General features: G+C 47.0%; 59 protein-coding genes (1 of these 59 cut by a window edge). 34 read left to right on the top strand and 25 right to left on the bottom strand.

The genetic code is table 11. The features are described 5' to 3' along the window. The 4 genes from P8H32_RS03955 to P8H32_RS03970 form a co-directional block, all read left to right on the top strand. Positions 1-116, top strand: a 116-nt coding sequence (locus P8H32_RS03955; protein WP_301088553.1) for a hypothetical protein, incomplete at its 5' end; no start/stop codon positions are given. A gap of 118 nt (positions 117-234) precedes the next feature. Next, positions 235-945: a DNA/RNA nuclease SfsA gene (gene sfsA / locus P8H32_RS03960; protein WP_301088526.1), complete on the top strand. Its 711-nt coding sequence runs from the start codon at positions 235-237 to the stop codon at positions 943-945. Positions 946-1,047: 102 nt separating this feature from the next. Continuing rightward, positions 1,048-2,877, top strand: a complete 1,830-nt coding sequence (locus tag P8H32_RS03965) for an ABC transporter ATP-binding protein (RefSeq protein ID WP_301088527.1) — start codon at positions 1,048-1,050, stop codon at positions 2,875-2,877. Between the two features lie 162 nt (positions 2,878-3,039). Then, on the top strand, positions 3,040-3,291 hold the full coding sequence (locus P8H32_RS03970; RefSeq protein ID WP_297291505.1) for a hypothetical protein: 252 nt from the start codon (positions 3,040-3,042) through the stop codon (positions 3,289-3,291). 7 nt (positions 3,292-3,298) lie between these two features. On the opposite strand, the gene P8H32_RS03975 is transcribed toward P8H32_RS03970, so the two are convergent. Both P8H32_RS03975 and P8H32_RS03980 read right to left on the bottom strand, forming a co-directional pair. Next, positions 3,299-3,778 carry a Crp/Fnr family transcriptional regulator gene (locus P8H32_RS03975; protein WP_297291504.1) on the bottom strand — a complete coding sequence of 160 codons (480 nt, stop codon included), beginning with the start codon at positions 3,776-3,778 and terminating at the stop codon, positions 3,299-3,301. A gap of 388 nt (positions 3,779-4,166) precedes the next feature. Further along, entirely contained in the window at positions 4,167-5,675 is a 1,509-nt protein-coding gene (locus P8H32_RS03980) for an ATP-binding cassette domain-containing protein (RefSeq protein WP_301088528.1), read from the bottom strand. Positions 5,676-5,726: 51 nt separating this feature from the next. Here P8H32_RS03980 and P8H32_RS03985 point away from each other — a divergent pair, with 51 nt between their 5' ends. Continuing rightward, entirely contained in the window at positions 5,727-6,323 is a 597-nt protein-coding gene (locus tag P8H32_RS03985) for a CoA pyrophosphatase (RefSeq protein WP_301088529.1), read from the top strand. Between the two features lie 80 nt (positions 6,324-6,403). On the opposite strand, the gene P8H32_RS03990 is transcribed toward P8H32_RS03985, so the two are convergent. The 4 genes from P8H32_RS03990 to P8H32_RS04005 all read right to left on the bottom strand — a co-directional run bounded on the left by P8H32_RS03990 (position 6,404) and on the right by P8H32_RS04005 (position 10,343). Beyond that, positions 6,404-6,898 carry a hypothetical protein gene (locus tag P8H32_RS03990; protein WP_297291998.1) on the bottom strand — a complete coding sequence of 165 codons (495 nt, stop codon included), beginning with the start codon at positions 6,896-6,898 and terminating at the stop codon, positions 6,404-6,406. Between the two features lie 147 nt (positions 6,899-7,045). Further along, positions 7,046-8,968 (bottom strand): 1-deoxy-D-xylulose-5-phosphate synthase, encoded by a 1,923-nt coding sequence (gene dxs, locus P8H32_RS03995; RefSeq protein ID WP_297291997.1) that lies wholly within the window; start codon positions 8,966-8,968, stop codon positions 7,046-7,048. 197 nt (positions 8,969-9,165) lie between these two features. Continuing rightward, on the bottom strand, positions 9,166-10,089 hold the full coding sequence (locus tag P8H32_RS04000) for a polyprenyl synthetase family protein (protein WP_297291996.1): 924 nt from the start codon (positions 10,087-10,089) through the stop codon (positions 9,166-9,168). Further along, positions 10,089-10,343, bottom strand: a complete 255-nt coding sequence (locus tag P8H32_RS04005; RefSeq protein ID WP_297291995.1) for an exodeoxyribonuclease VII small subunit — start codon at positions 10,341-10,343, stop codon at positions 10,089-10,091. Before P8H32_RS04005 ends, P8H32_RS04000 begins: the two co-directional genes overlap by 1 nt. Positions 10,344-10,660: 317 nt before the next feature. Between P8H32_RS04005 and pomA the strand changes: the two genes are divergently transcribed. Genes pomA through P8H32_RS04030 form a run of 5 tightly spaced genes read left to right on the top strand, consistent with a single transcriptional unit; the run spans position 10,661 to position 13,935 of the window. Continuing rightward, positions 10,661-11,419 carry a flagellar motor protein PomA gene (gene pomA, locus P8H32_RS04010; protein WP_297291994.1) on the top strand — a complete coding sequence of 253 codons (759 nt, stop codon included), beginning with the start codon at positions 10,661-10,663 and terminating at the stop codon, positions 11,417-11,419. Between the two features lie 31 nt (positions 11,420-11,450). Then, entirely contained in the window at positions 11,451-12,479 is a 1,029-nt protein-coding gene (locus tag P8H32_RS04015) for a flagellar motor protein MotB (protein ID WP_301088530.1), read from the top strand. Positions 12,480-12,492: 13 nt separating this feature from the next. Beyond that, positions 12,493-13,080 carry a PilZ domain-containing protein gene (locus P8H32_RS04020; protein ID WP_297291992.1) on the top strand — a complete coding sequence of 196 codons (588 nt, stop codon included), beginning with the start codon at positions 12,493-12,495 and terminating at the stop codon, positions 13,078-13,080. A 30-nt stretch (positions 13,081-13,110) separates the two neighbouring features. Then, a complete protein-coding gene (locus P8H32_RS04025; protein ID WP_301088531.1) occupies positions 13,111-13,680 on the top strand; it encodes an HNH endonuclease in 570 nt (189 codons plus the stop codon). Positions 13,681-13,695: 15 nt separating this feature from the next. Next, a complete protein-coding gene (locus P8H32_RS04030) occupies positions 13,696-13,935 on the top strand; it encodes a hypothetical protein (RefSeq protein WP_297291990.1) in 240 nt (79 codons plus the stop codon). A gap of 91 nt (positions 13,936-14,026) precedes the next feature. On the opposite strand, the gene P8H32_RS04035 is transcribed toward P8H32_RS04030, so the two are convergent. Beyond that, on the bottom strand, positions 14,027-15,190 hold the full coding sequence (locus P8H32_RS04035; protein WP_297291989.1) for a methyl-accepting chemotaxis protein: 1,164 nt from the start codon (positions 15,188-15,190) through the stop codon (positions 14,027-14,029). A gap of 349 nt (positions 15,191-15,539) precedes the next feature. Here P8H32_RS04035 and P8H32_RS04040 point away from each other — a divergent pair, with 349 nt between their 5' ends. From P8H32_RS04040 to csrA, 3 genes are all read left to right on the top strand, one after another. After that, positions 15,540-16,325 (top strand): GntR family transcriptional regulator, encoded by a 786-nt coding sequence (locus P8H32_RS04040; protein WP_297291988.1) that lies wholly within the window; start codon positions 15,540-15,542, stop codon positions 16,323-16,325. 69 nt (positions 16,326-16,394) lie between these two features. Beyond that, entirely contained in the window at positions 16,395-17,258 is an 864-nt protein-coding gene (locus P8H32_RS04045) for an SDR family oxidoreductase (protein WP_297291987.1), read from the top strand. A 243-nt stretch (positions 17,259-17,501) separates the two neighbouring features. Further along, positions 17,502-17,705, top strand: a complete 204-nt coding sequence (csrA, locus tag P8H32_RS04050) for a carbon storage regulator CsrA (protein ID WP_297291986.1) — start codon at positions 17,502-17,504, stop codon at positions 17,703-17,705. A 153-nt stretch (positions 17,706-17,858) separates the two neighbouring features. On the opposite strand, the gene P8H32_RS04055 is transcribed toward csrA, so the two are convergent. After that, positions 17,859-18,515, bottom strand: a complete 657-nt coding sequence (locus P8H32_RS04055) for a ChrR family anti-sigma-E factor (protein WP_301088532.1) — start codon at positions 18,513-18,515, stop codon at positions 17,859-17,861. Positions 18,516-18,521: 6 nt separating this feature from the next. Next, complete coding sequence (locus P8H32_RS04060) at positions 18,522-19,115, bottom strand: sigma-70 family RNA polymerase sigma factor (protein ID WP_297291984.1); 594 nt, start codon at positions 19,113-19,115, stop codon at positions 18,522-18,524. 290 nt (positions 19,116-19,405) lie between these two features. Between P8H32_RS04060 and P8H32_RS04065 the strand changes: the two genes are divergently transcribed. The 8 genes from P8H32_RS04065 to P8H32_RS04100 all read left to right on the top strand — a co-directional run bounded on the left by P8H32_RS04065 (position 19,406) and on the right by P8H32_RS04100 (position 26,065). Then, the gene (locus tag P8H32_RS04065) at positions 19,406-19,834 is read left to right on the top strand and encodes a nuclear transport factor 2 family protein (protein WP_301088533.1); all 429 of its coding nucleotides are present in this window, start codon (positions 19,406-19,408) and stop codon (positions 19,832-19,834) included. A gap of 22 nt (positions 19,835-19,856) precedes the next feature. Continuing rightward, entirely contained in the window at positions 19,857-20,621 is a 765-nt protein-coding gene (locus tag P8H32_RS04070) for an SDR family oxidoreductase (protein ID WP_297291982.1), read from the top strand. Between the two features lie 22 nt (positions 20,622-20,643). After that, a complete protein-coding gene (locus tag P8H32_RS04075) occupies positions 20,644-21,894 on the top strand; it encodes an FAD-dependent oxidoreductase (protein WP_297291981.1) in 1,251 nt (416 codons plus the stop codon). A 4-nt stretch (positions 21,895-21,898) separates the two neighbouring features. After that, positions 21,899-22,678, top strand: a complete 780-nt coding sequence (locus P8H32_RS04080; protein WP_297291980.1) for a DUF1365 domain-containing protein — start codon at positions 21,899-21,901, stop codon at positions 22,676-22,678. A gap of 61 nt (positions 22,679-22,739) precedes the next feature. Further along, positions 22,740-24,005, top strand: coding sequence for a cyclopropane-fatty-acyl-phospholipid synthase family protein (locus tag P8H32_RS04085; RefSeq protein ID WP_297291979.1), 1,266 nt, complete (start codon positions 22,740-22,742; stop codon positions 24,003-24,005). Beyond that, the gene (locus P8H32_RS04090) at positions 23,938-24,510 is read left to right on the top strand and encodes a DUF2878 domain-containing protein (protein ID WP_301088534.1); all 573 of its coding nucleotides are present in this window, start codon (positions 23,938-23,940) and stop codon (positions 24,508-24,510) included. Before P8H32_RS04085 ends, P8H32_RS04090 begins: the two co-directional genes overlap by 68 nt. Positions 24,511-24,539: 29 nt before the next feature. Next, complete coding sequence (locus P8H32_RS04095) at positions 24,540-25,289, top strand: hypothetical protein (protein ID WP_301088535.1); 750 nt, start codon at positions 24,540-24,542, stop codon at positions 25,287-25,289. Between the two features lie 233 nt (positions 25,290-25,522). Further along, positions 25,523-26,065: a cytochrome b/b6 domain-containing protein gene (locus P8H32_RS04100; protein WP_301088536.1), complete on the top strand. Its 543-nt coding sequence runs from the start codon at positions 25,523-25,525 to the stop codon at positions 26,063-26,065. A gap of 5 nt (positions 26,066-26,070) precedes the next feature. Here P8H32_RS04100 and P8H32_RS04105 read toward each other — a convergent pair whose 3' ends face one another. Further along, positions 26,071-26,364: a hypothetical protein gene (locus P8H32_RS04105; protein WP_297291708.1), complete on the bottom strand. Its 294-nt coding sequence runs from the start codon at positions 26,362-26,364 to the stop codon at positions 26,071-26,073. A 209-nt stretch (positions 26,365-26,573) separates the two neighbouring features. Next, entirely contained in the window at positions 26,574-26,774 is a 201-nt protein-coding gene (locus P8H32_RS04110) for a hypothetical protein (protein ID WP_297291707.1), read from the bottom strand. A gap of 279 nt (positions 26,775-27,053) precedes the next feature. Between P8H32_RS04110 and P8H32_RS04115 the strand changes: the two genes are divergently transcribed. The 3 genes from P8H32_RS04115 to blaOXA all read left to right on the top strand — a co-directional run bounded on the left by P8H32_RS04115 (position 27,054) and on the right by blaOXA (position 30,643). Continuing rightward, a complete protein-coding gene (locus tag P8H32_RS04115; protein WP_297291706.1) occupies positions 27,054-28,619 on the top strand; it encodes a SulP family inorganic anion transporter in 1,566 nt (521 codons plus the stop codon). Positions 28,620-28,684: 65 nt separating this feature from the next. Continuing rightward, positions 28,685-29,578: a class I SAM-dependent methyltransferase gene (locus tag P8H32_RS04120; protein ID WP_297291705.1), complete on the top strand. Its 894-nt coding sequence runs from the start codon at positions 28,685-28,687 to the stop codon at positions 29,576-29,578. Positions 29,579-29,827: 249 nt separating this feature from the next. Further along, positions 29,828-30,643, top strand: coding sequence for a class D beta-lactamase (gene blaOXA / locus P8H32_RS04125; RefSeq protein ID WP_301088537.1), 816 nt, complete (start codon positions 29,828-29,830; stop codon positions 30,641-30,643). 87 nt (positions 30,644-30,730) lie between these two features. On the opposite strand, the gene P8H32_RS04130 is transcribed toward blaOXA, so the two are convergent. From P8H32_RS04130 to P8H32_RS04155, 6 genes are all read right to left on the bottom strand, one after another. Next, entirely contained in the window at positions 30,731-30,946 is a 216-nt protein-coding gene (locus P8H32_RS04130; RefSeq protein ID WP_301088538.1) for a hypothetical protein, read from the bottom strand. 114 nt (positions 30,947-31,060) lie between these two features. After that, complete coding sequence (locus tag P8H32_RS04135; protein ID WP_297291702.1) at positions 31,061-32,308, bottom strand: ribonucleotide-diphosphate reductase subunit beta; 1,248 nt, start codon at positions 32,306-32,308, stop codon at positions 31,061-31,063. Positions 32,309-32,426: 118 nt separating this feature from the next. Beyond that, entirely contained in the window at positions 32,427-35,321 is a 2,895-nt protein-coding gene (locus P8H32_RS04140; RefSeq protein ID WP_297291701.1) for a ribonucleoside-diphosphate reductase subunit alpha, read from the bottom strand. 636 nt (positions 35,322-35,957) lie between these two features. Beyond that, positions 35,958-36,998, bottom strand: a complete 1,041-nt coding sequence (locus tag P8H32_RS04145; protein WP_297292697.1) for an ABC transporter ATP-binding protein — start codon at positions 36,996-36,998, stop codon at positions 35,958-35,960. Positions 36,999-37,011: 13 nt separating this feature from the next. Continuing rightward, a complete protein-coding gene (argF, locus tag P8H32_RS04150) occupies positions 37,012-37,917 on the bottom strand; it encodes an ornithine carbamoyltransferase (protein WP_297292696.1) in 906 nt (301 codons plus the stop codon). A gap of 45 nt (positions 37,918-37,962) precedes the next feature. Next, positions 37,963-39,126 (bottom strand): aspartate aminotransferase family protein, encoded by a 1,164-nt coding sequence (locus P8H32_RS04155; RefSeq protein WP_297292698.1) that lies wholly within the window; start codon positions 39,124-39,126, stop codon positions 37,963-37,965. Between the two features lie 340 nt (positions 39,127-39,466). Between P8H32_RS04155 and grxD the strand changes: the two genes are divergently transcribed. Continuing rightward, a complete protein-coding gene (gene grxD, locus P8H32_RS04160) occupies positions 39,467-39,793 on the top strand; it encodes a Grx4 family monothiol glutaredoxin (RefSeq protein ID WP_297292695.1) in 327 nt (108 codons plus the stop codon). 159 nt (positions 39,794-39,952) lie between these two features. Then, positions 39,953-42,136 carry a TonB-dependent receptor gene (locus tag P8H32_RS04165; protein WP_301088539.1) on the top strand — a complete coding sequence of 728 codons (2,184 nt, stop codon included), beginning with the start codon at positions 39,953-39,955 and terminating at the stop codon, positions 42,134-42,136. 174 nt (positions 42,137-42,310) lie between these two features. Here P8H32_RS04165 and bfr read toward each other — a convergent pair whose 3' ends face one another. Next, positions 42,311-42,781, bottom strand: coding sequence for a bacterioferritin (gene bfr, locus P8H32_RS04170; RefSeq protein ID WP_297292558.1), 471 nt, complete (start codon positions 42,779-42,781; stop codon positions 42,311-42,313). Positions 42,782-42,961: 180 nt separating this feature from the next. Continuing rightward, on the bottom strand, positions 42,962-43,165 hold the full coding sequence (locus P8H32_RS04175; protein WP_297292559.1) for a bacterioferritin-associated ferredoxin: 204 nt from the start codon (positions 43,163-43,165) through the stop codon (positions 42,962-42,964). A gap of 336 nt (positions 43,166-43,501) precedes the next feature. On the opposite strand from P8H32_RS04175, the gene P8H32_RS04180 reads away from it, so the two are divergent. Beyond that, complete coding sequence (locus tag P8H32_RS04180) at positions 43,502-44,104, top strand: peroxiredoxin (protein ID WP_297292560.1); 603 nt, start codon at positions 43,502-43,504, stop codon at positions 44,102-44,104. Between the two features lie 74 nt (positions 44,105-44,178). Further along, positions 44,179-45,165, top strand: a complete 987-nt coding sequence (locus P8H32_RS04185; RefSeq protein ID WP_301088540.1) for an oxidoreductase family protein — start codon at positions 44,179-44,181, stop codon at positions 45,163-45,165. A 19-nt stretch (positions 45,166-45,184) separates the two neighbouring features. Here the strand turns inward: P8H32_RS04185 and P8H32_RS04190 are convergent, their stop codons facing one another. Then, entirely contained in the window at positions 45,185-45,418 is a 234-nt protein-coding gene (locus P8H32_RS04190) for a hypothetical protein (RefSeq protein WP_297292562.1), read from the bottom strand. Between the two features lie 30 nt (positions 45,419-45,448). Here P8H32_RS04190 and P8H32_RS04195 point away from each other — a divergent pair, with 30 nt between their 5' ends. The 3 genes from P8H32_RS04195 (at position 45,449) to P8H32_RS04205 (ending at position 46,769) form a co-directional block, all read left to right on the top strand. Then, on the top strand, positions 45,449-45,655 hold the full coding sequence (locus tag P8H32_RS04195) for a hypothetical protein (RefSeq protein ID WP_297292563.1): 207 nt from the start codon (positions 45,449-45,451) through the stop codon (positions 45,653-45,655). Positions 45,656-45,666: 11 nt separating this feature from the next. After that, positions 45,667-46,257, top strand: coding sequence for a UbiX family flavin prenyltransferase (locus P8H32_RS04200; protein WP_297292564.1), 591 nt, complete (start codon positions 45,667-45,669; stop codon positions 46,255-46,257). Positions 46,258-46,322: 65 nt separating this feature from the next. After that, complete coding sequence (locus P8H32_RS04205) at positions 46,323-46,769, top strand: acyl-CoA thioesterase (RefSeq protein ID WP_367279152.1); 447 nt, start codon at positions 46,323-46,325, stop codon at positions 46,767-46,769. 18 nt (positions 46,770-46,787) lie between these two features. On the opposite strand, the gene P8H32_RS04210 is transcribed toward P8H32_RS04205, so the two are convergent. From P8H32_RS04210 to P8H32_RS04230, 5 genes are all read right to left on the bottom strand, one after another. Then, positions 46,788-48,023 (bottom strand): GGDEF domain-containing protein, encoded by a 1,236-nt coding sequence (locus P8H32_RS04210; RefSeq protein ID WP_301088542.1) that lies wholly within the window; start codon positions 48,021-48,023, stop codon positions 46,788-46,790. Positions 48,024-48,163: 140 nt separating this feature from the next. Then, positions 48,164-49,747: a cryptochrome/photolyase family protein gene (locus P8H32_RS04215; RefSeq protein ID WP_301088543.1), complete on the bottom strand. Its 1,584-nt coding sequence runs from the start codon at positions 49,745-49,747 to the stop codon at positions 48,164-48,166. After that, complete coding sequence (locus P8H32_RS04220; RefSeq protein ID WP_301088544.1) at positions 49,744-51,105, bottom strand: DASH family cryptochrome; 1,362 nt, start codon at positions 51,103-51,105, stop codon at positions 49,744-49,746. The genes P8H32_RS04215 and P8H32_RS04220 overlap by 4 nt, the downstream gene beginning before the upstream one ends. Before the next feature lie 26 nt (positions 51,106-51,131). Then, positions 51,132-51,446, bottom strand: coding sequence for a TIGR03643 family protein (locus tag P8H32_RS04225; protein WP_301088545.1), 315 nt, complete (start codon positions 51,444-51,446; stop codon positions 51,132-51,134). Between the two features lie 146 nt (positions 51,447-51,592). Continuing rightward, a complete protein-coding gene (locus P8H32_RS04230) occupies positions 51,593-52,582 on the bottom strand; it encodes an AraC family transcriptional regulator (protein ID WP_297292570.1) in 990 nt (329 codons plus the stop codon). Between the two features lie 435 nt (positions 52,583-53,017). On the opposite strand from P8H32_RS04230, the gene P8H32_RS04235 reads away from it, so the two are divergent. The 3 genes in view from P8H32_RS04235 to P8H32_RS04245 are tightly spaced (at most 58 nt apart) and all read left to right on the top strand, a layout consistent with a single transcriptional unit that may run on beyond the window. Beyond that, complete coding sequence (locus tag P8H32_RS04235; protein WP_301088546.1) at positions 53,018-54,271, top strand: NADH:flavin oxidoreductase/NADH oxidase family protein; 1,254 nt, start codon at positions 53,018-53,020, stop codon at positions 54,269-54,271. Between the two features lie 33 nt (positions 54,272-54,304). Then, positions 54,305-55,534 carry a glutathione S-transferase family protein gene (locus P8H32_RS04240; RefSeq protein ID WP_297291526.1) on the top strand — a complete coding sequence of 410 codons (1,230 nt, stop codon included), beginning with the start codon at positions 54,305-54,307 and terminating at the stop codon, positions 55,532-55,534. A 58-nt stretch (positions 55,535-55,592) separates the two neighbouring features. After that, on the top strand, positions 55,593-56,251 hold the 5' portion of the coding sequence (locus P8H32_RS04245; RefSeq protein WP_301088547.1) for a glutathione S-transferase family protein. It continues 379 nt past the right edge of the window; 659 of the gene's 1,038 nt are visible here — the first part of the coding sequence; the start codon lies at positions 55,593-55,595; the stop codon falls past the right edge of the window.

Genomic DNA, 56,251 nt, shown 5'->3' on the forward strand with positions numbered 1-56,251 from the left:
TTCAGATGACCGTTACCCTGATCAACCCAATCGCGATGGACGAAGGTTTACGCTTCGCAATCCGTGAAGGTGGTCGTACTGTTGGTGCGGGTGTTGTTGCTAAGATCATCGAATAATCGATTCTTAGCGCGATACCAAAAAGGCTGCCTTCGGGTGGCCTTTTTTATACCCGTCATCCCCGCCTGTGCGGGAATGACGGGTAAAGTGAAACTGTAAATAGTTGAATGGAAGTCGATGGAATTATTCTCTCTGGTTAAAGCCCGCTTAATTAAACGTTATAAACGTTTTCTGGCTGATGTTATTTTAGAGAGCGGCGAGCAAGTGACGGTACATTGCCCCAACACCGGTGCTATGACTGGCTGCGCTGAACCCGGCTCAAAGGTGTGGTTATCAACCTCCGATAATCCAAAACGAAAATATTCTAACACCTGGGAGCTAGTACAAACTCCAGAAAACTATATGGCCTGCATTCACTCCGCCAAGGCTAACGATTTAGTGAAAGAGGCCATCGAGGCAGGAGTGATCAAAGAACTACAGGGCTACGACTCCATCCGTACAGAAGTAAAATACGGCAAAGAAAAAAGTCGCATAGATTTATTGTTAGAGCGTGATGCACAGCAGTGCTATATAGAAGTAAAAAGCGTCACCTTATTGCTGGACGGTAGCCTCGGCGTTTTTCCCGATGCCGTTAGTGATCGTGGTCGCAAGCATCTTCGCGAGCTTATAGAAATGGTGCAGCAGGGCCATAGGGCGGTGTTGTTTTTCTGTGTTCAGCATACTGGGATTAAGCGAGTAGCCCCTGCTGATGCCATCGATCAAAAATACGGTGATACTTTTCGTGAAGCCATAGCCGCGGGTGTTGAGGTGTTGGCGTATCAGGCGGACATAAGTCCTGATCTTATTTGCTTACATAGACCCTTGCCGATATTACCCCGTCAGCCATAACTGATACGGTTAATACTTAGTAAAAAACGAACCCCTCATGCTATGATATTTTTTTAACCTTTGTCATTCCCGCCTTCGCGGGAATGACGGTAAATTTTTTATATGTTTAGTTTTTTTGAAAAGCTGATTGACCCCTTCCCCCCGGTGAGTCCCACCAAGCCACCCAAAGGGGTGTATGCCTTTTGCCGCCACTATACGCAAGGTATAGAACGCTATTTATTTTGGATGGCAGTCACCACCGCTATTTTGGCGGTATCGGAAGCCATGCTCTACGGCATTTTGGGGCAGTTGGTTGATTGGCTGGCGAGCAAGGATAGAGGTGATTTTCTTGATCAGGAATGGCCGACATTAGTAGCCATGTCGGTTTTCTTGCTGTTGTTTATTCCTATTGTCGTGGTGATTAATTCCATGCTGGTTCACCAAACCTTAATGGGTAATTTCCCCATGCGGGTTCGCTGGCAATCACACCGATATTTATTGGGGCAGAGCTACGGCTTTTTTCAAAACGAGTTTAGTGGGCGCGTTGCCACTAAAGTGATGCAAACGGCGCTGGCTGTTCGAGAGTCCGTGATGAAGGTGTTGGATGTGATGTTGTTTGTCACCGTGTACCTGGTCACTACCATTATTCTTGTGGCCAATGCTGATTGGCGGCTTTGTATACCTATACTGGCTTGGTTGGTGGGCTATATATTGACACTGCGTTTTTTTGTACCACGTTTGCAATCTATCTCCATGCGCCAGGCTGATGCCCGTGCGTTAATGACGGGGCGTATTGTAGATAGCTATACCAATATCCTGACGTTAAAATTATTTTCCCATTCAAAGCGCGAGTCTGACTATGTACAGCATGGAATGAATGAGTTTTTACAGACCGTTCATCCCCAAATGCGCCTGGTGACCTGGCTCAACATTTTTGTCTGGTCCCTTAATATGTTGTTGGTGTTTGCCACTGCCGCCGCTGGTATTTTCTTATGGTTAGAGGCTGCGATTACCCCGGGAGCAATAGCCATTGCTATGAGTATTGCGGTGCGTATTACTGGTATGTCCCATTGGGTGATGTGGGAAACCAGTAACTTATTTGAAAATATCGGTACCGTACAGGACGGTATTAACACCGTTTCTAATGAGCAAAAGGTCAGTGACAATGGTGACGCTAAACCTTTACAGGTAAAGCGGGGCGGGATTGATTTCCAACAAATCAGTTTTAGCTACAATGCCCGCAAAGCGGTATTTGAAAATCTTGACCTGAATATTAAGCCCGGTGAGAAGGTCGGTATCGTTGGGCGCTCCGGTGCGGGTAAATCGACGCTGGTGAATTTGCTGCTGCGTTTTTACGATTTAGATAGCGGGAATATTCGTATTGATGATACAGATTTGCGAGATGTTACCCAGGAAAGTTTAAGGGCATCAATAGCTATGGTTAGCCAGGATACATCCCTGCTATTTCGCTCGGTGCGTGAGAATATTATGTTTGGTCGCCCGCAGGCCACAGAGGAAGAGATGCTGGAAGCGGCACGCCGCGCCCATGCGGAAGACTTTATCCAGCAACTGGAAGATAGTCATGGCCGCCGCGGCTACGATGCCCATGTGGGTGAGCGTGGTGTCAGCCTCTCCGGCGGGCAGCGCCAGCGTATAGCCATTGCCAGGGTCTTGCTAAAAGATGCGCCGATTCTGGTACTGGATGAAGCCACCTCTGCGCTGGACTCTGAAGTGGAGGCCGGTATTCAAGAGAGCCTGTATACCTTGATGGAAGGTAAAACGGTACTGGCCATCGCCCACCGTCTCTCAACCATCGCCGCTATGGATCGTTTGATCGTATTGGACGAGGGGCGCATTGTAGAGCAGGGCAGCCACGCCGAGTTAATTGATAATCATGCACTGTATGCCCAGCTCTGGGCTCATCAAAGTGGCGGGTTCCTGGGTTTAAGGTAAGTATTAATCCCTACCTACTGCCCCGGTTTTGACAACTATTACCGCGAAAATCATGATGTGATTGTCAGGCTTGGGGCTAAAATTAGCCTTCAATGATTTAATAACCAGGTCGATAATAGTTTAATGGCTTTGCCTTCTAACGATTGGCTAAGGAGCGATGAAGTGACTTCGATATTCGAAGCCAGTGCAGAATTAAAAGTCTTGCCAACAGCAGTTGTGCAACAGTTCAAGTTAACTAAAGAAGAGTCGGTATTGTGTTTAGGTTTGGTTCAAGGTAAATCCATCGACGATGTAGCGGATGAAGTTCATCAACCCAGAGAAATCCTGCGTCACCAATTCCATACTTTGCTAGAGAAAACCGGTACCGACACTGAAGCCAAGTTGGTAACGGTGGTACTTTCCAGCGCCGAGTAATTTTTCCCTAAGATGAAATAACGTCCCTGCTGGCAATCTGTAGCTGAAACCAGCGGTCATCAGAGGCGCGTAAGCGGCGACTGACTTCACGGCCAATATTCATTTGGATAATTAAAAACTGTTCCGGGTCTTGCTGGTATAAGCTTAGCAGGGCGGAAGAGGGGATTTTAATCGCCGTGCAGTCTGTCTCTGCCCGTACCGATGCGCTGCGCGGGGTAAAGTCAATCAGGGCCAGTTCGCCAAAGCAGTCGCCATCCTCGGCATAGCGTAAAATATACTCCTTGGCATCATGCTGCTTAAAAATCACTGTACGGCCCTGCTCAATTAAATAGAGCGAGTCCCCCTTTTCACCCTGGTGAAAAAAGTAATCTCCCGCTACTACCTTAAAGGTTTCAGACTGCCCAAGAATCAGTGCAACACTGTTATCATTAATCGCGCCAAAAAATGGCATCGACTGTAATAAATGAATGCGTTCTTCTGCGGTCATGGCCGGTTTCCTATCAACGTAATTTACCACACAGTAAAGCGTTTGCTGCCCGTTTTTGCCAGTAATAAAGTGCCATCTGTAATTGGTGTGCAAATACAGGCGGCATTGGAGCGTTTTTTAGGCAAAAAAAAGGCCTCTAAATGATAGAGGCCTAAGAAAGGTGGAAACCTGAATGGCATGTTATCTCGATCTGGAGAAGCCATTGCTGGCTTGTTGACGAGATAGGCCGAAGTAAATTTAGATGGCCCATTCATAGGGTCAGCACAACCGTTTACGCATTCTGAAGTGTTTAAACAGCTGTTTTTAAATTCCAATATAGAATATATAAAGCCACGCTCATTTTAAAGCTAGCAGCTTCTCAAACTTGCTCAATTGTGGAAAATTACCACTAATTAATGGCTTTAACGCTATTTATTACTGGTTGTGTGTACTTACTAATATGGCCGGTATGGCCACCGCCCGGGTGGGGCAGCAGCTCCAGTTGCTGATTAATGCAGCGGGGCATTTCATTAGCGCTATGGCTAACATAAAGAATATGGCAATCACCCCGTTCAGCGATTTTATCGATCAATGTCAAAATCAATTCCCGGTGGGGTTTATCCAGTCCAATGCAGGGCTCATCCAAAATCAATACCAGCGGTGACTTCACCATCGCTCGCGCCAGCATCGCCAACCGTTGTTGGCCAAAAGACAGCCGGTTAAAAAACTGGGTAGCAATATCTTCCAGACCCATCACCTTTAACCAATCCAGCGCGATCTTGCGGTCCTTGCCGGTGCATTGCTGGTAGAGGCCGACACTGTCGTACAGTCCCGAGGCAATAACTTCAGCAACACGGGTGCGGCCAACGTGATTAAGCTGCAGCTGCGTATTTACAATACCAAATTTCTGCTTTAGTTCTTGTACGCTTTCACCGCTGCCACGGGTATTACCAAACAGCTTGATATGTTGGCCATAGGCTTTGTGATTATCACCGCTCAATAAACTTAATAGTGTCGATTTACCCGCGCCGTTAGGTCCGGCAATCACACAGTGCTGCCCCCAATCCAGACGCCAATTGATATCCGTTAAAATAGCCTGGTCGTTATAACTGACATTAACATGCTGTAAATCCAGCAGCGATTGCTCTTTATCTACTGTGTAATGACGTTCGGTGGCCAGAGGCAAATCACCAATACTGATAGTCTGTTGCTGCGCCACAGTTTTGGTCAGTACCTCATCATGCTCACCACAGGCTTGAATCTTGCCATGTTTCAGCCACAAAATATGATCAATACTGCCGGGGATCTCATCAGTCTGCTTGATCAACAGCAGCACTTTTAGGGGTGATTGTAATAGCTGGTCAATTAAGATTTTAAGTTCAGTTTGCGATTGCTTATCAAGACCTTCGAAAGGGTTATCCAAAATCAACAGCCTGGGCTGATTGAATAAAGCCCTGGCCAATAAGGCTTTACGGCTTTCACCTGTCGATACAAAGCGAATACCACGGTTGAGAATATGATCAATATGACACTGCTTGGCAATGGTATGGAATTGCTCATCAGGCGCTTTTTTCTGCAATATAATTTGCGCCACGGTAGTGCCCATATCGAAGGCGTCATCGCGGTCTTCACTGTCATCGTAGCGAATATCGTGGTCAATCAACTTACGCTGTAATTCAAAGCTAAGGTGCAGAATATCCTGCTCTGGGTTAAGGCCTGCCTGCCGTTCAATCGTGCCCCGTTGCGGCCTTAATTGGTCAGTAATTAACTGCGCAATCGCACTTTTCCCGGCCCCATTGCCGCCCAAAATCGCCCACTGCTGCCCCTGCTGCCAGTGCCAGTCAATATCCTGTAAAACGGGGTCAGTTCGGTAAGCAGCCCGAACCTTATTAAAGTGTATAATCGTGTCTTTATTCATGGGCGCGCATCTTACTATAGATGGGTTTGAAATAGTGGTGAGGAAGGGTTAGTGGTAATAAAAACATTTCAGCAGGCGCGGCAGCAGTTAGAGCCATTTAAACCGAGAAAGAAGTGGTATCGCCGCTGGGTAAAGCGCTCTGCCGTTGCATTAATTCTGCGCCAAACGGGAACTGGCCTAGAAACTTTAATGATTAAACGTGCTGATCGTGAAGGCGACCCATGGTCGGGGCATATGGCTTTCCCTGGTGGTAGGGGTGAGTTTGAAGATACTAACAGCTTACATACAGCGCGCCGCGAAACCCGGGAAGAAATTGGTTTGGACACCGATCAACATACCGAGTATCTAGGCCGTCTTTCAGATATAGGTATTCCGCGTTTTCGGGGGCATCATCGAATGGTGGTTACCCCTTATCTTTTTACTATTGATCAGGTGCCAGAGTTAAATCTCAACCATGAAGTGGCCGAAGTAATTTGGGTGCCTTTGGCGTTTTTGGCGGATAACAATAATCGTGAGCAAATGCAGTGGAAGATTAGAGATATGATGCGGGATATCCCTTGTTATTTCTTTGAAGAGAAACGGATCTGGGGAATGTCGTTGATGATGTTGGATGAGCTTGTTGGTTTGGTGAGGTTGCCGCCTGGTTAGCATCTGCGGTAGTGGCGTAGTTAGTGGCGTAGTTAGTGGCGTAGTTAGTGGCGTTTTATGTGGCTACGATTATAATGGCTTTATTGTTGCCGCAAAAACCGCTTAGTCTCTTGCATCAACTTTTTAGTCTCAGTCAAGGGTTTGGCCGCCTCAACTAGCGCCTGCTCTGGAATAATCTCTTTAATATAAGCATCAATTAATTCCAGCAAAACAGGGTTCATATTTTTGTTTTCCCATTCCCAGCGATGCCCTTTAACCAAATTCCCTGTTACCAAACCTTCTTCAAGTCTTAGCCAATTTGCCCCACACTTCGACAAATAATAATCGTTAAGCCGTCCATAACTCATATTCGGCGTATTAGGATTGAAACCATTATCAGGGATATCGCTGGTAATCTTTGTCAGGCTCATTACCCATTGTGTACCTACAGGAAAATTTTCAATCCTGGGGCGGCACAATTTCCCGTTATCACCCCAAACACGAATAGTAGAATTAAACTCTGTAAAATTAACCCTGCGATCATAGTGCGTACGATCAATAGAAAAATCTACGGAATTACCTTTGCCGGCAGTCACACTACCACTCACAATTAAATCGGCTTTTTTATAGGCTTTGGAAAAAGAACCCTGCCATAAACACTCGCAGCTAAAAGCCTGTTGGCTTAATAGCAGTATGCCTGGAAGGCAAAGTTTAAGGAGATAGGGCATTGTCTCGGGCAACCATTAATTTAGTTTGGATTCCCGCGCGCTCAATGATTGACTCAGTATCGCCAGTCGCTGTTCAATACTATGCAGAATGCCGCTGCTGTTTAAACCACAGGCAGCTAATAAATCCTGATGCTTGCCGTGGTCGATAAACGTGTCCGGTAAACCTAAATGCAAGACCGGCAGATTAATACCTTGGCTGCTTAGGTATTCACTAACACCAGCACCAGCACCACCGGCAATAGTGTTTTCTTCCAGCGTGACGATAAGGTCGTGGCTGCTGGCCAGTTCATCAACTAACTGTTCATCTAAAGGTTTAACAAACCGCATATCGGCAACAGTGGCATTCAATTTTTCAGCGGCGGGCATAGCGTCGGCTAATAAGGTGCCGAAGTTTAAAATAACAACGCCTTTGCCTTGGCGGCGAATAATACCTTTGCCAATTTCCAGTGCTGTCATTTCTTGTTCGATGGTAGCGCCGGGGCCTGTGCCTCTTGGGTAACGAACAGCGGCGGGGCCCTGAAATTTAAAACCGGTATACAGTAGTTGGCGGGTTTCGTTTTCGTCTGAGGGAGCCATAACTAACATATTAGGTATGCAGCGCAAAAAGCTCAGGTCAAAGCTACCGGCATGGGTTGGGCCATCTTCACCAACAAGCCCAGCTCTATCAATACCAAATAAAACGTCAAGATTTTGTAACGCAACATCATGAATTAGTTGGTCATAGGCGCGCTGCAAAAACGTTGAGTAAATAGCAACAACAGGTTTTAAACCGTCGCAGGCCATGCCTGCAGCTAAGGTCACTGCATGCTGTTCCGCAATCGCCACATCGTGATAACGCTCTGGAAACTGTTTGGAAAACTCAATCATGCCCGAGCCTTCACCCATGGCTGGGGTGATACCAATTAACAGTTCATCCTGCCTTGCCATATCGCAAAGCCAATCGCCAAACACTTTCTGGTACTTGGGTTTTTTTGAGGCGGCAGGTTGAGCTGGGGCAACACTGGGTTTAACTTCAATTTTATTAATAGCGTGATAGCCCACCGGGTCTTTTTCTGCTGGCGCAAAGCCTTTGCCTTTTTGCGTCATGATATGCAGTAGTTGCGGGCCAGGTAGTTCGCGCATATTGCGAATGGTGTTGACCAGGGTGGGTAAGTCATGGCCGTCGATGGGGCCGATATAGTTAAAGCCCAACTCCTCAAAAATAACACCGGGTGCCACAAAGCCTTTCATAGATTCTTCTATACGACGAGCAACACCCCAAGCCTGCGGAATTTTGGATAGCACACTTTTACTGCCGGCGCGCAGGTTGGTATAAGCCTTACTCGCCCAGATTTTTGAGAAGTAAGTATTTAAGCCGCCGGAGTTATGAGAGATGGACATTTGGTTGTCATTCAGGATAACCAGCATATCGGCATCAACATGGGCGGAGTGGGCTAGTGCTTCAAAAGCCATACCGGCAGTCATGGCGCCATCACCAATGACGGCAACGGTTTTGCGATCAATACCCTGTTGTCTTGCCGCCAATGCCATACCCAATGCGGCGCTGATGCTGGTGCTGGAGTGGCCCACACCAAAGGTATCGTATTCACTTTCGCTGCGCTTGGGGAAGCCGGCCAGACCATCCTGGGTACGAATGCCGCTCATTTGTTCGCGACGGCCGGTGAGGATTTTATGGGGATAGGTTTGGTGGCCTACATCCCAGACAATGCGGTCGTCGGGTGTTTGATATAAGTAGTGCAGGGCGACGGTCAGTTCGACCACTCCTAAGCCGGCGCCAAAATGGCCGCCACTTTGACCGACACAGTACAGCAGGTATTCACGCAGCTCATCGGCCAGTTGGGGCAGCTGGGTTTCGTCCAGTTGCCGCAGGTCAGCGGTTTCGTTAATGCCGTCCAACAGGGGGGTGCCGGGACGTGAGCGTGGGATTTCAGTGAACATGCGGTCTGTGCTTATGCCTTTTAAGATAGTGCTTTTAAGATAATGCGCTGCAATACGCAGAAGGAGAATTGTAACTCAAAAGTTGTATAAAAACTCGCTGTAGGGTGGATTAGCATAGCGTAATCCACCAATGTGGGTGGACTCATGCCGGATTACGCTGCGCTAATCCAGCCTGCGGGTGCGGTAATGGTGAGGTTTTAGTGGCTGCGGGAGATAATATAACTGGATAAATCCTTCAGGGTTTGGGCGCTATCGCCAATGCCTTCCAGTGCGGTCAGCGCTTGCTGATGCAGTTGTCGAGCCTTCTCTTTGGCCCCACCTAGCCCCAACAAAGCGGGGTAGGTGGGCTTGTTCAGGGCTTGGTCGGCGCCCTGGGTTTTGCCCAGGGTGGCGGTATCGCTTTCGATATCCAGAATGTCGTCCTGTACCTGGAAGGCCAGGCCAATGGCTTCGGCATAGCGGTCCAGGTCCGCTAATTGCTGTGTGCTGGCGTTGGCCAAGATGGCACCCATAGCAACGGCAGCCCGGATCAGGGCACCAGTTTTTAAGCGGTGGATGATTTCCAGATGTTCGAGATCAATGGTTTGGTCCGCGGCGCCAAGGTCAATGGCCTGTCCCCCTACCATACCCTGCTGGCCTGAAGCGGTGCTGAGTATTTTTACTAATGTCAGTTGGGTTTCTGCGGGGCACTCTTCCAGTTCGGTTAGCAATTCAAAGGCGCGGGCTTGCAGGGCATCGCCGGCCAATATGGCGGTGGCTTCATCAAAGGCCTTATGGCAAGTGGGCTGGCCACGGCGCAGGTCATCGTCATCCATGGCGGGTAAATCGTCATGGATTAAAGAGTAGGCATGGATCATTTCTACAGCGCAGGCGACTTTATCCGCATTGCTGGAGGCTGAAGTGTCAGGGTTGATGGCGTTAGCAGCTGCATAAACGAGTACCGGCCTTACCCGCTTGCCACCATTAATTAAACTGTATTGCATGGCTTGTTGTAATCGAGCCAGATATTCACTGCTGTCTGCCGGGGAATAGGGTGAAGCAAAACTGCCTACATAGAGGTTTAATGCACGATCTGCCCGCTGCTTGGCCTGTTGCAGATAGGCCTGGAAAGACTGGCTCATTATGACTCGTCGTCCTCGTCAAAGTCTTGATCGAGGTCGACGGCTTTGAGTTTGCCGTTTTCTTCCACCAGCATTTGTACTTTTTGCTCGGCCTGGGATAGGGCCGTTTGGCATTCGCGGGTCAGCTTGATGCCCTGCTCAAAGGCTTTTAAGGATTCTTCAAGGGTGAGATCGCCGTTCTCCATATCTTCGACCAGCTCTTCCAGCTGGTCCAGGGCTTCTTCGAAGTCGACGCTTTTTTTGGCTTTGGCCATGTAAGGCTCCTGAAACGGGTTGCTCTGGGCTTATAAAATCGGGGCCAAGGTAACCGAGGGGCAGGTTTGGGTCAACCTCTGTAGGGTGGATTGCAATCCCTGAAAGGCTGTGGGCTCAAGTCTGCCTGCAAAAGGCCGCTATTCTTCTAACAAAAGCATTTTTACCCGCAGTAAATATTTCTTGCCTGATAGCACTTCCCGGCTGTACTCGCGTAAGATTAAGGCTAGACTGTAAGTATTGGAAAAGTAGAGAGTTTCTCAGCCTAGAGCGGTTGAGCTACCCTTAGGCATAGACACAAGCGATTAGGAGTTTGGCAGTGGATTTAGCAACCCTTATAGGCATTATCGGTGCAATGGCTATTATCATCGCCGCGATGGTACTCAGTGGTGGCGTTGGCATGTTTGTTGATGTTCCATCGGTATTGATTGTTATTGTCGGTAGTATCTTTGTGGTGATGGCAAAATTTGGCCTGAGTCAGTTTTTGGGTGCCGGCAAAGTGGCTGCCAAAGCCTTTATGTTTAAAGTGGAAGATCCCGCTGAGACGATCGATGAAATTGTCGGGCTGGCAGATGAAGCGCGCAGGGGGGGCTTATTGGCCCTTGAAGGTAAGGAATTAAGCAGTGACTTTCTGCAGGGAGGGATCCAGCTACTGGTTGATGGTCACGACCCGGATGTGGTCAAAACACTGCTCTCCAAAGATAAAGACAAAGCCGTTGAGCGTCATTCCCTGGGTGCAGATATTTTTGCGGCCCTGGGTAATGTGGCACCGGCAATGGGGATGATCGGTACTCTGGTTGGTCTGGTAGCAATGCTATCCAATATGGATGACCCCAAGTCAATCGGCCCGGCCATGGCAGTAGCACTATTAACCACACTCTATGGTGCAATGCTGGCGAATATGGTCGCTATTCCTATTGCAGATAAATTAAGCCTGCGCCGCGGCGAAGAAGATATGAGTAAAAGCCTGATTATTGATGCGTTGCTGGCGATTCAGGGCGGTCAAAACCCCAGGGTGATTGACTCCATGCTGCGCAATTATCTACCCGAGGGTCAGCGCGAAAAGGTTGACGAGTAGTGATCAGTTTTAGCCAGCGGTATAACCATTCATGAGTGACGAAGAAGCTAATTGTCCCGAATGCCCACCACCGGGTGCCCCCAGCTGGATGGCAACTTTTGCGGATTTGATGTCGCTGTTGATGTGTTTTTTCGTGTTGCTGTTATCTTTTTCTGAAATGGACGCGATGAAGTTTAAACGGCTTGCGGGTTCTATGGCCCAGGCCTTTGGTGTGCAAAATAAACTGGATGTTAAAGACCCGCCAAAGGGCACCAGTATTATTGCACAGGAGTTTAGCCCGGGTCGTCCTGACCCCACTCCGATTAATCAAATTTATCAACACACCGATGATTTAACCGAGCTATCTTTGGAGGTGAATGCCTCGGAAGAATATGATGTGCAGGCCGGTATTGACGGGCAAGAAGCAGGCGTGCCCGATAGTGAAGAAAAAAAAGAGTCGGTTGATGAACAGGATGTTATTGAAAAAATTGAAGAGCTGATTAAAGCAACGCAGCAGGATGCCCGAGAGTTAGCGCAAGCCCTGCAAGATCAAATTATCAAAGGTGAAGTCGAAGTAGAAACCCAGGGTCGGCAAATTATTGTCAGGATTCGGGAGAAGGGTTCTTTTGCTTCCGGCTCGGCGGAGCTGGCGGGTAATTACTTGCCCCTGCTGCAAGAAATGCGCGATGTGCTGTCTACTAAAGAAGGTGATATTTCTATTCAGGGACATACTGATGATATTCCGATTAAGACCTCGCGTTTTCGTTCTAACTGGGAGCTATCTACCAGCCGGGCTGTTTCCGTTGCCCATGCCATTTTTGATGGTGGCATTTTAAATCCGAATCGTGTTCAGGTGAGTGGCTTTGCCGCTACTAAACCCCTTGCCAGTAATGAAACAATAGAAGGCCGCGCTAAAAACCGCCGCGTTGAAATTGTGATTCAACAGGGTTTGGGGGGCGAGGCGATGCAGCAGGGCCTGCGCAACTTAAAAGAAAAAGATCCTGAGTTTTACCAGTCACTGGAATTGGAGCCACAGGATAGTGCACCAGCCTTTAATCTGGATCGATCAGATATTTTTTAAATAGAAGAGAGTTATGAACGAAGAACGCCGCCGTTATTTTAGAATTGATGACTCTATGGGAGTCTCCTATCGCTGTATAGGTAACGAAGAGGCAAAGGTCTTTACTAAGCAGTCCCTGGAACATGGTGGCGCGTTTGATTTTGCGGCTAACTTTGATAACCGTATTCAAACTTTATTGGATACCTGCAAAATTCAAGTGCCGGTAGCCGCTGAATTAATTGATTTGATGAATAAAAAACTCAACTTTGTGATTGCACAAATGGATGTGGATTCTGAGTTGATGCACAAAATTGCTTATTCGTTAAAGCAGGTTAATGTCAGTGCCTGCGGTATGGCTTTTGCTAATGAGGAGGTGTTGAAAAAAGGGCAGTTATTGCAGTTGGATATTATGCTGCATCCCTCTGAGCTGCATGTTTCTGCTTTAGCAGAAGTTGTTGACTGTATACCGCTGGATGTTGGTGAGGTGCAGGATGATAAAATCTGTTTTGTACGGGTTGATTTTACTGAAGTAAACGGTAATGATCAGGAATTATTGATCCAGCATATTGTCAAACGTCAATCAGAAATACTGAAACAAAAACGCCGGTTGGCTGACTCTTAAGAGGTATTATCACAAAAAGGAGTTGGGTTTGTGCAAATACTACGATTGAATAAAGCTGGTCACCCTATTGACTGGCTGCATTGGCAGGATGCGGTTTGCCTTATCTCCCGTGAGTTAGTGTGTTGGAGTATGGGTGATATTATTTTTAATATCCACGGTGGCTACAACCGTTTAACTGAAAAACGCTCTGTGATTGAGTTGCCTAGTATTATCGCCTGTGGGGGTGAAAAACTGGCCCGGGTTAAAAGCAAGTCTCCTTTAAGTAACCGAGCCCTTTTTGAGCGTGACAATAATCAATGTATGTACTGCGGTCATTTTTTTAATGCCAAAGAGCTAACCCGGGATCATATCATTCCCAGCTCCAGAGGTGGCCGAGATATATGGGAGAATGTGGTTGCAGCCTGCCGTCGTTGCAACCAGCATAAGGCAAATCGAAAATTGAATGAAACCAATTTGGAATTATTGGCATTGCCTTATCGGCCAAACCCTGCAGAATATTTAGCGCTGGTAAATAGTCGGCGTATTCTGCCAGAGCAGGCAGATTTTTTAAGTAAGCAGTTCTCTGCGAATTGCCGTTGGCAAATGCCAGTGGTGCATTAATTTTTTGGAGTTGTTATGTGGCCTGCCTTTGTTATCGCTTTGTTATCCGGTTTATGTATCGGTTATTGGGTAGGTAGAAATACCCGTTCTTCCTCCGCCTTTGAAGCGGAGCAACAATTAGAGCAGGCCGGGCAGGATTTAGAGCAGGCCCGCAGCACACAAAAGTTGTTAGAGCAGCAGGTGGCTGATTTGAAATATCAGTTAGGGGAAGAGAAAAAAGCCCGGGCTTATGCTGAGGGGCGTGATAACAGTTAGTTCTGTCACTCCCGCCTTCGCGGGAATGACGGGGTGTTTTATGACAGAGGGTTTTATGATGGGAAGCTGATAGCAATCCCCTCGCAAACCCCTAAATACAAATTTTATTCAGTTCACTATCCACTTTATTGGCTGTGTCTTGCTGGTCATGAGCCTTTTCAGAAATAATACCTAATCCGGCACTGACTTCGCGAATCTGGTCGGCAATACTCGACATTTGTTGGTTAATACTATCAGTGGCATTATTTTGCATGGCGGTACCTTCGGCTATCTGCATGGCCAGACTATCGACATTGGCAACAACGGATTGTACCTGTTGTAAAACGCTTTCCACTTGTTGGCTTTGTTCAAGGCTGTTGCTGCTAAGTAGTCGCCCCTGTTCCATCGCTGCTACAGCGCTCTGGGCTTTCTCCTGTAAACCTTCAACCATAGTTTGTATCTCACCGGTTGAATCCTGGGTACGGTGGGCCAGGGCTCTTACCTCATCTGCTACCACCGCAAAGCCACGACCTTGCTCACCGGCACGGGCCGCTTCAATGGCCGCGTTTAAGGCTAGCAGGTTAGTCTGCTCGGCAATACCGCCGATCACATCCAGTACTGAGCCAATTTGCGCACTTTCTTCCTGCAGGCGGGCAATATTTTCGCTCATCAGCGCTACGTTATTGACCAGCTCTTTCATCGAGGCCTGGTTGGAGTTCGAGGCTCCTGACCCCAGCTCCAGCGACTCCAGTGCCTCGCCAATGGTTGAGGTAATTTGACCGGCAGTGTCAGACAGGGTTGAGGATGTGTCGGCAATTTGGCCGATAGACTCGGCAATATTAAGGGCTTCCGAACTGCTGGTTTCCAGCTGCTGAACTGAGTTGGACATTCTTTGAGCCTGATCCTGAGAGCCTTGTAAGACATTATTGGCATCACTACGAATATTGGTCATTACATCACGCAGATCCTCAATAAAGCGATTGAGAGTATTGCTGATTGCGGCCAGCTCATCTGAACCGGGGTCTTGCAGCGGGTTTGATGGGGCTGTTTCAGTGCTGATGACCAGATTCAAGTAGGTATCCAGCTCGTTCAGGCGGTTGACCACCTGAGTCTTAATACTCCAGGCTACTACGGCGACCAGTACTATCGCGGCAATGGCCACGGTGAAGATATTAATAGTATCCAAGGCAAAATGGATCACGGCCAGAATGATAATGCTGGCGATTCCTGCCGGTAACAGGGTGCGCCCAAGCAGGCTAGATGAAAATAAAGGCATGGTTTTATCTCGTTTCGTTATAAATAGAGCGATAATGGTTTAATTGTAGCAACTGCTGAAAATTGAGCATGGATATATTCACCTAATCTTTCTATGGGATGGCGCTAAATTTATTTGTTTTGTCGGGGTGGGGCTATGGGCACCAGAAGTGTCATATAGAGTGAGTGTGTTAGGAAAAACTACTTTCATTGCTGGAACTTAAGCCACAATAGACTTAAAGTAGTAACATTATATTTTATGGGGTTGAACGACTACTGGCTGGAGCTCTGACGGAGTGCCCGCAGCGGCCACTTTTATTAACAGGATTGAATGCACTGGTAGATAGGTAGATAGGTAGAAAGGTAAAAACATGGATTTGGTCATCGATAAACTGTTTACCCAGTTAGAACTGGAATCATTAAGGGGTGAGGCGCCAACACCGCTCTATCACCAGATGTATACCTTGCTGAAAAGCCGTATTTTGGACGGTTCTATTGCCCATAGCACTCAGATGCCTACGGAGCAGCAATTAGCAGAAGCTTTTAATATATCCCGTATTACCGCTAAGCGGGCGATGGATGAATTAGCCGCTGAGGCGTTGGTTGAGCGCCGTCGTGGTAAAGGCACCCATGTTACTCACCATTACAGCCCTGAGCCTGTGCCGGCACCATTGACGGGGATGTTGCAGAAGTTGGCCAGTACGGATCAGAATACCAAAATCAAAGTACTTGATGTGGGTATGCTGGTGCCACCGGGTGATATTCGGATTGAGCTGGGTTTGCAGGATGATGAAAAAGCCCATCGTGTTGTTCGGGTGCGAAGCACTGAAAATGGCGAGCCCTTTGCGCACTATATAAGCTGGACAGTAGGTATGAAGGAGGGCTTTAGTCGCAGCGACCTGGAAACTCGCGTTCGTTATGACATTATGAAAGAAAATGGCCATGAAGTGACTCGCATTGACCAGAACCTGACGGCTATCAGTGCCCAGGAATTTGTTGCCAATGAGCTGGATATGAAAGTTGGTGAGCCCGTGCTTAGTCTTACCCGTCGCTCGTTTACTGAAGACGGCCGTCTGGTTGATATTCTCTACTGCCACTATAACCCCAAGCGTTTTCAACACCGCATGTCTATGGATATGGACGACTACCGCGGTTAGACGCTATTTAACCACCTGAAGTCATAGTCCGCTATAATTGCCCCTCATAATTCCCGGAGGCAAAACGCAATGAGCGAAACAATTTTACTAACTGGCGCCAATGGCAAAACCGGTAGAGCTATCTTAAAAAAACTGGTTGGCTTAAAGCTGGTAGTAAAAGTTTTTATCCGCGATAAAAACCAATGGCAGGATTTAAAGGCATTGGGTGCAGCAGGTTTTGCTGTGGGGGATATGTTAGATGTTGATAGCATTGATAGTGCCGTTATGGGTTGTCAAAAAATTATCCACGTTGGCCCACCCATGCACCCTGATGAAAAAACCATTACCCAATCATTTATTGAAGCGGCGATAAAACAGAATATAGGCCATTTTATTTACTATTCCGTAATGCATCCCTTGCGCCGTGATGTTCGTCATCACCGCCTAAAGCTGGACGCCGAAGAAGTGTTGGTTGAGTCGGGTATTCCCTACACCATTTTGCAACCCATTCGTTATATGCAGCATCTTTTACCCATTTGGAATAAGGTAGTAGAGGAGGGGGTGCATGCCATGCCGTTTAATACCGAGGTGATGTTCAACGTGGTGGACCTTGAAGACCTGGCGGAAGCTACAGCCATTGTTGCTGCCGAGCCTGGCCATTATTTTGCCACCTATGAGCTGGCAGGCGTTGAGCCATTAAGCCAAACGGATATGGCAGCGATTATTTCAGATGTGATTGGTACGCCTGTTACAGCCCAGGCTATTTCACAGCAACAGCTAGCAGACAATGCCCGGGAGAAAGGGTTTAACGAAGACAAGGTTGAGCAAATGATGCTTATGAATAAGCACTATGATGACTGTGGCTTTTTGGGTAGCCCGAATGTGTTGCGCTGGATACTGGGCCGCCAGCCCACCCTTTATCGTGAGTTTGTAGAGCGTTTACACCAAGCCTGACAGGGGTTTGGTACAGAGTAGAGGTCAGGTTGTTAGTCAATCAGCATCTGTTATACTTCTGCAACTTAGGGTGATTGTTAGATGTAATGCCCTATAAAGTGCGATCTATTCTTTACTGGTTTATGCACACCCTCGGGTGGTTCCAGTATTGTAAGCAGGAGCTAGAAATATACGGGTGGTAACTGTATTGAAGCCAGGTGAGGCAGTGATGGATTATGAGAAAGTGACTGTAGGAGAAAGGCTGTGTTAATACTAACCCGAAGAATTGGTGAAACTGTTATCATCGGTGATGATGTAAAAATCACTGTATTAGAAGTTCAAGGTAATCAGGTCCGTTTGGGTATCAGTGCCCCCCGTGAGGTAGAAGTCCACCGCGAAGAAATTTACCAGCGTATCCAGCAGGAAAAAGCCGGTAATATTGATCCCGATAATCGTGGCAATCGCTGATTAATAACCGTTAGTCGATGGATTAAGCAAACATTTGATTAAGCAAACATTTGATTAAATAAACATGGATTAAGCAAACAATGGATCAAAAAAAGCGCAACCCTTGGGCTGCGCTTTTTTGTTTGTGGTTCTATCTTTTCGTTTTATCAAAGCTTAGTGAGCAAAATGATCTCTACGTAAGATTGGGTTTAACCAGCGCGTAAAGAAGCCAGTAAACTCGATGGGAGCATCCGTCACTGTGAGGCAGATACACTCTCTATCTTCAGTGACCATAGGTTTATGCTTGTGGCGGCCATCCCGAACCACAAAATCCCCTTCCTTATAAACACCGCTTTCATCCGAGAAACTACCCTCCAGTAACATAGTGTATTCATCGCCGGTATGGGTATGGCTGGGAACCTGACCACCAGGCTTGATACGTAACATTTCAACTTTTGAGCCGTTGCTGTCAGTACACAGTCTGGCCGCCTGGATGGACGGAGACACACGGTGCCACTGCAAAGAGTCATAATCATCGGGAATAAACTGCTGCAGTGCGCGGGGCACTCGCGAGTCGCGATTGTTCACTGGGGTAGCTTCCGTCACCTCATCATCAAGCATAGACAGTACACTACTTTTAAGGTTTTCAGATGCTTTGGCGGGTTTTAGCTCTTCCATCAAGTTGGCACCCATACTATTCAGGCGCATAAGATTGGAGCGACATTCATCGCAATGTTCAAGGTGTGTGGAAATACACAGGGCATGGCTAAGCTGTAAGCTGCCTGCTGAAAACGCTGCGAGTAATTCCGGGGCTGGGTGATGGTTCGCCATCTGTATCTACCTCTTTAACAACAATTCTAATTTCTGTAATGCCAGGCGGACGCGGGATTTAACGGTTCCCAGCGGCAGTCCCAATTCGTCTGAAGTCTCCTGGTGGCTTTTGCCCTCCAGGTATACCTTCGCTAATACTTGCGCCTGCTCAATCGGCAGCTGCTTTAGGCCTTCATGGATCTTGCTTTCAACCCGCTGCTGTTGAGCCAGTTGAAAAGGGTCTGGACCTTCATCTTCCATATTATTGAAGATTTCGGTCGGATCAATTTCTGTACTGAAGCGGCCATTGCGCCTTAGATAGTCAATCCTGGAGTTTCTGGCCAGGGTAAAAATCCAGGTAGAAACCGCCGCCATATCGGGCTTGTAGGTATGGGCTTTATTCCATACCTTGATCATTACCTCTTGGGCTAGTTCATCGGCTAACAGGGCTGCACCTGGTTCCCGGGCTAAACTATAGGACCTGAGTAGCGGTGCAAAATGATCAAATAACTGCTCAAAGGCCAGTTTGTCGCGGTCTTCAGCGACTTTTGCCATTAGCTGTTTGAGCCTGGCATTACGTTCAGCATTAGAAACACCGGCCTTACTGCTTACTGTGGACATACGGGCCTTCCTCTTAAGGGGATTAGACATTATGTTCACCTATCATAGTGTGTTTCTCGGCTATGGCCTATTGGAGTTTTATTTTTGTACGGGCATGGGCACAGTATGGATCACAGGGCCTGCTTATTCAGTCGGCTTTGGGGGAGGTATTTAATCCAATTAGGAAAAACAGGCGTATAATTTCGAACAAGATGAATGGATATACAAGGGCTCCAGAGTGGTTTCGGGAGCATCTTATAACAGTCTGTTAAAACAAGTTAACTGTGGGCCCAATGTGGAAGCAGCGCACTATGAGTAACAATCATATTATCGAACTTTTTAAAGCCAGCTACAGCGACATGATGCAGCTGGATCTTGGCCATCTCGACCAGCTATATACCCGCGATATGGTCTTCAAAGACCCGGTACACCAGGTTAGGGGGCTGCCGGCCATGCAGGACTATATGGCGGATATCTCTAGTAATGTTGAAGAATGCCGCTTTGAATTCCTCGACCAGTTGGTATCTGACAATGCGGCTTATATGAAGTGGGATATGCACTTTCGTCATCCTAAACTGGGAGGTGGTCATTTAATTACCGTTAGGGGCATCAGCCAAATTCACTTTGACGAGCAGATTCATTATCATGAGGATGCCTATGATATGGGGCAGATGGTCTACGAGCATATTCCCGTGATCGGGGGTGTTACCCGGTGGCTAAAAGCGCGCTTGGCTGCATAAGCCCATTACAGAGATAATAATAATGTCTGCAATTCAAGAGGTTCAAGGTGAGGTCATTTGGCTGACCGGTGCCAGTACAGGGATTGGCAGGGCACTAGCTATAAAGTTGGCGTCTCAAGGTAATACCGTGATCGCCAGTGCCAGAGGCCAGCAGGCACTGAATGAATTGGCCGCAGAACATGACAATATTATTCCCCTTGCTTTTGATATTAGCCGTGAAGACCAGATAGAAACCGTTCGGAAACAGCTGCTTGAGCACTCCGGCCATCTTGATCGTGTGGTACTCAATGCCGGTACCTGTGAATACCTGGATATTGACCAGCCTGACTGGACGATGATGCAGCGGGTAATGACGGTGAATTATTTTGGCACCATCAACTCCTTGGCGGTAGCCATGCCGTTGCTGGAAGCCAGTGCCAGGCCTCATATCGTTGGCGTGGTGTCCCTGTCCACCGTAGTACCGTTTTCACGTGCCGAAGCCTACGGCTCATCCAAGGCTGCCCTGCAATACTTCTTTGATTCATTGCGAGTTGATTTGGTGAAAAAGAACATTGATGTTACCGTGATTAACCCCGGCTTTGTAAAAACTCCCTTAACGGATAAAAATGATTTCTCCATGCCTTTTCTAATGTCATCAGAGGAGGCGGCTGATCGTATGGCTAACGCGATTGCCAAGAGGCCAGCACAGTTTGATTTTCCCGGACGGTTAAAGTGGATATTGAAAGCGCTGGGTTTTATTCCGGCGTTCTGGAATAAAGTCATAGCACCTTCATTGAGCGTAAAATAGCAGAATAAAAAGAGAGTTATTAGTGAAAATAGCAGTTATAGGCTCAGGAATTTCCGGTTTAAGTTCCGCCTATTTATTACAGCACGATCATGAAATTACCGTATTTGAAAGTGAGGCGAATATTGGCGGCCATACGGCAACGATGGATGTGACGCTACAGGGCAAAGACTATGCCGTTGATACGGGTTTTATCGTCTATAACGATTGGACCTACCCCAATTTTATTCGCTTAATGGATGAGTTAGGTGTGCAATCACAGCCCACAGAAATGAGCTTTAGTGTGAGTTGTGACTTATCTGGCTTGGAATACGGCGGCAATAACCTCAACACCTTGTTTGCCCAGCGGCGCAATATTTTTAGCCCTTCTTATTTAAAAATGATCAAAGATATTCTGCGTTTTAATAAAGAGTCGATTGAGCATTTAGAGTCGGGTCGTATAGAAGAGGGCATTACCTTAGGCGAATATTTAAAAAGTAATGGCTACGGTGAAACCTTTGCCAATAAATATTTGATCCCTATGGGTAGCGCTATTTGGTCAGCCTCTACCGATAGTATGTTTGATTTTCCGTTATTGTTTTTTGTACGCTTCTTTAAAAACCATGGCTTATTAAGTGTTAATAATCGCCCCCAGTGGCGAGTGATAAAAGGTGGGTCCCGGGAATATCTACAGCCATTGACCGCAGGCTTTAAAGATCGCATTCGCGTCAATAGCCCAGTGGCAAGCATCAGCCGTGATGAAACCGGTGTTGATATAAGTCTGGCCGATGGTTCCATAGAGCGCTTTGATCAGGTAATAGTGGCGAGCCATAGTGACCAGGCATTATCCATGTTGAACGATGCTACTGTCGCAGAAAAAGAAGTACTGGGTGCTATTCCCTACCAGAAAAATGATGTGGTGTTACATACCGATGCAAGCATTTTACCCAATAAAAAACTAGCCTGGTCCAGCTGGAACTACTGGCTACGTTCAGAGCGTCAGGAGCAGGCCATACTGACCTACAACATGAATATCCTGCAGGGTATTGAGGCGCCAGAAACTTTTTGTGTCACCCTGAATGCCACAGAGTCAATTGACAGCAGCAAAATATTGGGTCAATACAACTACAGTCACCCGGTATTTTCTCTGCAGTCCGTAGCTGCTGCTGAGCGTTGGGGTGATATTAATGGTGTTAATCGCACCTGGTTTTGCGGTGCTTACTGGGCTAATGGCTTTCATGAAGACGGTGCCAGCAGTGGCATTCGTGTGGCCAAAGCACTGGGTGCAAAGTGGTAAGTGGATGAAAAGTGCAATCTACAAAGGCTGGGTCCGCCATCGTCGCTATACTCCCAGGTATCATAGCCTGCAGTATAAAATTTTTATGATGTTGCTGGACCTGAACGAGTTAGACGAAGTCTTTAAGGGGACCCGGTTGTGGTCTACCAGGCGCTGGGCTTTGGCTCGCTTTAAGCGCGAAGACTTTCTCGGTGATCCTTCTATTCCCCTTGATACCGCCGTCAGGCAGCAGGTTGAAAAGCAAACCGGTATTTATCCGGATGGTCCCATCCGCTTATTGAGCAACCTGCGTTATTTTGGTTTTATTATGAACCCTATTAGCTGTTACTACTGCTTTGATAAGCAAGAGCGGCTGCAAACCATTATCGCTGAAGTGAATAATACTCCCTGGGACGAGCGTCATTGCTACGTGCTATCTTGTGACCCAAGCCGCCAATACCAGCGTATAAGTTTTAACAAAGAGTTTCATGTGTCGCCGTTTAATCCAATGGATGTGCGATACGACTGGCGCAGCAGCTTGCCAGATGACAGTTTGCGTATCAATATGCAAAACTGGCGAGGCGAGGCCGATAAGGAAGTCATGGAATTTGATGCCACTCTGGTTTTGGAGCGAGAAGAAATCAGCGCGACTAAATTACGGCGGCTAATTTGGAGTTATCCATTAATGACCTTGAAAATAGTTGCAGGCATTTATTGGGAAGCTGCTAAGCTATTCGCCAAAGGAGTCCCGGTTTTTGATCACCCCAAAAATAACGAGCCAAAAAAGCCATTAGCTCAACCGTAAAGATAAAGCGCGGGTGAGATAAACCTTAACAGTAACTGGAAATAAATAGAATAAAATACCTATGAGCATTGCAAGCGTAAATAATAAAACCAGCCGCGAAGTTAAAGCCAGTTTTTGGGATGCCATGGCAAAAAAAGCCTTGCTAAAGGCGATGGCTCATATCACCACTGGCCGATTAATTCTTGAAGAGGATGGTGAAGTCTATGAATTTGGTGAGCCAGCAGAGACGGCAAGCCTGATTGCCCATGTGTTTATTCACCACCCCTCAACCTATAAAGATATTTTATTGGGTGGCTCTATCGGTTCCGCTGAAGCTTATATGTTGGGTAGTTGGTCTTCATCAAGTTTGCTGGATGTGATTCGCCTGATGACATTAAATTTGGATATGCTGAATAAAATGGATAATACCCGTCCATTATTGAATCGTATCTCTTCAAAGGTCATGCATCTGCTTAATGCCAATACCCAAAGCGGTTCGCGCAAAAATATTTCCGCTCACTATGATTTGGGTAACGACTTCTTTGCTTTATTTCTTGACCCCACCATGATGTATTCCTCGGCTATTTTTCCTTCGGAAAATGCCAGCCTGGAGGAAGCTTCATTATTTAAGCTGGATAGTATTTGTAAAAAGCTGCGCTTAGGTGAGGGCGACCACCTAATGGAAGTAGGAACAGGGTGGGGCGGTTTAGCGATTTATGCGGCCAAAAACTATGGCTGTAAAGTGACCACTACAACGATCTCACAAGAGCAATATGATTACGCCTGCGCCGCTGTTAAGCGCGAAGGGCTGGAAGATAAAATCACCCTATTGCTGGAAGACTATCGTGACCTGAAAGGTCAGTATGACAAACTGGTTTCCATCGAAATGATTGAGGCCGTTGGCCACGAATACTACGACAACTACTTTGCAAAATGTTCCAGCTTATTAAAAGATGATGGTTTGATGTTAATCCAGGCAATTACCATTGCTGACCAGCGTTACCAGCAAGCCAAGCGTACGGTTGATTTTATCCAGCGTTATATTTTCCCGGGAGGTTGCTTGCCCTCTAATGAAATTATTGCGCAATGCATATCGCGCAATACCGATATGATGATGGTTAATCACCATGATATCGGCCGGGATTACGCTAAGACATTGGCTGAATGGCGCAAGCGTTTCCATACTGAAATTGATACGGTTAAGCAGATGGGCTTTGATGATGTATTCTGCCGTATGTGGGAATTTTATCTTTGTTACTGTGAGGGAGGCTTTGCCGAGCGTGCTATCAGTACTGCGCAAATTGTATTTGCAAAACCGGGCGCCAGGGAGATTACTCCAGCTCATTAAAGGCGCCGCGAACAAGAAACTCCTCAATGCTGCGCTGTTTCAGCTGGGCTGGTTTGCCTGTGTGTTAGGCGGCGATGCGATTGCCTTTGTGGTGACTGCCACCATTCTCTGTATCCATCAGTTATTTGTTGTTAATAAACGTTTTGAATGGTCGTTGATTGCGATTGTCGCAGTTACTGGCTTTGTTGTAGATAGTAGCTTGGCTCATTTCGGTGTGTTTTCTTTTAAGTCATCTTCATTATTCTATATCCCGTTCTGGTTATTTTGTCTGTGGGTGTTATTTGCTACCACTTTAAATCATAGTCTTGAATGGTTAAAAAACTGGTTGTGGCTGGCCGTAATATTGGGTGGTTTTTTCGGTCCAATGTCTTATTTTGCAGGCAGTAGACTGGCTGATGTCGCCTTGTCTTCGCCGCCGTTATTGTCAATGGTGTATATCAGTCTTTGTTGGGCCGTGTTATTACCCGCTTTTTATCTCTATATTCGCTTCCGGGAAGTCCAGTAATTGTGCTTGGTTTTTTGTATAAAACCGGCATGTTACTCCTGCTTTTATCGCAGGTTTACGCTGATAGTCTAACTGTTGTCGGCGATGCCTATGCCCCGGATGGAGATGCATTGCTGTACCGTGAGTTTCATTATTATTCTGATGATGGTATGGACCATCGGGTGGTCTATATGACGCAGGATAATATCAAAATGGCTGAGAAGTCTCTTAATTACAGGTCGGGTAAATCTACTCCTGCCGTTAACCACCAAGCCTGGGTGTATCCGGAGAAGATACAAATAGTTTTGGATAAAGACCAGTTATCACTCGCCTATACCGACAATGACAATGAAGAAGACCGCGCTACCCTGGATGCCAATTGGCCGTTGGTCATTGATGCGGGTTTTGATAACTATGTGCGAGAAAATTGGTCATCCCTGTTGAACGGAGCCATTCTGGAATTTTACTTCCCGGCACCAACCCGTATGAGTCTGGTCAATTTAAGAATTAAGCAAAAGCTTTGTTCGGCTGAGCAGCCGGATGATGTTTGCTTTTCGATAAACTCTTCTAATTGGTTTATTCGTTTGCTGCTAGACCCCATTGAGCTAAGCTATGACAAAAATACCAGGCAACTCAGTCGCTTTAGGGGCTTAGGGAATATGATGGATAAAAAAGGCAAAAGTTTGGTGGTAGATATCCGCTACCGTTACCAAAGTCTATGTGTTGACCCCGACAAATGCACTCGAGGGCAGACTCCGGCGAAAATAACTATCGTCATTCCCGCGAAGGCGGGAATCTAGTGCTGTAGATTTCCGCTTTAGCGGAAATAACAGCATAAGCATGCAGGCTGGATTCCCGCCTTCGCGGGAATGACGGTCTTTTTTGAGTGATGCAACGCCTCTAGCCACATGCAGAAAAGTGTTAAGAATATAGTTGCGTTCGGTAGATTATTACATGCGCTTAGGTAACAATATCGCCTTTAATAATAACCTGACAATAGTTGTTTGGCTGACCTTTAAAGAGTGCAAAATCTATGCTGGATCCAGATACAAAGAAAACTTATGGCGTAACCTCCGCTATATTGGCTTGGCTGGTTTTCTTTAGTTTTACTATTACCTTGGTTATTTCTATCTCGTGGCCACTAATGAATGTGGTTGACCCTGATCGAGACTTTTATCGTGCCATGCATATGACCCTGGGCGTAGTGAGTTTTGTATTTGTCGCGCTGCGTTTGTTGTGGTGGGCTAAAAATCCGCGACCACAGGCCCCCAAACGCATGACAGAAAATGCCTATGGCCTATCGCGGTTAACGCTGTTATTCCTTTATATAAGTGTACTGGGCCTGAGTGTTAGTGGCTTTATGAATAGCTGGGCCATAGGTTATGAAGTCAGCCTATTTGGTTTATTTACCCTGCCGATATTGGAAGGTTGGGCAATGGCTTTTGCCAGTAGTGCCCACAACATTTTTGTGTTATTTAATTATGGGATGTTGCTGACTTACCTGATGGTGTTTGTATACCACGCACTCCGTTACAAGGTCGGTTTTCGTAGAATGATACCCGGCATGCATGTGTAAGATTTTCAACTGTTATCAGTGGCTGTAGCGTCAAGCGGTAAAAATAGCAGTTGGCATAATGTCATCAATACAATCGAAGAACCAATAACCAGATATTGCTCTATAGAGCTCTCTTCTGTTAGTAGATACCCTATCAAAAACCAGAGTGAAGCAGGCAGTACCGTATGCAGATAGTTTTTCCAACTTACCGTCAACTCAGTTCCACAGCTATCACAGGGTATAGTGATTAATGGACTTATGGTTGCTTTGTGCCAACCCATTTGTGAACAATTATTACATGCGGGGCATATAGCCTTCATTGTTTTTCCTGGTCAGTATTTGCTGATATTTTAGTTATTTTTTTTGTGTTTATTCTTTGATATATCGCAATCGCAGCAACTGCTTTCCCTTCATTATATAGCAACATAAGCACAGCGGCTTCGTGCATATTTACATATTTCTTACTTTGTGTTTTAGCGGCTTAACAGAATTGATAGGGATGAGGGAGGAGGCCCCGGACGCTGCCAGCTTATTCACTTTTGGGCTTATTGCTCAAGGTAATATGCTTGGGCCCCGCCATACTCTGCTGGCCGCTTACCCCGGATTCAATTTGTTCAATAGCTCCGCCGGCTTTTAAAAAGGCCGCGGTTTGCTCTTCAATCGATAGGGATGTCTCTGTAGCGTCAGGTTGCTTCTTTCTACCTGTGGTTGTTTTGGGCTTGGCTGCCATGGAAAGGGTGCCTTTAATCAGCTAAATGGATAGACAGTATACACATAATTGACGCTTACTGCGTGGCTTCTGCAATCATTGACAGTGCAGGCTTTGAGGGTGCAGGCCTAAGGCCACTTATGGGCTACATTGAATTCAGAGGCTGTTTTAGCTAGAATGCGCGACCCTTCTACTGGCCGTATAACAACAATTCCTGCCGATTAGAGAACCTATTTCAGTTCCGTGTCATCAATGATGATGGATGCGGGCTAATGTATTGATGTTGACTGAGAGAATGACATGTTTGAGTTTCACCCAAGTAAAGTAGCCACCATCAAGAATGATGTGCTTTCGGGCTTAACGGTAGCGTTGGCGCTGGTGCCTGAGGCGGTAGCCTTTGCGTTTGTTGCTGGTGTGGAGCCGTTGGTTGGGCTGTATGCTGCTTTTATGGTGGGTTTAATCACCGCTTGTATCGGTGGTCGTCCCGGTATGATTTCAGGGGCTACCGGTGCTTTGGCCGTGGTGATGGTAACCCTGGTGGCTGACCACGGAGTTGAATACCTGTTTGCTACGGTGGTGCTGATGGGCTTTTTGCAAATAATGGCGGGGGTATTACGACTGGGTAAATTTATCCGCATGGTGCCGCATCCAGTGATGCTGGGTTTTGTGAACGGTCTGGCGATTGTTATTTTCCTGGCTCAATTGGGTCAGTTTGGTGTTGCCGGTGAGCCGGGCTGGTTGAGCGGTACGTTTATGGAAGGCACCATTGTTGATGTGGCTTGGCTGGAAGGGCAGCAGCTTTATATGTTGTTGGGCCTGGTAGTAATCACCATGTTGATTATTCATTTCCTGCCCCGTTTTACCACCGCTGTACCTTCTTCGCTGGTCGCCATTGTGGCGGTGACGCTGCTAGTGTTTGGTCTGGACTTAAATACCCGTGTAGTGGGCGATGTGGCCTCTATCAAAGGCGGCCTACCGACTTTCCATATTCCTTCGGTGCCCTTCAATCTGGAAACCTTCTGGATCATCCTCCCTTATTCGGTGATTTTGGCAGCCATTGGTTTGATTGAGTCTTTGCTGACGCTGCGCCTGGTGGATGAAATTACCGAATCCCGTGGTCGTGGCAATAAAGAGTGTATTGGCCAGGGCGTTGCCAATACCGTGACTGGTATGTTTGGTGGTATGGGTGGTTGCGCGATGATTGGCCAGAGTATGATCAATGTAAACTCCGGTGGTCGCGGTCGTCTTTCCGGTATTACCGCTGCACTGTCTCTATTGTTTTTTATTCTTGTAGGTTCTGCACTGATTGAAAAAATTCCCCTGGCGGCGTTGATTGGCGTTATGTTTATTGTGGTAATTGGTACCTTTGAGTGGAGTAGCTTCCGTATTTTGCGCAAAGTGCCACGCAGTGATGCCTTGATCCTGATTACCGTATCCGGCGTAACCGTAGCAACCGATTTAGCGGTTGCGGTTGTGGTTGGTGTGATTGTGTCGGCGCTGGTATTTGCCTGGGACCACGCCAAGCATATTCGCATTGATGCAAAGGAAGATCATAAAGGTTCAACCGTTTATGCGGTGACTGGCCCGCTGTTCTTTGGCTCAGCTACGTCCTTCCTTGAACACTTTGACCCCAGTACCGATAACGATGATGTGGTGATCGACTTTGCCCGCTCACGGGTGGCAGATCACTCTGGTCTGGAGGCTATTGATACCTTGGCTGAGCGCTATGTAAATGCGGGTAAAACCCTGCACTTGGTGCATTTGAGTGAAGAGTGTCGTCATTTATTGAAAAAGGCTGGTGGTTTGGTTGAAGTCAATGTGATTGAAGATCCCAAGTACTTTGTGGCTGAGGATGCTTTGGCTTAATATGTCTGGACACTAAATATGTATGGACAATCAGCGAGCTTATTTTATTTCAAAGGAAATACGCCATGAAAGTGATAGCCCCCTCTACCTTTGTTAAGACTGCTTTACTCGCTGTGACTTTGATCGTTGCCGCCTGTGCTGCCACCACGGGCAGTGACGACCAGCAAGTGGCCAGCGCGAAACTTAATAGGATTTTGGATAGCCGCAGCGATGATTTTAAGGCTCGCGATAGCAGTCGCCACCCTAAAGAAACGATTGAGTTTTTTGGCATAACTCCCGGTATGAAAATCGCAGAAGTTTTACCCGGTGGCGGTTGGTACTCACACATCTTGGCGCCCTATGTGGCTTCAGAAAGTGCGGGCTCAGAAGGGGCCTTCTATGGCATTAATTATGCCGATGATATGTGGCCGATGTTTGGCTTTTTTAAACCCGATGTTATCGCAAAGCGCATTGAGGCCCATAAAGCTTTTGGCGATAAGGTGGCAGCTTACCCCGGGGCAGAAAAATTGCCTGCCGCGGGTTATGCCTTTGGCGGTATCCCCAAGTCGATCAATGGCACTCTCGATGCAGTGATTATGATTCGTGCACTACATAACCTGAACCGCTTTGAAGCCAAAGCCGGCACTCGTACCGCCGCATTAAAAGCAATAAATGCCTTATTAAAAACCGGTGGTATTGTAGCTGTAGTACAGCACCGTGCACCAGCAGATGCCGATGAGCAATGGGCCAATGGCAGTAATGGCTACCTGAAGCAGGCGGCTGTTGTGGCCATGTTTGAGCAGGCGGGCTTTGAGCTGGTCGATAGCAGTGAAATCAATGCCAACCCGAAAGATCAGCCGGTAGTTGGTGACTCAGTGTGGCGCTTGCCTCCATCACTGAGAACTGCGCCTGAAAATAAGGCGGCCAATATGGCGATTGGTGAATCTGATCGTATGACTTTGAAGTTTATTAAAAAATAAGAATTAAACGCTTGTTTCACCGCCAAAAAACCGCTCTGGTTTAGTTAATTTTATAATCTTAAAAATTTCACTCAGTGGACTATTGTTTTCGCATTTTTGCGCAATAGAAAACGGCCATTCACAAATAGAGGTTCATTTGTTTATTTGATTTTTTTCCTTGATGAGGTGGGGATTTATTCCTTAGAAGTGTCTTATAGCTAGAGAGTGCAAGCATAATCATTCTGTTGGGCGCTGGATACAGAGGATGTCATGTTATATAAATCGCCATTTTTTATATCGGTATTTTTTATACTGGTACTTTTTTTGATCAGCCCTATTAGCTACGGTCAAAACAGTATCGTTGAGCGAGCTGATTGGGTGCGGTATTTTGATCAGTTTTCTGCCAAAGGCACTATCGTTGTTATTGATGAACGTGGCCCCTATGCAAAAAATTGGGTATTTAACAATGCTCGAGCTCTTAAGCGTTACTCTCCAGCGTCTACTTATAAGATTCCCCATACGCTGTTTGCTTTGGATGCTGGCGCTGTAGAAGATGAGTTCCAGGTGTTTGAATGGGACGGTATAAAGAGGGATTACGAGCTGCACAATCAAAATCAGGATTTGCGTTCTGCTATGCAATATTCTGCGATTTGGGTCTATGAGCAGTTTGCTAAAAAGATTGGTAAAAAAAGGGTGCAGCGTTACTTGCGTGAAATAGACTATGGTAATAAGGACCTTCATACCGCAAGCGGAAATTATTGGGTTGAAGGAGACCTGGCTATTTCTGCTTATGAACAAGTAGCCTTTCTAAAAAAATTACATCGAAACCAACTCCCGTTTTCATCGCTACACCAGGGTATTGTAAAAGATATTATGCAGCTCGATAAAGGTGATACCTGGACATTATGTGCCAAAACGGGATGGGATGGCGGTTATGGCTGGTGGGTAGGATGGGTCGATTGGCCGACTGGTCCGGTCTTTTTTGCATTAAATATAGACACACCTAATAAGGCCGATGATTTATACAAGCGTGAAGCGATTGCCAGAGTTGTCCTCCAGTCTCTTGATGCGTTGCCGTCGGGTTAGGTGAGCGCTGGCTTCTTTTGTTCAGGGTTTTAATGTTGTTTTGTTTTAATGTTGTTTTAATGTTGTTTTAAAGCGGGTCAGATGGGCTTAATGAATGGCCTGTGACTGCTCCACATAAGGTGTCGTTATATCCGTTTCTTTTGGCGGGCTAGCCTTGGTTTCATGTTCAGTTTGCTCAGTGATATAGCCTCGCAACCGGCCGACAACATTGGTCATAATCTCAATGGTCTGGCCAATTTGGTCCAGGGTCATCAAAATGGTTTCTGGGTCTACCTGGGCTTTCTTGTCTTCGCTTTCGCTCATGGCCCTATCCTGTTATCGCTAGTGAGTTTTGTCTTTAACATCTCTGTCGCCCCCGCGAAGGCGGGGGCCCAGCCTGCATGCACCTCTGGATTCCCGCCTTCGCGGGAATGACGGCTAGTCCCAAGTCAATGCACCGCCTGTTTGATACTCGATAACGCGAGTTTCAAAAAAGTTTTTCTCTTTGCGCAAGTCCATAATTTCACTCATCCATGGGAATGGGTTCTGCGCGCCAATGTATTGCTCCGGCAAGCCCAGCTGGGTTAAGCGGCGGTTGGCAATAAACTGTAGGTACTCTTCCATCATGGCAGCGTTCATACCGAGTACACCGCGGGGCATAGAGTCACGGGCGTATTCGATTTCAAGCTGGGTGCCTTCCAGAATCATTTGAATAATTTCCTGCTGGAATGTTTCGCTCCACAGTTGTGGGTTTTCCAGTTTGATTTGGTTGATCACGTCGATGCCAAAGTTCAGGTGCATCGATTCATCCCGCAGGATGTACTGGAACTGCTCGGCAACACCGGTCATTTTATTACGGCGACCCATAGACAGAATCTGGGTAAAGCCACAGTAAAAGAAAATACCTTCAGTCACCCCGTAGAAACCGATCAGGTTGCGTAGCAATTCCTGGTCTGCTTCGTGGGTGCCGGTTTTAAAGTTCGGGTCAGACAGCGCGTGAGTATGCTTTAAGCTCCAGGCGGCTTTTTTGGCGATTGAAGGCAGTTCGCGGTACATATTGAATACTTCACCCTCATCCATAGCCAATGACTCAACACAGTACTGGTAAGCGTGGGTATGAATTGCTTCTTCAAAGGCCTGGCGTAATAGGTACTGGCGACACTCAGGGTTGGTGATATGGCGGTACATAGCCAGTACTAAGTTATTGGCAACCAGCGAGTCGGCAGTAGAGAAGTAACCTAAAGAGCGCATAACAATGCGACGTTCGTCATCACTAAGGCCGTTAGGGTCTTTCCACAAGGCGACGTCAGCGGTCATGTTAACTTCTTGTGGCATCCAGTGGTTGGCACAGCCATCCAGATATTTCTGCCAGGCCCAGTCATATTTAAAGGGCACTAACTGGTTTAGGTCAGCGCGGCAGTTGATCATAGCCTTGTCGTCAACGGTAAGACGGGCAGCGCCCATTTCCAGTTCTTCAAGGCCGGCAGAAACATCCAGGTTGGCAATAGCGGCTTCAGCTTTGGCTGCGGCGCTGCCTGTTGGTTTGACGGCTGGTGCTTCAGCTGCGGGTGCAGCAGCTTGAGGTGCTGGTGCGGCCTCTACTTCCGGCGTAATGACTTCCTGTGCAACAGGCGGTGGCATTGCGCTTTCGTTTTCTTCAACATTGTACTCATCCCAATTCAGCATACTTTATTTACCTCTTTAACATACCGCTAGCGGTATGGTGTTCTATTTTTTACCCCCGCCTGTCTATATCTATAATTGGTGGCGGGGTGTAATGCTTAAGTTCTTTTTACTCGGTGTGCTATTGGCAAGCTTCGCAATCAGGATCGTCCAGTGAACAAGCCTGAGGTACCGGTGCTGGACCTGCGGCGGCTTCTGCTGGCGCTGCGGGTGCTGCTGCGGAAGATACGGCGTTTAGCGAGCCGGTATCAATCGTAGACTTCTCAGTACCGGTGGCCGCTAAGGCGCGTAGATAATAAGTCGTCTTCAGGCCGCTGTACCAGGCCATACGGTAAGTGATATCCAGCTTCTTGCCGGAGGCACCGGAAATGTAAAGGTTGAGCGACTGTGCCTGGTCAATCCATTTTTGGCGGCGGCTTGCGGCATCAATAATCCAGCGAGGCTCAACTTCAAAGGCGGTGGCGTACATCGCTTTTAGGTCTGCGGGAATACGGTCGATCTGCTGCACACTACCTTCGTAGTATTTAAGATCGTTAACCATTACGTTGTCCCACAGTCCGCGAGCTTTTAGGTCGTTAACTAGGTGTGGGTTAACCACGGTGAATTCACCGGAGAGGTTAGATTTCACATAAAGGTTTTGATAAGTCGGCTCAATTGACTGGGCAACACCAGTAATATTGGCGATGGTAGCTGTCGGTGCAATGGCCATTACGTTGGAGTTACGCATGCCTTTGCTTTGCACTTGAGAGCGCAGCCCGTCCCAATCCATAGTCTGAGACTGGTCGACTTTGATGTATTGCTCACCACGTTCTTCAACCAGTTTTTTCACTGAGTCGATGGGTAAAATACCCTGGCTCCATAATGAACCGTCAAAGGTGGAGTAGCTGCCGCGCTCTTCAGCCAGTTCAGAGGAAGACTTGATAGCGAAGTAGCTAATGGCTTCCATAGAGCGGTCAGCAAACGTCACCGCGTCATCAGAACCGTAGGCAATATGTTGCTTGTAGAGAGAGTCCTGGAAACCCATCAAGCCAAGCCCAACAGGACGGTGCAGCATATTGGATTTCTCTGCCTGGCCAACGGAGTAGTAGTTGATATCGATAACGTTATCTAACATACGTACTGCTGTCTTAACGGTTTTTTCCAGCTTCTCTAAATTGAGGCCGCCTTCTTCGGTATGTTGAGCCAGGTTAACCGAGCCCAGGTTACAAACAGCGATCTCTTCTTTATTGGTGTTAAGCGTAATTTCTGTACACAGGTTTGAAGAGTGAACCACGCCAACATGCTGCTGCGGAGAGCGAATGTTGCAAGGATCTTTAAAGGTGATCCAAGGGTGGCCAGTTTCAAACAACATACCCAACATTTTGCGCCATAGTTCCTGGGCGCGAACGGTTTTAAATAATGGGAAGTCACCAGACTTACAGCGAGCTTCATAGGCGGTGTAAGCTTGTTCAAAAGCTTCGCCATATAAATCGTGTAGATCAGGGACATCGTTAGGTGAGAATAAAGTCCACTCGCCATCATCGAATACGCGTTTCATAAACAGGTCAGGTACCCAGTTAGCGGTATTCATATCGTGAGTACGGCGGCGGTCATCACCGGTGTTTTTTCGTAGCTCAACAAACTCTTCGATATCCATATGCCAGGTTTCAAGGTAGGCACAGACAGCGCCTTTACGCTTGCCGCCCTGGTTAACCGCAACAGCGGTATCGTTAACCACTTTTAAGAACGGTACAACACCCTGAGACTTACCGTTAGTGCCTTTAATATAGGCACCTAAGGCACGTACTGGCGTCCAGTCGTTACCTAAACCGCCAGCCCACTTTGACAGCATGGCGTTGTCCTGGATGGCACCGTAAATACCGTGCAAGTCATCAGGTACAGTGGTTAGGTAGCAAGAAGATAATTGTGGGCGCAAAGTACCGGCATTAAATAACGTCGGTGTAGAGCTCATATAGTCGAAGGAGCTAAGTAGACGATAAAACTCAATCGCACGCTCTTCTCTTTGCTCTTCGCGGTGGGCCAGGCCCATGGCGACACGCATAAAGAAGATCTGCGGTAATTCAATGCGCACTTCATTGCTGTGAATAAAGTAGCGGTCGTATAAAGTCTGGAGACCAAGGTAGTTAAACTGCAGGTCGCGGGATGCATCGATGGCTTGACCCAGTTTGTCCAAATCATAATCCAGTAGGTTTGGCGCCAGTAACTCCAGTTCGATACCTTTGTTGATATAAGCCGAAAGAGCTTTGGGATAAAGGGTGTCCATATCGCCCTGGGTTGCGCTGTCGGCGATGCCCAGAAAAGGCAGGGCTTCTGCGCGCAGGTTGTCGAGCAGTAAGCGAGAGGTTGCATAAGAGTAGTTAGGCTCTTTCTCAACCAGGGTTCTGGCGGTGATCACCAGGGAGGTGTTCACGTCTTTGGCGGGCACACCGTCATAAAGGTTTTTCAGGGCTTCATCAATGATGTGCTGAGCATCAACATCTTTAAGCCCGGCACAGGCTTCACCCACAATAATTTCCATGCGGCCAAGGTCCAGTGGTGCCTGGCTGCCATCAGGGTGGCTTACTTTGATGGTGGGGTGCGCTTTGGTCGGTTCGGAGGAGGCTTTATCTTCACGCTGCAGGCGACGCTCTTCCCGGTACAATACGTAATCGCGGGCCACTTTGTGGTCGCCGCTGCGCATTAGGGCCAGTTCAACCTGATCCTGGATATCTTCAATATGCATCGTACCGCCGGAGGGCATACGACGTTTGAAAATAGCACTAACTTGCTGAGACAGTTTTTCCACCGTTTCGTGGATGCGTGATGAAGCGGCGGCGGTGCCACCTTCAACGGCTAAAAAAGCTTTGGTGATGGCAACAGTAATTTTACTGTCGTCATAGCTCACTACCGTGCCATTACGTTTGATAACACGCAATTGCCCAGGTGCAGTTGCTTGTACTTCGGTGTTTGAGGTTGCAGACGTTGGTGCTGCCGCATGGGGTACGGCTTTGTTGTTATCATCTACTTCGGTTTGCATAGTTTCTCCGGGCACTACGTTCTCGCAGTGGTTAGCTCAGCGTATTTAAGGTTTTATTGTTGAGGTGAGACTAACTAAGATGAAATGCTGTGATTCAACCCGGCTATGAACAGTTTTTTATGATCTTCATGTGCAAGCCATTAAAAAATGACCTGTTAAGCCGCTCAGCCAAGTAAAAACAGTAGATGCGAACCTCTGTTTTTCCATCTTCTTCAATCCACGTTCATACTCGGCTTTTGCGCAAATAAAAGCGGCAAAAATGGCCTTTCTGACTTATCCCCTCTGTTTTTCTAGTTGCATTGATAAGTATGTACTAACTCTCGTGATTCTTTTGTAGTCCTGAGGTTAGTTTTCTTATAGTTTTCAGTGCAACTGTACCCCTACATATTGGGGTCTGCGAAAAACATTATACAAGATAATGCGGTTTTGGGGGTAATGCAAGGGTAAAGTTCTGAGGAGAAGCTGTGGATAAAGTGTGGGTAAACAAGTCTGTCTGTGACCACTAACCTGCAAACTCAGGGACGGTAATAATTCACAAAAAACAAGCCGTAACAAAACGGTTTTATCGACCTAAAAATATTTTCTTATAATTAAAGATATTGATATGCGCGAAAGTTATTTCTGTTTTATGGGAGGCTATTTTTGCAAGCCAAAGGCAATTAAGTGCTCGACCTCAGCCTGGATGTTGAGAGTGTCACCGACCTTGTAATCATGGTGGCTAGGGAAAAGGCACTCCACCAGGCTGCCGGTGGGCAGTTGCAGGGTGTAGAGGGTTGAGCTGCCGGAGAAGACTTTTTTTACCACGGTGCTACTGATGCCGTTGTCCGGGTTAAGCACAATATCATCGGGGCGCAGCAACACATCAACGGGGGTGTCAGCTGGCCAGTCGTAGGCGCGGTTGCCAGTAATCACCCCCAGCTCGGTTTTGATTTGGTGTTGGTCGATACTCATGCCCGGCAATAGGCCGCCCTGGCCAATAAAATTAGCGACAAAGCGATTGCAGGGTTCGTGGTAAAGATTGAAGGGTGTATCCCATTGTTGCAATCGGCCTTCGTGCAGCAAGCCTATGTGGTCGCCAAAGGCAAAGGCCTCTTCTTGATCGTGAGTCACCAGAATAGCGCTGGTGCCCACTTCTTTTAAAATATCCCGCACTTCCAGGTTCAGGTGGCGACGAAGATCAACATCCAGATTGGAAAAAGGTTCGTCCAGTAATAACAGGCGTGGGTTGGGTGCCAGCGCCCGTGCCAGTGCAACACGCTGTTGTTGGCCGCCGGAAAGCTCGTGAGGGAAGCGCTTGGCAATGTTTTCCAGTTTGATCAGGTCCAGCAGGCTATCAACAATTTTATCTTGCTCCAGCTCCGACAGTTTCTGGATACCAAAACGAATATTGTCGCCAACTGTCAGGTGCGGGAACAGGGCGTAATCCTGGAACACCATGCCAATCTGTCGCTGCTCGGGTTCCAGTTGAAAGTCGCTGCTGCTGAGTAGTTGGTCGCCCAGCGTGATACTGCCGTTGGCCAGCGGTTGAAAACCGGCGATGGCGCGAAGGGCGGTGGTCTTGCCGCAACCGCTGGGGCCCAGCAGGCAGCAAATATCACCTTCATTAACATGAAAGCTTACATTGTCCAGTACCGCCTGGCTGCCATAGTGGCATTGGATGCTATCAACTTTTAACACAACATATTTGCCCTTATTGGGTTAGCAGTAATTCCATCAGGGCTTTTTGTGCGTGCAAGCGGTTTTCGGCTTCATCCCAAATGACCGTCTCGGGGTGATCCATTAACTCGGCACTAATTTCTTCGCCGCGATGTGCCGGTAAGCAGTGCATATAGAGTGCATCGCTGGCGGCGACCGATAGTAGCTGGTCATTTAATTGATAGCCGGTAAATTGCTTGATACGTTCAGCCTGCTGTTCTTCCTGCCCCATAGATGCCCAGACATCGGTTACTAGCAGGTGAGAATTTTTAGCGGCCTCAACGGGGTCGCGTACAATGGTGACTCGGTCTTTATTGGCACTGACCAAATTGCTATTTGGTTCAAAGCCTTCCGGGCAGGCAATGCGCAATTCAAAATCAAATTGTCTGGCGGCATTAATATAGGACTGGCACATATTATTGCCGTCGCCAATCCAGCTCACTGTTTTACCTTGAATGCTGCCTCTGTGTTCAACAAAAGTTTGCATATCAGCTAGCAGTTGGCAGGGGTGGTATTCATCCGTCAGCGCATTGATGATCGGCACTTTGGAGTATTGGGCAAAACGCTCGATAATTTTATGGCCGAAGGTGCGGATCATAATAATATCGGTCATTGATGAGAGTACCCTGGCGCTATCTTCTATGGGTTCACCACGGCCCAGCTGGGTGTCCTTTGAGGATAGAAACATCGCGTGACCGCCAAACTGTGCCATACCGGCCTCAAAGGAAACGCGGGTACGGGTAGAGGATTTTTCAAAAATCATCCCCAGCACCTTATTTTTAAAAGGGTCGTTGTGGCCACCGTTGGTCAGCTCTGCTTTTAGGGCAATAGCTCTGTTAATCAAAGCGTTAAGCTCTTGCGGTGATAAATCGAGTAAGGTTAAAAAGTGTCTGGTTGCCATGAGCTTTGTTCTATTAATGTACGTTTAAGAGTGTTTTCGTTTTAATTAATGCGATTCAGCAAACGAGTTAACAATATCCACGATAGAGGCCAGTAGAATCTCAGCCTGGGCCTGATTAATAATTAACGGCGGTAGCAGGCGGATAACATTGCCAGCAGTGACATTAATTAAGAGGCCTTTTTCCCGAGCCTGGTTCACTAGCTCGCCACAGGGCTGGGTCAGTTCAATACCGATCATTAAACCCTGGCCACGAATATCTTTAATGATGGCTTTATCGCCCAGTTGCTCTCTAAAGCCCCGTATCAACCAGTTGCCTAACTGTTTTGCATTGTCGCACAACTTTTGTTCGGCAATGGTATCGACCACAGCTTGAGCAGCGGCGCAGACCAGGGGATTGCCGCCATAGGTTGAGCCGTGATTACCAGGGCCCAATGTCTCGGCCGCTTTGCCCTGTGCAAGGCAGGCGCCGATGGGTAAACCATTACCTAAACCTTTAGCGGTGGTCACCACATCCGGTAAAAGGTCGTGGTGTTGGTAGGCAAAATATTCACCGGTACGCCCGTTACCTGATTGCACTTCATCCAGCATCATTAACCACTGCTGCTGATCGCACAGTGCCCTTAGCTGCGGCATAAAATTCTCAGGCAAGACATTAATACCGCCTTCGCCCTGAATCGGCTCGACTAGTACAGCCACTACATTGCGGTTGTTTTGGGCGATATTTTTTAATGCTTCTATATCACCATGGGGTGCCCGCAGAAAACCACCCAGCAGCGGCTCAAAGCCCGCCTGGATTTTACGATTACCGGAGGCGGTTAGTGTGGCCATGGTGCGGCCGTGGAAGGCGTTATCCATCACCACGATTTGTGGCAGGTCAATGCCGTTATTGTGGCCATAGAGTCTGGCGATTTTAATCGCTGCTTCATTGGCTTCGGCGCCGGAGTTACTAAAAAACACGGATTCCATACCGGAAATAGCGCAGAGTGATTCCGCCAGTTTTTGCTGTCGTTCAATGCCATAAAGATTGGAGGTATGGATCAGTAAGTCAGCCTGGCTTTTGATGGCCTCAGTTACCGCCGGGTGAGCGTGCCCAAGGGCATTAACACCGATGCCGCTAATGGCATCCAGGTATTCATGGCCTTCCTGATCATAAAGGTAGACGTTTTTGCCATGGCTAAAGCTTACCGGAAGCCGACCATAGGTATTCATAACAGCTGTCACTGTTTTATCCTTTCATTTTTAAAGATATGCGTGATTGGAGTTAATGGCCAAAAACGCAAAAAGGCAGCTGGAGCTGCCTGATTTAAGAGCTAATAGTATAGCGCTGACCGCAGTTTGGCAATCATTCTATCGACAATAGGTAGGTGGTACGGCCCGTGGCTGCTGGGTTTACTATCAGCTGATGGCCTGATTGGGGCGGGTGGGCCAAGTGGTAAAAGGTCAGACTAATTTAGTCGGGCAAATACAAGTAAATCACGGTACAATGTTGTCCAGTTTATAGCGCTGTTCAATTTATAGTATTCAAATTTTTTAACCTAAGGTGTACCTGATGGACGTAATGGAAACAATTAAAGACCAAATTGAGAGCAACTCGATTATTTTATATATGAAGGGTTCTCCTAATCAGCCACAGTGCGGTTTTTCAGCCCGTACAGTACAGTCGCTGATGTCTTGTGGTGAGCGTTTCGCCTTTGTTGATATTCTATCGAATCCTGAAATACGCTCTAACCTGCCAACCTATGCTAACTGGCCAACCTTTCCGCAGCTTTGGGTGGGTGGTGAATTAGTCGGTGGCTGCGATATCGTCTGCGAGATGTTTGAAAAGGGTGAATTGCAAACCCTGATTAAAGAGACGGCTGCTGCAACGGCAGAATAAGCTGATTTAACGTTTGGCTCTTTTGTGGGGGCCATCCTATTAAAGCCGCCAGTTGGCGGTTTTTTTGTGACTGTAGACAATTACTGTAATGTTATTGCAAATCATTATCATTTAGAATAACATTCACTCCAGTTATTAAAGTCATGTAGGAGATTAGGTGTGTTAACTATCAGAAATATGTCGTTAGGCCTCATGTTGGCGGTCACTAGCAGTGTTGCAGTGGCAACTGCTATAGAGAAAAACAAGGCTTCACAGATATCGCTGGAGCAAGTTGTGATTATTGGCTCCAAAGATGAAGCCAGAACTATGTCCGGTTCTGCATTTGTAATTGATGAAGCTGAGCTTGAGAAATTCCAGTACACAGACATTCACCGCATCTTGCGCCAGGTGCCAGGTGTTTATGTACAGCAGGAAGAAGGGTATGGCCTGCGTCCTAACATCGGTATTCGTGGTGCCGGTGGTTCCCGCTCTGAAAAGATTACCTTAATGGAAGACGGTGTACTGATTGCACCGGCTCCTTACTCAGGCCCCTCGGCGTATTATTTTCCTACCACGGGTCGTGTCAATGCTGTTGAAGTATTGAAAGGCCCTGAAGCATTGAAGCAAGGCCCCTATACCGTTGGTGGTGCCGTTAATCTGATTTCAACACCCATTCCTGCACAAGCACAGGGTGATGTATTGGTTGAAATTGGTGAAGATGGCGAAAACCGTATGCATGCCTGGTATGGCGATAGCAGCGATAATATGGGTTGGCTGGTTGAGACCCACCAGCATGATGCTGATGGTTTTAAAAATATCGACCGCTCTAACCGTGATGCCGGTTTGGATAAAAAAGATTATCTGGCCAAATTACGACTCAATACCACTGAAGGCGATGGTATCTACAACCAGGTAGATATCAAACTGCAGTACTCTACTGAAGTTTCTGACCAGAGCTACCTGGGTTTAACGGATGCTGATTTCGATAAAGATCCTAACCGTCGTTATGGTATTAGTGAGCTGGACCAAATGGATAACGAGCATGCATCGGTAACGATTGGTCACTTGATGGCATTTAATGATGATTTGTCGCTTAAAACGACTGCTTATTACAATGACTTTGAGCGCGATTGGTACAAATTAGGAGGTGGTGATGACTATATCGATGCAGCCAATGCTGGTGATGCTACAGCTCAGGGAATTCTTGATGGCACTATCGATGAGAGCGGTCTTAAGGTTAAGCATAATGCTCGCCAATATAAATCTTACGGTTTGCAGGCTGAGCTAAATTGGCAAGTGTCGTTAATCGGCATGAATCACGATTTGGATTTCGGCTTGCGGTGGCATGAAGATGAAGTCGATCGCTTCCAGCCTACTGATATTTTTGACCAAATTAATGGCAGCCTTGTTTATCAGTCAACGGATGACCCAAGCTCTAAAAACAACCGTGTTGAAGAAGCAGAAGCCCTTTCCGTTTACATCATGGATCATATCGCTGTTAACGAGCAGCTGGATATTACAGCCGGTATTCGTTATGAAGATATCGACACCCAGCAAAAGCGTTATAACGATATAGATCGCAGTTCTTCTTATATCAATGCAGAAAACAGCACCAGTGAAACCTTATTAGCTTTAGGTGCTACCTATCAGCTAAATGACCAGTGGGGTTTATTAGCCGGTGTTCACCAGGGTTTTGCACCAGCTAGCGCCGGTGCTGAAAATGTAGACCCTGAAGAAAGCACTAACTATGAAGCCGGTGTGCGTTTTGCTGAAGAAAACCTGTTTGTAGAAGCGATTTACTTCTTTAGTGATTACGAAAACTCTGTGCAATATTGTACCGTTGCCAACCCTTGCGGCACGCAAGACTTTGGTAGCATCAGTCAGGGTAAGGCAGAAATTGAAGGTTTGGAGTTTTTACTGAACTATGATTTTGCTGGCAGGGCAGCTTACAGCATCCCGTTCACCTTTACTTATACCTACACCGATACTGAAATCACTAGCAGCAGCGATGAGGGCGATATCCTGAAAGGTGATTCATTGCTAGATATTCCAGAGAACCAGTGGGCAGCTTCCATCGGCTATGTGGCAGCATCAGGTTGGGATACTTACCTGAATGCCAGCTACACCGATGAAACTTGTATTAACTATAGCTGCGACCGTGCAGGTGTGGATGATAGGTTCTTAACGACAAATGACCTGTTAGTGTTTGACCTGTCTGCCAGCTATCCGCTAAACCCAAAAACCCGGGTTTATGCCAAGGTTGATAATCTGTTAGATGACCAGGAAATTATTTCCCGCAAGCCTTACGGAGCTCGCGCCAATAAGCCACGTACTGTTTACTTTGGTTTACAGGTTAGCTTCTAAGTTGTTTATGTCCGTCATCCCCACGAAGGCGCATTGCTGTCTGGGGTAATCTTTGTGGTGTAATGCTGATGCTGTTATTTCTGCCCCCGACTCAATCACTCGGGGGCAGGCTGCGGAAATCTTCAGTGCTGGGTTCCCGCCTGCGCGGGAACGACAATGAGGGGGAGGGGTAAGTTAGCTGCTCATCTGGCTTTGCTGGTAATTTTGCAATCCAATCCGCTCAATCAAACCAAGCTGGGTTTCAAGCCAGTCAATATGCTCTTCTTCTGATTCCATAATACTCTGGAATAAATCCCGGCTGACATAATCGCCAATAGACTCACAGTAAGCGACGGCCTCTTTTAAATCCTTATGGGCAATCATTTCCAGCTTGAGGTCGCACTCCAGCATTTCCTTGGTGTTTTCACCGATTAACAGTTTGCCCAGATCTTGCAGATTGGGTAGGCCTTCAAGAAACAGGATGCGCTCAATCAGGCTGTCCGCATGCTTCATTTCATCAATGGACTCGTGGTATTCGTGATCACCCAGGTCTTTAAGGCCCCAATCTTTATACATTCTTGAGTGCAGGAAGTACTGGTTAATCGCAACCAGTTCGTTGCCTAATACTGTGTTCAGGTGCTCAATAACCTTGGCGTCGCCTTTCATGATGTGTCTCCGGGTGGGATGGTTCCGTGATTTTTGGCAAGTGTGTGCCAGCGGGGGAATACTGTCAATGCTAAGCTATTGATTTTTATGAGATAAAAATGGGAATAAAAGTTATTCGCACTCGCACTCGCACTTGCACTTGCATCTCGGTGAGGGGGTGAGGTCAATAGAGGGGAGGGGCTAGCTTACTGCGTAGAACAGTTGCTCATTATCGATATTGCGTTCAATGCTTTGATCGAAAACTTCGCGGGCCAGAATACCGCATTTGCCACATTGCGAGGCAAGATTCAGCTCCTTACGGACCTGGCCAAACCGGGTAGCGCCTTTGGCAACTGCTTCGCGGATCTGGCTGTCAGTAACGGCTTTGCATAAACAGATGTACATAGTGGTTCGGTTCTTTGTTGTCTTAGTTCAAGATGGGGGAATGTTAATTCAAATGAGAATCATTGTCAATATCATTTAGATGTATTATTCCCTCATTCAGGCTAGTTTGCCTGATAACTAATCAAACAATATTGATATCAATCAATAGTTTTTGCCTATGGCGTTGATTTAAAAAAATCAGTGGGATTGTGGCAGGCTGCTGTGTAGTATGGCTGCCATATTCGAACTGGACCCCAGCGCTGGCGAGGCTGAAATATCGTTGCAACGCTGGGTGGTTAGAATGGCAATAGATGTAAACTGACTTTATATTCCACAACCTTTGGAGGCTAGAAAACAATGAGTGTACTCGTTGGCAAACCCGCACCGGATTTTACCTGTAATGCAGTATTGGGTAATGGCGAAATCGTAGATAACTTTAACCTGGCAGAAACTATCAAGGGCAAAATTGGCCTGATATTTTTCTATCCATTGGATTTTACTTTTGTTTGTCCTTCTGAATTATTGGCGGTTGATCACCGTATGGATAAATTCAAAGAGTTGGGTGTAGAGGTTATCGGTGTTTCTATCGATTCTCACTTTACTCATAACGCATGGCGTAACACGGATGTAAACAATGGTGGTATTGGCCAGGTAGCTTACACATTGGCTGCTGATATCAATCACGACATCTGCCGCGCTTATGACGTTGAGTCTGCCGATGGCGTTGCTTTCCGTGGTGCGTTTATTATCGACCAGGAAGGTGTTGTACGTTCACAGACTGTAAACGATTTACCACTGGGCCGTAACTTCGATGAGTTTATTCGTGTGATCGAAGCACTGCAGTTCCACGAAGAGCACGGTGAAGTGTGTCCTGCTGGTTGGAGCAAAGGTGATAAAGGCATGACAGCTTCTCCTGACGGCGTAGCCGCTTACCTTTCTGAGAATGCTGATAACTTGTAAGTTGCCAGTCTCGTAATAAAAAAGGCTGATAGTTTTGCTATCGGCCTTTTTTGTTGAGAGTAAACAGTATTCTTATGCCTCATAGCTTGATTAACGAACAAATACGCATTGCCACCAAAGCCGACCATGCCATCAAAGGCGAAACCTTGCAGTCTTTATGGAGTGGTTACGGGGAAGTGGTACGCTATTTTTTATCGGGCGTTAATGCCTGTGCTCAATCGGTCGTTGTAAAGTGGGTGTCACCGCCGTCAAAAGCCCATCATCCTCGCGGTTGGAATACCAATCGCTCTCACCAAAGAAAACTCCACTCCTACGATGTTGAAATGTATTGGTATCAACACTTTGCCAAACAGTGTGGTGAGTATAGCCGCGTACCTGAAGTCTATGGTGTTTACCAGTACTCCGTTGAAAGTCACGTACATACAGTGATGGTGTTAGAGGACTTGGATGCCGCCGGTTATCAGCTGAGAAAAGACCAGTTGGAGCTTTCCGAAGTCAAGCAATGCCTGCGTTGGCTGGCGAATTTTCATGGCCGGTTTATGGGGCAGGCCCCCGAGGGTTTATGGCCGGTGGGCAGCTACTGGCATTTGGATACCCGCCCTGATGAGTTTGAAGCCATGCCAGCTGGTGAGTTAAAAGATGCCGCTATTGATTTGGATCGCCGTTTGCGTGAAAGCCCTTTTCAAACCTTGGTACATGGGGATGCCAAGGTGGCCAATTTTTGTTTTTCGGAAGAGGGCAATGTAGCGGCTGTAGATTTTCAATATGTAGGCGGTGGTTGCGGGATGAAAGATGTGGCTTATTTTTTGGGAAGTTGCATGGATGAGGATGATTGTGAGCACTATGAAAAGGAATGCCTGGATTTTTATTTTGCCATGTTGCAACAGTCTTTGGTGCGCCAGCAGTCAGAGATAGATTTTTCCCAATTAGAACAAGAGTGGCGTTCACTTTACCCTGTCGCATGGACCGATTTTTATCGTTTCTTGCAGGGTTGGATGCCCGGGCATTCCAAAATTAATGCCTATACCTTGAAGTTAGCTGAGGCTGTTTTATCAATGTAGTGACTGAGTATTACTGCTCTCAAACAAACCGTATTTCCATTCGTTTACCCACCACCTGCGCCACTTTAGCCAAGCTGCCCAATGTGACCTTGGTATCTTTAGGGTCTAGCAAACGATCCAGACCGCTACGACTGGTTTCCAGTGCTTTTGCCAAAGCAACTTTAGTAATGGATTGTTTTCGTCGATTTTCAGCTAATTGAATATCCGGTTTGGGAGTGGCTGTCGCAAAAAATCTTACATTGATGATTTTCATTGTTTAGATACCGTTCGTGGTTTCTTGAGTGTGGCAAAATGTACCAAAAATGGTGCCTATGGTCAGCTGTTTGAATTAAAACAAAATAAATATTATTCCCGTGCACAAGGTGAATTGCGCAGCAAGAGAGGGCAAGTGGGGACAGTAACCATTAAAGGGGCACTGTCCTACCCACTTTATAGAGCTGCCCCAGTTTGTAATTTAGGTTATCCTTATAGCATTGCAAATATAGAGTAGGATGAAACATTATGGTTGATCAGTCCAGCGACACGCCTCGTCGCTTGATTATAGGTATTTCCGGTGCGTCGGGTATTGTCTACGGTGTGCGCATGCTGCAAATGCTGCGGGATACGGATATTGAAACCCATCTGGTGATGAGTAAGTCTGCTGAGCTTACGCTGGGTTATGAGATGGATATCAGCGCCAAAGAAGTCTATGCCATGGCTGATGAGTTTCATGCGGTTAAAAATGTAGGGGCGTCTATTTCCAGTGGTTCTTTTCCTACCATGGGGATGGTGATAGCCCCTTGTTCTATACGCAGTATGTCTGAGATTGCTTCTGGTATTACTTCAACCCTGCTAACTCGCGCGGCGGATGTGATATTAAAAGAGCGTCGCAAATTGGTGCTGATGGTTAGGGAGACCCCTTTACATACTGGCCATTTGCGCACGATGACGTCATTATCCGAGATGGGTGCTATTGTCGCGCCACCACTCCCTGCCTTTTATAACAAGCCTGAATCTATCGACGATATGGTTAACCATAGTGTTGGTCGTGTGCTGGATTTATTCGATATTGATGTTGGTCTGGTTAAGCGCTGGGGCGTTGATGCCGGTTAACGATCTTGTTATTCCCGCGAAGGTGGGAATCCCATTTAAATAAAACAGAGAAAACAGAAAAAATCATGGCCACTAAAGTCAATGTAACCCGTAATGATTACAAGGTGTTTTATCCCATCACAACTCGCTGGATGGATAATGATATTTATGGGCACGTTAATAATGTCACCTATTATTCGTACTTTGATACCGCGGCCAATAATTTCCTTATTAATCATTGTGGCCTGGATATACATAACAGCCATATTATCGGTTTTGTGGTCAGTTCAGGTTGTGAGTATTTAGCACCTATTGCCTTTCCGGATAAAATTGAAGTGGGTGTGAGGATTGATCGTCTGGGTAATAGCTCCTGCCAATACGGTATTGGGATATTCACAGAAAAAGAAGAGCAGGCCTGTGCTTTTGGTCATTTTATTCATGTGTTTGTTGATCGTGTGTCTAATAAACCAGTACAGATTCCTGATGACATGCGCAAAAATATGAAAAAAATCGAAGTGACACTTTCCAGTTAAGCGAGCCACAGGTAACCGTTAGCGGGCTAGACAGTTGCGGCCATTTTTTTTAGCTTTATAGAGTGCTTTATCGGCTGCTTTTAGTACCTGTTTGGGGGTGGTCAGAGTGTCGTCTTTCTCTGCAACTCCAATACTAATAGTTACTGAAACGGTTTTCTTTTTTCTATCTTTTTTACTCTGCCGTTGTGTGGCACCCTCTTTGGCGTTTTTAGGTCGCGTATTTTTATCTCGCAAGTTTATGCTGTAATTGCCAATCGCTTCTCTTGCCGCTTCCAGATGTGGCACGCAGGGTTTGAGTTTTTTGCCGGGGAAAATCACACAGAACTCTTCTCCACCATAGCGATAGGGGATGCCACCACCTGTGACTTCGGCAATACGGTTGGCTACAATTCTTAGCACGTCGTCACCTACATCGTGGCCATGAGTGTCATTAAACTTTTTAAAATGGTCGACATCCATCATAGCGATAGAGTACTGCCTGCCAAGCCCTCGCAGTTTTTCATTAAAGGCTCTTCGCCCAAACAATCCTGTTAGGTCATCCCTGTAGGCCATTTCAAAAGAGCTACGCAATAAGCCAATCACCAGAGTAAGGCCGCAGGCTGAAAACAGAATGCTGGAAATAAACGGTTGGTCAAAGCCTACCAGGGTGGCAAAACAAAACATTATACAGGCACAAAAGGCAGCCTCTGCCTCGTTGTTTCTGATCACCAGCATGACTAAGCCCAGTAGCAGTGACAGCAAAAAGCCGAGGCTGGCATAAACCGATAAAACATAAGCCTCATAGGGTTTGATCGTGAATAAGTCGGTAAAGGCTAATAGCTGTTGTTCGCTATAGTGTTGGCTGGCGATATAGGCTGCGATCATTAATAGTGGGGTAATGGATAGGGGCAATAGGCCATGTATATTCCAAAGTCCTCGCTCTGGTAAAATCGTCAGGAATAATAAGCCTGGCGGCAATAACAGGCTGAGTGCAGTATAAAAGTAGAGTGGGTACAGTTCGGCTAAAGAGGTTTGCAGTTGACCCTGAATTAGCCAGTAGGCGGTAGCTAACAACAGTGCCGCTGAAAAAAAACGCGAGCGATTAAAATAGTGAGCCAGCGCCAGCACTATAACGAACAGGGCATAGGGCAGAAGGCCCAGTAACTCCAAATAGTTGTTATTGATTAGCGCTGTTTTGCCTGACAGGTAAAAAGACAGGGCTAGCATCAATAGGGGTAAGGTCAGGCGTAATAGTGGTTTAAGTGTTAGAGCCATTTTCTTATTTCAGGTAGTGACTATTGCCAGCCTTCAACTCCTCGTTCTTGCTGTACTTGTCAACAAATTCTGAATTTTTATAGTATAAGACTCAAAGGTAGCTATCTGCAGATGCAAATGCAAGCGCTAAAAACCTAATATCAGGCTTTGTCTTCTTGAAGAATCCTGGAACGCTCCTCTTCACTTTTCGCCCACCAGTTTTTATAGGCAAGAGCCATTCTTGAATTTTTGCCAAGGGTGTCGGCATGGCGGTCTAGAAACTGCCAGTAGAGCCGGTTGATGGGGCATGCGTTTTCACCGGTGACTTCTTTAACGTTGAAGCGGCAGGATTTGCAGTAGTCACTCATACGATTCACGTAGGCGCCACTAGCGGCGTAGGGTTTGGTGCCGACGATACCGCCATCGGCAAATTGGGACATCCCTCGGGTATTGGGTAGCTGCACCCATTCCAAAGCATCGGCATAGACACCGAGGTACCACTCGTCCACTTGGTCAGGGTTAATTCCCGCAAGCAGGAGGTAGTTACCAATAATCATCAAACGCTGAATATGATGCGCGTAGGCATAGTCGAGTGACTGGGTGATGGATTGTTTGAGGCAGTTCATCTCAGTGTCCCCGGTCCAGAAAAAGTCGGGTAAGTCGGCTTTTGCCTCCAGGCTATTTTTAGCTGCGTATTCGGGCATATTAGCCCAGTAAACGCCTCGTACAAATTCACGCCAACCCAAAATTTGCCGTACGAAACCCTCGACCTGTGCAAGGTTAATATCTTGACTTGCCCGGTAGGCAAGGATGGCCGCATCAATAACCTCGAGCGGATGCAGCAGTTTGGCGTTGATCGAAAATGACAGCCTCGAGTGATAAAGACTCCAGGCATGGGGGCTCTGGTCGGTCATGGCATCCTGGAAGCGACCAAAATCAGGTAAGCAAACCTTACAAAAAACCTCCAGCAGTTGAAGTGACTGTGCACGCGTAACTGGCCAGTCAAGCTGAGCTTTCTCGACACCAAAACGCTGGACGCCAGATTTGTCTAACAGGCTGTAAATCTCTTGGGCATCAGTATCAAACACCTTTGGGGCGGGGATACTTTGAAGGTCTTTGGTATTGAGCTTTTTACGATTTTCGGCATCGAAATTCCAGCGTTCACCCTCTGGTTTACCATCGATCATCAATAAATCAAAACGCTTGCGCATCATGCGGTAAAAAAATTCCATTTTTTTGTGCTTGCCGCGGGGGAAAAGGGCGGTTATCTCCTCGTAGGGCAAAAGGAAATGCTCGGTATCGACAATCTCGATCAATACCTTGGCTTTGTCTTGCATATTCTGGATTTGCGTCAGGAGGCGCCACTCATCTGGTCGCTGAAAAGTAATTTGTTCTGGCTGATATCGCTCGCAAAGGTCGGTAAGTATGGAAACCAAACTTGAACTTTTCGATTTGGAATTTTCTTGCACTACGAGGGTGTGATCGAGCCTAAAGTATTCCACGCGATGACCTCGCTGTTCCAAATGCTGAGAAAAAGCTCGCATGGCCAAAAAGAAGGCGGCGATTTTCTGCGCATGATGTTTTACGTATTCCATTTCTTGTGGCATTTCCGCAAGTACGTAAAGCACATGGTCGTTTGCCTCAGCAAACCATGAGTGTTGGTGGTTGAGCTGATCGCCGAATATAAATCGTATTTCTTTGGTTGTAGTTGTAGTTGTAGTTGTAGCTTTAGTGGCTGTGCTCAATGTGTTCTCTCCTGATCGGTCATATCATCAGACACTATTTGTGCGTTCGTATCAGGTGTAAGCGGCCAATCGGCTGCGTCTCGGGTATCGATTTGCTCTACCGTTTTATAGCCCTGCCACCGATCGATATAATGGCGATCGGGGTCGTAGATTTGGGTTTGCTTTTCGAGGGAAAAATGCCGCTGGCCTCGCGGGTCGGCGCCCACGCCGGCTAAGTATTGCCAATTACCCCAGTTTGACGCCGCATCGTAGTCCAGCAGTTGTTGCTCAAAATAAGCCGCACCATAGCGCCAATCAAGATCAAGCTCGTTGACTAAACAACTTGCCACCACTTGTCTGCCTCGGTTGCTCAAATAGCCAGTGGTCGCGAGTTCTTTCATGCAGGCATTGACCAGGGGCCAGGGCGTGGAGCCTTGCGTCCATGCGCGAAATCGCTCAGGGTAAAAGCTAGTGAGGGGAGCTGTTGGGTTGCGGCCTTTTTTCCAGAAAAGCTTGGCGCCAAGTTGTCGAGCAGACCAAAAGAAAAACTCTCGCCATAATAACTCAAAGTAAATCCAGTAGGTCGATTCATTGGCGCCGTGTTTATCTTCGTATTCGCGCAAGGCCTTGATTATCGTAACGGCGGATAAACTTCCCTGTGCCAGCCAGGGCGAGAATCGGGTACTCGATTCGAAGCCCTGTAATTCATTGCGAGTTTTTTTATAGCTGAGCGGTGCCAGAGACCCGAAATAAGAATGCAGGTGTTTCATAGCGGCAGCTTCGCCACCGCGAAATACTTGGTCTGAGTTAATAGATTTGGGTAAGGGCATGCTCTTGTGAGCGTGCTTCAAGGGTTTGCTGAACAGTACGGCTGATGCCTGCTCTCTTGGTTCGGTGGCCTGCGCTTCAATGGCTTTCCTGAAGGGGGTAAATTGCTTTGGCATTTCCCCTGCGCTAAATGGCAGGGCACTTTCCTTAAACAGTGTTGCGCTGGACACAGAATGAAAATCAACCTGTGGATAAGCGCTGTCAAAAAAGTTCCAAAGCTCGGTTTCATCGAATGCGCATTGCTGTGCTGCATAGACAGCATCTATATCATAATTGGCCAGTAATATACCCAGGTGCTCATGGGCTCGTCCGTTAATAATGAGTAGTTTATGGCCATAGTGTTCGAGCTGCTCACTCAATTTGGCAATGGCCTCAAATAAAAATCGCTTTCGATGCTCGCTTGTGCCTTTTAAACCGGGGACCGAAGCAGGTCGCAGTAGATCACCCACAAACACTACGTGAAGTACCTCTTGAGCCGCCCTGTGGGCTTCGAACAGCAGTGGGTTATCCGCTAACCTTAAATCTTGCGTAAACCAAATAAGAGCTCGCATGGTTGTTTGTCACCTAATTTAAATAACTAGTTTCTTTTACGCCGAGCGCGACGATATTGAGAAGCCTTATACTGCGTGGCGCAATAGCCGCGTTCCACCCCTGCCGGCCTCTTTTGGCGGTGCTTGGTGATACGTCCAGTCACCCTTGCGCGCCAGTTTTGAAATGAACGTGGTTTTTGATTTAGCCTCATCAGTGCAATGACGGATGATTCTGATAAACCAAACTGGGCAGTAATCGCCTCAAATGGTGTTCGATCCTCCCAGGCCATCTCGATGACGCGGTCAAGTTCATCCGCAGTAAGGGCGCTAAATTTTGAGGTATTGTGATTGGCTCGGCTCATAGACTTAAGTACGTGTAGAAAAGCGGTAACGGATCAGTCGAGGAAGCCTGGTCAAACCCCATGCACCAAAGATTCGCAGTCCATTGATAGACTTTTCCAACTACTCTTTACAGAAAATAGCGAGACCAAAATGACATTGAGGTACTTTAGGCGTTAGTTATGCCACGGAACTCGCTTGGCGGTATTTTATTCCAGCGAACAAAAGCGCGGCGGAAGTTTGCCGTGTCGGTGTAGTCAAGTAAGTGCGCAATATCTGCAACCGTAAGCTCTGTGTGAGTAAGATATTCTTTGGCGAGTAAGTTTTTGACTTCTTCGGTGATGATTCTAAAACGGGTAGATTCACTATCCAGTCGGCGACCGAGTGTGCTTTTACTCATGTGCAGTTGCCTGGCCACTTGATCAATATTTGGGAAATTACCGGCAGCCTGTATTAGTAAGCGCCGCACAGCCGCTGAAGTATTCTCAATACGGTTTAAATCCCGTAGCATTGTTTCGCATTGTTGCTGGAAAACTACATGGCCAGCGGGGTCGGCCATTTTAACGGGTACGTCTAATAATGCTTTGGATATGATGATCTGGTTGTAGGGTTGATCAAATTTAAGTGGTGTAGGTAAAAATTTCTTGTAAGCTTTATAGTAGTCAGGTTTTGAATGTTTTATGTGTACTGCTGTAGCGGTAACAACTTTACCGGTTAAATATTTGGCCATTGTGAAGAAACTCACGAACGCTAGTTCTGCCATTAATCTTTTCTGGTCCGGGTTGCCAATATTTATTGTGAAGCGCGCTGCCACCCAATCATCTACTTCGTAAAGCTCCCATCGTAAATCTTGCCTCACTATCAAGGGGTGGTACCTGAGTAATAAATTCAATACCTGTCTTAAGTCGGAGCAGCTCTGTAAGGCATATCCAAAGAACCCGAAATGTGGAATAGGGTTGATTTGACCCAATTGCAATGCGTAGGAGGTATCTTTACGCAGTGATACTGCAACAGGTAGTAAGTGCACCAGGGATTTGTTTTTTCTTGCCTGTTCATTTGCATCTGCTTCTTTATCTGCAGAGGCAAGCGCTAGTATCTCTTCGGGACCAAAACCTGCGAGCTCCAGAAAATTTAAGGGAGAGAGTTGGGATTTGGTCATAGATGATTGCGGGGTTGTCTCAGTAGCTTCAATTATGCCAGTAAATGATCCTGAATGTGAAGATAAATGACTCCCATCATGGCAACAAATGACCCTATAGTTGGCGTATCTGGTATGTATAACCAACGTAGAAACTAGCGCGTGAACCGTTTTTGAGATCGGTTCACCGTAGTTAGCTTGTTAAGCAATGATAGGAAAGCACCATGATTGGTACTTCACATAATCACGCGATTAAGTTTATTCAAAACATCCAGATATTCCAGAGGGTGATGCAGCGTATTCAAAAACACCTGCACACGATGAGTCAAGGCGCTAAACTAGCGGTAGCTGATTGATTCGATTCGATGGGGCAGAAGGATATCCTGACGACCCGGATGATTTAGCAGCCCATTAAAAAATGCCAAAAACAGATAGCGATAAACAACGAGAATAACTATGAATAGCGACAATCTAAGCTGCGATCATGCTCCAACACTGTATAGCAAGTTTTCCCTTCCCGGCGGTCAATCGGTTAACAATCGTTTCTTTAAATCAGCAATGAGTGAGCAGTTAGGCAATAGTCGCCTTCTCCCGGATCAACGCTTAGTCAGGGTGTATCAACGCTGGGCAAAAGGTGGCACCGGCGTTCTCGTCACTGGAAACGTTATGGTTGATCGAGAAGCACTGGGGGAATACAAAAATGTAGTGCTTGATGAACAGCAAGACCTGCAGCCATTTTGCGCATGGGCTGAGGCGGCAACTCAAACACAGCCAGGCGCGCACATTTGGATGCAGTTAAATCACCCCGGTAAACAAAGCCCGAAGAATTTATCACCACAGCCTGTTGCTCCCAGCGCCGTAGCTTTGGGCCGAGGCCTTGAAGCGGCTTTCAATAAACCGCGTGAACTGAGCGATGCTGAGATTCTTACGCTAGTTGAAAAGTTTGCCACTAGCGCCGCCTTGGCACAAGAGGCAGGTTTTACTGGGGTTCAAATCCATGCTGCTCATGGTTATTTGGTTAATCAGTTTCTTTCCCCTCACCATAATCGGCGCACTGACCGTTGGGGTGGTTCCAGTGAAAACCGTCGACGCTTTTGCCTGGAAATATATCGTGCTATCCGTGCTCGTGTAGGCAAGGGGTTTCCTGTGGCCATTAAAATCAATTCTGCTGATTTTCAAAAAGGCGGGTTTGATGAAAATGATGCCTTTGATCTTATCCGGGTTTTATCCGAGGAGGGCATGGACCATATCGAAATATCCGGTGGTAATTATGAGTCACCAGCCATGACGGGTGCAAAACAATCCACCGTCGAAAGGGAAGCATACTTTCTGACGTTCGCCGAGCGCGCAAGAGAAATCACCGATGTGCCGCTTGCTGTGACTGGCGGCTTTCGTTCGGTTAATGCTATGGAGCAAGCGCTTGCTAGCAACGCTATAGATTTTATTGGTTTGGCCAGACCGTTGGCGATCAACCCGGATCTGCCGCGGTGTGCTGCTGCTGACAGTAGTTATATTGCAGAGACCGGTAATCCAACCTGTGGTGTCAGGGCAGTTGATACTATGTTTATGATGGCGATTGGTTGGTATGAAACCCAAATTGCTCGTATGGCTAAAGGCAAGAACCCTAAACCTAATCTATCGGGCTGGTGGACTGTGCTGGATGCAGTATGGTCAATGGGTATGAGCAGTATTAAACCCCGCCGGGCCTAACAGGCTATTAATTTTTAAGAGAGATTTTTGAAGATGAGTGATGTTATCCCTGCCAACTTGTTAAGAGAGCAGCAAGCGCACAAACAAAGTCAGCAGTTGGGGCCGGGTGAGGAAAACCATTACCGTATTTGGCAGAACTTGGCCTCACCGTATTCCTACAAGGTGATGACCTATATGAATTACAAGGGCATTCCCTATAAGCGCATGGAAGCCAATGTGAAAGTCAGCATGGAAGAAATCCCGCGTTTGGTAGGTCAAACTATCGTGCCGGTTATGTTAAGCCCGCAGGACGAGGTGTTGCAGGATTCAACTCCTATTATTGAATGGCTTGAACAGCGTTTTCCAGAAAAACGGGTTACGCCTGAAGATGCGCGGTTGGCTTTTTTAATGTGGCTGCTAGAAGAGTTTGCCGATGAATATATGCCGCGTATTCATATGCATACCCGTTGGGGTAATGAACAAAATCAGAGAGCGGTAAGTCATCGCATTGGACGTGATCTTGCCTATGCAATACCCGATGCGTCAGTTAGTGACCTTGCAGACTTTATGTTGTCCCGTCAGGCAGGTTTTAATAAACACCTGGGGTTAACCGACAGGGTGCGTGAGAATATGGATCAGCAAGTGCTGGATTTGCTGTCCATTCTGGATGAGCATTTTTTGCATTATCAATTCCTGTTAGGCGACAAACCTTCCATGGCCGATTTCGCACTTTATGGTTCGTTAAAGGTTCATCTTTATAGTGACCCCAATTCAAAAGAAACCATGGAGGTTCATGGCCCCAGAACCTGCAACTGGATAGAGACGATTACAGAACTGGGCGATACGCGTGGTTGTGTTGGGCAAACCACATTTGGTGACTGGATCAATCTGAACGCCGGTGTTCCAGAAAGTTTGCACAAATTACTTAGCTTTACCGCAAAAACCTATATTCCTTTTGCACAAGCCTGCGCCCAGGCCAGTAAAAATAAAAGTAAAACATTTGACGCCGAAGTCTACGGATTAACAGAAACCTTCAGTGTGCATCAATACCGTGTCTGGTCATTTGAGCAGCTGCAAAACCGTTATGTGCAGTTGCAAGGTGATGAGAAGCAGTTAATCGACGAAGCGCTGACAGCTGCGGGTGTACTCCCCTTAATGATGACTGATGGCATAGTGCACAGCGATCTGTTTGACGGCTTTACACCACCGGTGATTAAAGACGGTGCGACTGATGCGCGAATTCGCTACCTGCTGAATAAAGGGAAAAAAGCAGGAATGCTGTAGTGCCTGAATAGAATTGGCACAATGTCTGAAAACATACACAAACTCTAAGATATTCCATATGACTAATCCAACCCCCGATTCCATGCACAAATTGCACGGTTTTCTAATGTCGCCGTATTCAATGAAATTGCGGGCCTACTTACGCTATCGTCATATACCTTTTCAGTGGTGTAACAACTTGGGGGCGGATGAAATAGCCAGAACAAAGGTGAAAACCTATATGGTGCCGGTAATTGAATACCCGGACGGCACGTTTGAAAACGACTCCACACCTATTATCGACAAGCTTGAACAAAAGTTTTCGGCGCGCAGCACAGAGCCAGAAAACGAAGCTGATGCCTTTCTTGCTTACTTGATAGAAGACTTTGCTGACGAATGGTTGCTTTGGCCGTTTTTTATGTACCGTTGGCGCCTGAAGGCGGATCAAGAACACAATAGCCAATGGATTCTTTATGAAGGGATGAAGGGCGACATTGAAAACGACGGGTTTAATGCCATGAGTGAGATGTGGGCCAGCCGCCAGTTAATTGGGGTTGAAAAGATCTGTGGTAGTCCTGCTAATGACTACGTGCTTGAAAGCAGTTTTCATGCTTTCTTGAGTATTATGGAACGAGCTGTCACCAAAGGATTATTTTTCTTTGGATCACGTCCATCTCGAGCCGAAATTGCCATTTACGGTATTTTGTCTCAAGAAATTCAAGACCTCACGGCGTCTGT

It is taken from the genome of Oceanicoccus sp., assembly GCF_029238675.1.
Lineage (GTDB): Bacteria > Pseudomonadota > Gammaproteobacteria > Pseudomonadales > Dasaniaceae > Oceanicoccus.

Excerpts from the sequence above, each read along its gene's own strand:
- P8H32_RS04015 (WP_301088530.1), top strand. The coding sequence starts at position 11,451 with ATGAGTGACGAAGAAGCTAATTGTCCCGAATGCCCACCACCGGGTGCC.
- P8H32_RS04235 (WP_301088546.1), top strand. The coding sequence starts at position 53,018 with ATGAATAGCGACAATCTAAGCTGCGATCATGCTCCAACACTGTATAGC.
- P8H32_RS04055 (WP_301088532.1), bottom strand. The coding sequence starts at position 18,515 with ATGGCGAACCATCACCCAGCCCCGGAATTACTCGCAGCGTTTTCAGCA.
- dxs (WP_297291997.1), bottom strand. The coding sequence starts at position 8,968 with ATGTTCACTGAAATCCCACGCTCACGTCCCGGCACCCCCCTGTTGGAC.
- P8H32_RS04140 (WP_297291701.1), bottom strand. The coding sequence starts at position 35,321 with ATGCAAACCGAAGTAGATGATAACAACAAAGCCGTACCCCATGCGGCA.
- blaOXA (WP_301088537.1), top strand. The coding sequence starts at position 29,828 with ATGTTATATAAATCGCCATTTTTTATATCGGTATTTTTTATACTGGTA.
- P8H32_RS04020 (WP_297291992.1), top strand. The coding sequence starts at position 12,493 with ATGAACGAAGAACGCCGCCGTTATTTTAGAATTGATGACTCTATGGGA.
- P8H32_RS04095 (WP_301088535.1), top strand. The coding sequence starts at position 24,540 with ATGTTACTCCTGCTTTTATCGCAGGTTTACGCTGATAGTCTAACTGTT.
- P8H32_RS04060 (WP_297291984.1), bottom strand. The coding sequence starts at position 19,115 with ATGTCCACAGTAAGCAGTAAGGCCGGTGTTTCTAATGCTGAACGTAAT.
- P8H32_RS04080 (WP_297291980.1), top strand. The coding sequence starts at position 21,899 with ATGAAAAGTGCAATCTACAAAGGCTGGGTCCGCCATCGTCGCTATACT.
- P8H32_RS04105 (WP_297291708.1), bottom strand. The coding sequence starts at position 26,364 with ATGAAGGCTATATGCCCCGCATGTAATAATTGTTCACAAATGGGTTGG.
- grxD (WP_297292695.1), top strand. The coding sequence starts at position 39,467 with ATGGACGTAATGGAAACAATTAAAGACCAAATTGAGAGCAACTCGATT.
- P8H32_RS04130 (WP_301088538.1), bottom strand. The coding sequence starts at position 30,946 with ATGAGCGAAAGCGAAGACAAGAAAGCCCAGGTAGACCCAGAAACCATT.
- P8H32_RS04085 (WP_297291979.1), top strand. The coding sequence starts at position 22,740 with ATGAGCATTGCAAGCGTAAATAATAAAACCAGCCGCGAAGTTAAAGCC.
- P8H32_RS04205 (WP_367279152.1), top strand. The coding sequence starts at position 46,323 with ATGGCCACTAAAGTCAATGTAACCCGTAATGATTACAAGGTGTTTTAT.
- P8H32_RS03965 (WP_301088527.1), top strand. The coding sequence starts at position 1,048 with ATGTTTAGTTTTTTTGAAAAGCTGATTGACCCCTTCCCCCCGGTGAGT.
- P8H32_RS04065 (WP_301088533.1), top strand. The coding sequence starts at position 19,406 with ATGAGTAACAATCATATTATCGAACTTTTTAAAGCCAGCTACAGCGAC.
- P8H32_RS04110 (WP_297291707.1), bottom strand. The coding sequence starts at position 26,774 with ATGGCAGCCAAGCCCAAAACAACCACAGGTAGAAAGAAGCAACCTGAC.
- P8H32_RS04040 (WP_297291988.1), top strand. The coding sequence starts at position 15,540 with ATGGATTTGGTCATCGATAAACTGTTTACCCAGTTAGAACTGGAATCA.
- P8H32_RS04155 (WP_297292698.1), bottom strand. The coding sequence starts at position 39,126 with ATGAATACCTATGGTCGGCTTCCGGTAAGCTTTAGCCATGGCAAAAAC.
- P8H32_RS04185 (WP_301088540.1), top strand. The coding sequence starts at position 44,179 with ATGCCTCATAGCTTGATTAACGAACAAATACGCATTGCCACCAAAGCC.
- P8H32_RS04135 (WP_297291702.1), bottom strand. The coding sequence starts at position 32,308 with ATGCTGAATTGGGATGAGTACAATGTTGAAGAAAACGAAAGCGCAATG.
- P8H32_RS04240 (WP_297291526.1), top strand. The coding sequence starts at position 54,305 with ATGAGTGATGTTATCCCTGCCAACTTGTTAAGAGAGCAGCAAGCGCAC.
- P8H32_RS03975 (WP_297291504.1), bottom strand. The coding sequence starts at position 3,778 with ATGACCGCAGAAGAACGCATTCATTTATTACAGTCGATGCCATTTTTT.
- bfr (WP_297292558.1), bottom strand. The coding sequence starts at position 42,781 with ATGAAAGGCGACGCCAAGGTTATTGAGCACCTGAACACAGTATTAGGC.
- P8H32_RS04200 (WP_297292564.1), top strand. The coding sequence starts at position 45,667 with ATGGTTGATCAGTCCAGCGACACGCCTCGTCGCTTGATTATAGGTATT.
- P8H32_RS04180 (WP_297292560.1), top strand. The coding sequence starts at position 43,502 with ATGAGTGTACTCGTTGGCAAACCCGCACCGGATTTTACCTGTAATGCA.
- P8H32_RS04190 (WP_297292562.1), bottom strand. The coding sequence starts at position 45,418 with ATGAAAATCATCAATGTAAGATTTTTTGCGACAGCCACTCCCAAACCG.
- P8H32_RS04070 (WP_297291982.1), top strand. The coding sequence starts at position 19,857 with ATGTCTGCAATTCAAGAGGTTCAAGGTGAGGTCATTTGGCTGACCGGT.
- P8H32_RS04030 (WP_297291990.1), top strand. The coding sequence starts at position 13,696 with ATGTGGCCTGCCTTTGTTATCGCTTTGTTATCCGGTTTATGTATCGGT.
- sfsA (WP_301088526.1), top strand. The coding sequence starts at position 235 with ATGGAATTATTCTCTCTGGTTAAAGCCCGCTTAATTAAACGTTATAAA.
- P8H32_RS04230 (WP_297292570.1), bottom strand. The coding sequence starts at position 52,582 with ATGACCAAATCCCAACTCTCTCCCTTAAATTTTCTGGAGCTCGCAGGT.
- P8H32_RS03980 (WP_301088528.1), bottom strand. The coding sequence starts at position 5,675 with ATGAATAAAGACACGATTATACACTTTAATAAGGTTCGGGCTGCTTAC.
- P8H32_RS04120 (WP_297291705.1), top strand. The coding sequence starts at position 28,685 with ATGAAAGTGATAGCCCCCTCTACCTTTGTTAAGACTGCTTTACTCGCT.
- P8H32_RS04100 (WP_301088536.1), top strand. The coding sequence starts at position 25,523 with ATGCTGGATCCAGATACAAAGAAAACTTATGGCGTAACCTCCGCTATA.
- P8H32_RS04225 (WP_301088545.1), bottom strand. The coding sequence starts at position 51,446 with ATGAGCCGAGCCAATCACAATACCTCAAAATTTAGCGCCCTTACTGCG.
- P8H32_RS04210 (WP_301088542.1), bottom strand. The coding sequence starts at position 48,023 with ATGGCTCTAACACTTAAACCACTATTACGCCTGACCTTACCCCTATTG.
- P8H32_RS04045 (WP_297291987.1), top strand. The coding sequence starts at position 16,395 with ATGAGCGAAACAATTTTACTAACTGGCGCCAATGGCAAAACCGGTAGA.
- P8H32_RS04000 (WP_297291996.1), bottom strand. The coding sequence starts at position 10,089 with ATGAGCCAGTCTTTCCAGGCCTATCTGCAACAGGCCAAGCAGCGGGCA.
- P8H32_RS04035 (WP_297291989.1), bottom strand. The coding sequence starts at position 15,190 with ATGCCTTTATTTTCATCTAGCCTGCTTGGGCGCACCCTGTTACCGGCA.
- P8H32_RS04220 (WP_301088544.1), bottom strand. The coding sequence starts at position 51,105 with ATGCGAGCTCTTATTTGGTTTACGCAAGATTTAAGGTTAGCGGATAAC.
- P8H32_RS04175 (WP_297292559.1), bottom strand. The coding sequence starts at position 43,165 with ATGTACATCTGTTTATGCAAAGCCGTTACTGACAGCCAGATCCGCGAA.
- P8H32_RS04115 (WP_297291706.1), top strand. The coding sequence starts at position 27,054 with ATGTTTGAGTTTCACCCAAGTAAAGTAGCCACCATCAAGAATGATGTG.
- P8H32_RS04005 (WP_297291995.1), bottom strand. The coding sequence starts at position 10,343 with ATGGCCAAAGCCAAAAAAAGCGTCGACTTCGAAGAAGCCCTGGACCAG.
- argF (WP_297292696.1), bottom strand. The coding sequence starts at position 37,917 with ATGGCAACCAGACACTTTTTAACCTTACTCGATTTATCACCGCAAGAG.